Origin of the sequence: Blattabacterium cuenoti, from assembly GCF_014252335.1 — a bacterium.
GTDB classification, from domain to species: domain Bacteria; phylum Bacteroidota; class Bacteroidia; order Flavobacteriales; family Blattabacteriaceae; genus Blattabacterium; species Blattabacterium cuenoti_AL.
Window position 1 is genome coordinate 325,800 of record NZ_CP059218.1, and the last position, 57,671, is coordinate 383,470.

General features: G+C 24.0%; 67 protein-coding genes, 2 tRNA genes and 1 rRNA gene (2 of these 70 cut by a window edge). 14 read left to right on the top strand and 56 right to left on the bottom strand.

Translation table 11 applies throughout. The features are described from left to right. Positions 1-880, bottom strand: a 16S ribosomal RNA gene (locus H0H37_RS01500); it reaches 593 nt to the left of the window's first position. 188 nt (positions 881-1,068) lie between these two features. On the opposite strand from H0H37_RS01500, the gene queA reads away from it, so the two are divergent. The 4 genes from queA (at position 1,069) to rsmI (ending at position 6,375) form a co-directional block, all read left to right on the top strand. Continuing rightward, positions 1,069-2,115 carry a tRNA preQ1(34) S-adenosylmethionine ribosyltransferase-isomerase QueA gene (gene queA, locus H0H37_RS01505; protein ID WP_185882214.1) on the top strand — a complete coding sequence of 349 codons (1,047 nt, stop codon included), beginning with the start codon at positions 1,069-1,071 and terminating at the stop codon, positions 2,113-2,115. A 10-nt stretch (positions 2,116-2,125) separates the two neighbouring features. Beyond that, positions 2,126-3,103 carry a polyprenyl synthetase family protein gene (locus H0H37_RS01510; RefSeq protein ID WP_185882215.1) on the top strand — a complete coding sequence of 326 codons (978 nt, stop codon included), beginning with the start codon at positions 2,126-2,128 and terminating at the stop codon, positions 3,101-3,103. Between the two features lie 3 nt (positions 3,104-3,106). After that, the gene (topA, locus tag H0H37_RS01515; RefSeq protein ID WP_185882216.1) at positions 3,107-5,227 is read left to right on the top strand and encodes a type I DNA topoisomerase; all 2,121 of its coding nucleotides are present in this window, start codon (positions 3,107-3,109) and stop codon (positions 5,225-5,227) included. A gap of 458 nt (positions 5,228-5,685) precedes the next feature. Next, positions 5,686-6,375, top strand: a complete 690-nt coding sequence (rsmI, locus tag H0H37_RS01520; protein ID WP_185882217.1) for a 16S rRNA (cytidine(1402)-2'-O)-methyltransferase — start codon at positions 5,686-5,688, stop codon at positions 6,373-6,375. Here the strand turns inward: rsmI and H0H37_RS01525 are convergent. Then, complete coding sequence (locus H0H37_RS01525; protein ID WP_185882218.1) at positions 6,372-7,361, bottom strand: aspartate-semialdehyde dehydrogenase; 990 nt, start codon at positions 7,359-7,361, stop codon at positions 6,372-6,374. The two genes, rsmI and H0H37_RS01525, sit on opposite strands and share 4 nt — an antisense overlap. 91 nt (positions 7,362-7,452) lie before the next feature. Between H0H37_RS01525 and gmk the strand changes: the two genes are divergently transcribed. Beyond that, positions 7,453-8,025, top strand: coding sequence for a guanylate kinase (gene gmk, locus H0H37_RS01530; RefSeq protein WP_317168495.1), 573 nt, complete (start codon positions 7,453-7,455; stop codon positions 8,023-8,025). An 89-nt stretch (positions 8,026-8,114) separates the two neighbouring features. Here the strand turns inward: gmk and H0H37_RS01535 are convergent. After that, positions 8,115-8,189: transfer RNA gene (locus H0H37_RS01535), tRNA-Asn, on the bottom strand. A 17-nt stretch (positions 8,190-8,206) separates the two neighbouring features. Continuing rightward, on the bottom strand, positions 8,207-8,674 hold the full coding sequence (locus H0H37_RS01540; RefSeq protein WP_185882219.1) for an RpiB/LacA/LacB family sugar-phosphate isomerase: 468 nt from the start codon (positions 8,672-8,674) through the stop codon (positions 8,207-8,209). 75 nt (positions 8,675-8,749) lie between these two features. On the opposite strand from H0H37_RS01540, the gene H0H37_RS01545 reads away from it, so the two are divergent. The 4 genes from H0H37_RS01545 (at position 8,750) to H0H37_RS01560 (ending at position 11,705) form a co-directional block, all read left to right on the top strand. After that, positions 8,750-9,958, top strand: coding sequence for a phosphoglycerate kinase (locus H0H37_RS01545; RefSeq protein ID WP_185882220.1), 1,209 nt, complete (start codon positions 8,750-8,752; stop codon positions 9,956-9,958). A gap of 58 nt (positions 9,959-10,016) precedes the next feature. Further along, positions 10,017-10,646, top strand: coding sequence for a superoxide dismutase (locus H0H37_RS01550; RefSeq protein WP_185882221.1), 630 nt, complete (start codon positions 10,017-10,019; stop codon positions 10,644-10,646). 190 nt (positions 10,647-10,836) lie between these two features. Further along, positions 10,837-10,907 (top strand) — tRNA-Cys (locus H0H37_RS01555). Between the two features lie 57 nt (positions 10,908-10,964). Next, entirely contained in the window at positions 10,965-11,705 is a 741-nt protein-coding gene (locus H0H37_RS01560; protein WP_185882222.1) for a uroporphyrinogen-III synthase, read from the top strand. A gap of 3 nt (positions 11,706-11,708) precedes the next feature. On the opposite strand, the gene glmS is transcribed toward H0H37_RS01560, so the two are convergent. Beyond that, positions 11,709-13,559 (bottom strand): glutamine--fructose-6-phosphate transaminase (isomerizing), encoded by a 1,851-nt coding sequence (gene glmS, locus H0H37_RS01565; RefSeq protein WP_185882223.1) that lies wholly within the window; start codon positions 13,557-13,559, stop codon positions 11,709-11,711. A gap of 48 nt (positions 13,560-13,607) precedes the next feature. Further along, a complete protein-coding gene (locus tag H0H37_RS01570; RefSeq protein ID WP_185882224.1) occupies positions 13,608-14,417 on the bottom strand; it encodes a glycogen/starch synthase in 810 nt (269 codons plus the stop codon). Between the two features lie 167 nt (positions 14,418-14,584). Between H0H37_RS01570 and rnr the strand changes: the two genes are divergently transcribed. After that, positions 14,585-16,522, top strand: a complete 1,938-nt coding sequence (gene rnr / locus H0H37_RS01575) for a ribonuclease R (protein WP_185882225.1) — start codon at positions 14,585-14,587, stop codon at positions 16,520-16,522. 30 nt (positions 16,523-16,552) lie between these two features. On the opposite strand, the gene coaD is transcribed toward rnr, so the two are convergent. Continuing rightward, complete coding sequence (coaD, locus tag H0H37_RS01580; RefSeq protein ID WP_185882226.1) at positions 16,553-17,029, bottom strand: pantetheine-phosphate adenylyltransferase; 477 nt, start codon at positions 17,027-17,029, stop codon at positions 16,553-16,555. Between the two features lie 252 nt (positions 17,030-17,281). Between coaD and H0H37_RS01585 the strand changes: the two genes are divergently transcribed. Further along, entirely contained in the window at positions 17,282-19,672 is a 2,391-nt protein-coding gene (locus H0H37_RS01585; RefSeq protein WP_185882227.1) for a transglycosylase domain-containing protein, read from the top strand. Here the strand turns inward: H0H37_RS01585 and H0H37_RS01590 are convergent. The 3 genes from H0H37_RS01590 to H0H37_RS01600 are packed head-to-tail and all read right to left on the bottom strand — an operon-like array spanning position 19,669 to position 22,522. Continuing rightward, positions 19,669-20,745, bottom strand: coding sequence for a flavodoxin domain-containing protein (locus H0H37_RS01590; protein ID WP_185882228.1), 1,077 nt, complete (start codon positions 20,743-20,745; stop codon positions 19,669-19,671). The two genes, H0H37_RS01585 and H0H37_RS01590, sit on opposite strands and share 4 nt — an antisense overlap. Positions 20,746-20,748: 3 nt before the next feature. Continuing rightward, the gene (cysK, locus tag H0H37_RS01595) at positions 20,749-21,657 is read right to left on the bottom strand and encodes a cysteine synthase A (protein ID WP_185882229.1); all 909 of its coding nucleotides are present in this window, start codon (positions 21,655-21,657) and stop codon (positions 20,749-20,751) included. Between the two features lie 25 nt (positions 21,658-21,682). Continuing rightward, positions 21,683-22,522, bottom strand: coding sequence for a serine O-acetyltransferase (locus H0H37_RS01600; protein ID WP_185882230.1), 840 nt, complete (start codon positions 22,520-22,522; stop codon positions 21,683-21,685). An 84-nt stretch (positions 22,523-22,606) separates the two neighbouring features. Between H0H37_RS01600 and H0H37_RS01605 the strand changes: the two genes are divergently transcribed. Then, positions 22,607-23,860: an NADP-dependent isocitrate dehydrogenase gene (locus H0H37_RS01605; RefSeq protein ID WP_185882231.1), complete on the top strand. Its 1,254-nt coding sequence runs from the start codon at positions 22,607-22,609 to the stop codon at positions 23,858-23,860. Here the strand turns inward: H0H37_RS01605 and H0H37_RS01610 are convergent. The 5 genes from H0H37_RS01610 to menB are packed head-to-tail and all read right to left on the bottom strand — an operon-like array spanning position 23,846 to position 28,397. Next, positions 23,846-24,934 carry an AMP-binding protein gene (locus H0H37_RS01610; protein ID WP_185882232.1) on the bottom strand — a complete coding sequence of 363 codons (1,089 nt, stop codon included), beginning with the start codon at positions 24,932-24,934 and terminating at the stop codon, positions 23,846-23,848. The two genes, H0H37_RS01605 and H0H37_RS01610, sit on opposite strands and share 15 nt — an antisense overlap. Then, positions 24,910-25,977: an enolase C-terminal domain-like protein gene (locus H0H37_RS01615; RefSeq protein WP_185882233.1), complete on the bottom strand. Its 1,068-nt coding sequence runs from the start codon at positions 25,975-25,977 to the stop codon at positions 24,910-24,912. The genes H0H37_RS01610 and H0H37_RS01615 overlap by 25 nt, the downstream gene beginning before the upstream one ends. A 4-nt stretch (positions 25,978-25,981) precedes the next feature. Next, complete coding sequence (locus tag H0H37_RS01620) at positions 25,982-26,677, bottom strand: metal-dependent hydrolase (RefSeq protein ID WP_185882234.1); 696 nt, start codon at positions 26,675-26,677, stop codon at positions 25,982-25,984. Positions 26,678-26,700: 23 nt separating this feature from the next. Continuing rightward, entirely contained in the window at positions 26,701-27,573 is an 873-nt protein-coding gene (gene menA, locus H0H37_RS01625; protein ID WP_185882235.1) for a 1,4-dihydroxy-2-naphthoate octaprenyltransferase, read from the bottom strand. After that, positions 27,570-28,397 (bottom strand): 1,4-dihydroxy-2-naphthoyl-CoA synthase, encoded by an 828-nt coding sequence (menB, locus tag H0H37_RS01630; RefSeq protein ID WP_185882236.1) that lies wholly within the window; start codon positions 28,395-28,397, stop codon positions 27,570-27,572. The genes menA and menB overlap by 4 nt, the downstream gene beginning before the upstream one ends. A gap of 50 nt (positions 28,398-28,447) precedes the next feature. On the opposite strand from menB, the gene H0H37_RS01635 reads away from it, so the two are divergent. Beyond that, complete coding sequence (locus H0H37_RS01635) at positions 28,448-28,846, top strand: hypothetical protein (protein WP_185882237.1); 399 nt, start codon at positions 28,448-28,450, stop codon at positions 28,844-28,846. On the opposite strand, the gene nhaD is transcribed toward H0H37_RS01635, so the two are convergent. From nhaD to rplM, 39 genes are all read right to left on the bottom strand, one after another. Beyond that, complete coding sequence (gene nhaD, locus H0H37_RS01640; RefSeq protein WP_238785474.1) at positions 28,843-30,090, bottom strand: sodium:proton antiporter NhaD; 1,248 nt, start codon at positions 30,088-30,090, stop codon at positions 28,843-28,845. The genes H0H37_RS01635 and nhaD overlap by 4 nt on opposite strands. A gap of 38 nt (positions 30,091-30,128) precedes the next feature. Further along, positions 30,129-31,421, bottom strand: a complete 1,293-nt coding sequence (gene eno, locus H0H37_RS01645) for a phosphopyruvate hydratase (RefSeq protein ID WP_185882239.1) — start codon at positions 31,419-31,421, stop codon at positions 30,129-30,131. Beyond that, entirely contained in the window at positions 31,418-31,891 is a 474-nt protein-coding gene (rplQ, locus tag H0H37_RS01650; protein WP_185882240.1) for a 50S ribosomal protein L17, read from the bottom strand. The genes eno and rplQ overlap by 4 nt, the downstream gene beginning before the upstream one ends. A 3-nt stretch (positions 31,892-31,894) precedes the next feature. Next, complete coding sequence (locus H0H37_RS01655) at positions 31,895-32,899, bottom strand: DNA-directed RNA polymerase subunit alpha (RefSeq protein ID WP_185882241.1); 1,005 nt, start codon at positions 32,897-32,899, stop codon at positions 31,895-31,897. A gap of 12 nt (positions 32,900-32,911) precedes the next feature. Further along, positions 32,912-33,523 carry a 30S ribosomal protein S4 gene (rpsD, locus tag H0H37_RS01660; RefSeq protein WP_185882672.1) on the bottom strand — a complete coding sequence of 204 codons (612 nt, stop codon included), beginning with the start codon at positions 33,521-33,523 and terminating at the stop codon, positions 32,912-32,914. A 13-nt stretch (positions 33,524-33,536) separates the two neighbouring features. Then, entirely contained in the window at positions 33,537-33,932 is a 396-nt protein-coding gene (rpsK, locus tag H0H37_RS01665) for a 30S ribosomal protein S11 (protein WP_185882242.1), read from the bottom strand. 9 nt (positions 33,933-33,941) lie between these two features. Further along, on the bottom strand, positions 33,942-34,319 hold the full coding sequence (gene rpsM, locus H0H37_RS01670) for a 30S ribosomal protein S13 (RefSeq protein WP_185882243.1): 378 nt from the start codon (positions 34,317-34,319) through the stop codon (positions 33,942-33,944). Between the two features lie 37 nt (positions 34,320-34,356). Continuing rightward, on the bottom strand, positions 34,357-34,473 hold the full coding sequence (rpmJ, locus tag H0H37_RS01675; RefSeq protein WP_185882244.1) for a 50S ribosomal protein L36: 117 nt from the start codon (positions 34,471-34,473) through the stop codon (positions 34,357-34,359). Positions 34,474-34,486: 13 nt separating this feature from the next. Then, positions 34,487-34,702: a translation initiation factor IF-1 gene (gene infA / locus H0H37_RS01680; RefSeq protein WP_185882245.1), complete on the bottom strand. Its 216-nt coding sequence runs from the start codon at positions 34,700-34,702 to the stop codon at positions 34,487-34,489. 57 nt (positions 34,703-34,759) lie between these two features. After that, on the bottom strand, positions 34,760-36,166 hold the full coding sequence (secY, locus tag H0H37_RS01685) for a preprotein translocase subunit SecY (protein ID WP_185882246.1): 1,407 nt from the start codon (positions 36,164-36,166) through the stop codon (positions 34,760-34,762). A gap of 6 nt (positions 36,167-36,172) precedes the next feature. After that, the gene (gene rplO / locus H0H37_RS01690; RefSeq protein ID WP_185882247.1) at positions 36,173-36,631 is read right to left on the bottom strand and encodes a 50S ribosomal protein L15; all 459 of its coding nucleotides are present in this window, start codon (positions 36,629-36,631) and stop codon (positions 36,173-36,175) included. A 5-nt stretch (positions 36,632-36,636) separates the two neighbouring features. Then, positions 36,637-37,158, bottom strand: a complete 522-nt coding sequence (gene rpsE / locus H0H37_RS01695) for a 30S ribosomal protein S5 (protein ID WP_185882248.1) — start codon at positions 37,156-37,158, stop codon at positions 36,637-36,639. A gap of 4 nt (positions 37,159-37,162) precedes the next feature. Further along, on the bottom strand, positions 37,163-37,477 hold the full coding sequence (gene rplR, locus H0H37_RS01700) for a 50S ribosomal protein L18 (RefSeq protein ID WP_185882249.1): 315 nt from the start codon (positions 37,475-37,477) through the stop codon (positions 37,163-37,165). A 30-nt stretch (positions 37,478-37,507) separates the two neighbouring features. Further along, a complete protein-coding gene (gene rplF, locus H0H37_RS01705; protein ID WP_185882250.1) occupies positions 37,508-38,056 on the bottom strand; it encodes a 50S ribosomal protein L6 in 549 nt (182 codons plus the stop codon). Positions 38,057-38,065: 9 nt separating this feature from the next. After that, positions 38,066-38,461: a 30S ribosomal protein S8 gene (gene rpsH / locus H0H37_RS01710; protein WP_202985175.1), complete on the bottom strand. Its 396-nt coding sequence runs from the start codon at positions 38,459-38,461 to the stop codon at positions 38,066-38,068. Positions 38,462-38,465: 4 nt separating this feature from the next. After that, complete coding sequence (rpsN, locus tag H0H37_RS01715) at positions 38,466-38,735, bottom strand: 30S ribosomal protein S14 (protein ID WP_185882251.1); 270 nt, start codon at positions 38,733-38,735, stop codon at positions 38,466-38,468. A 1-nt stretch (position 38,736) separates the two neighbouring features. After that, positions 38,737-39,291 (bottom strand): 50S ribosomal protein L5, encoded by a 555-nt coding sequence (rplE, locus tag H0H37_RS01720; RefSeq protein WP_185882252.1) that lies wholly within the window; start codon positions 39,289-39,291, stop codon positions 38,737-38,739. Beyond that, entirely contained in the window at positions 39,257-39,529 is a 273-nt protein-coding gene (gene rplX / locus H0H37_RS01725; RefSeq protein WP_185882253.1) for a 50S ribosomal protein L24, read from the bottom strand. Before rplX ends, rplE begins: the two co-directional genes overlap by 35 nt. Continuing rightward, complete coding sequence (gene rplN, locus H0H37_RS01730; RefSeq protein WP_185882254.1) at positions 39,526-39,897, bottom strand: 50S ribosomal protein L14; 372 nt, start codon at positions 39,895-39,897, stop codon at positions 39,526-39,528. The genes rplX and rplN overlap by 4 nt, the downstream gene beginning before the upstream one ends. A 23-nt stretch (positions 39,898-39,920) precedes the next feature. Beyond that, positions 39,921-40,223 carry a 30S ribosomal protein S17 gene (rpsQ, locus tag H0H37_RS01735; protein ID WP_185882255.1) on the bottom strand — a complete coding sequence of 101 codons (303 nt, stop codon included), beginning with the start codon at positions 40,221-40,223 and terminating at the stop codon, positions 39,921-39,923. A 6-nt stretch (positions 40,224-40,229) separates the two neighbouring features. Beyond that, complete coding sequence (rpmC, locus tag H0H37_RS01740; RefSeq protein ID WP_185882256.1) at positions 40,230-40,418, bottom strand: 50S ribosomal protein L29; 189 nt, start codon at positions 40,416-40,418, stop codon at positions 40,230-40,232. 2 nt (positions 40,419-40,420) lie between these two features. Beyond that, the gene (gene rplP / locus H0H37_RS01745; protein WP_185882257.1) at positions 40,421-40,843 is read right to left on the bottom strand and encodes a 50S ribosomal protein L16; all 423 of its coding nucleotides are present in this window, start codon (positions 40,841-40,843) and stop codon (positions 40,421-40,423) included. An 11-nt stretch (positions 40,844-40,854) separates the two neighbouring features. Further along, positions 40,855-41,574, bottom strand: coding sequence for a 30S ribosomal protein S3 (gene rpsC / locus H0H37_RS01750; RefSeq protein WP_185882258.1), 720 nt, complete (start codon positions 41,572-41,574; stop codon positions 40,855-40,857). Between the two features lie 2 nt (positions 41,575-41,576). Next, on the bottom strand, positions 41,577-41,981 hold the full coding sequence (rplV, locus tag H0H37_RS01755) for a 50S ribosomal protein L22 (protein ID WP_185882259.1): 405 nt from the start codon (positions 41,979-41,981) through the stop codon (positions 41,577-41,579). Continuing rightward, positions 41,981-42,268, bottom strand: a complete 288-nt coding sequence (gene rpsS / locus H0H37_RS01760; RefSeq protein WP_185882260.1) for a 30S ribosomal protein S19 — start codon at positions 42,266-42,268, stop codon at positions 41,981-41,983. The genes rplV and rpsS overlap by 1 nt, the downstream gene beginning before the upstream one ends. A gap of 13 nt (positions 42,269-42,281) precedes the next feature. Further along, positions 42,282-43,106: a 50S ribosomal protein L2 gene (rplB, locus tag H0H37_RS01765; RefSeq protein ID WP_185882261.1), complete on the bottom strand. Its 825-nt coding sequence runs from the start codon at positions 43,104-43,106 to the stop codon at positions 42,282-42,284. Positions 43,107-43,118: 12 nt separating this feature from the next. Further along, positions 43,119-43,433, bottom strand: a complete 315-nt coding sequence (locus H0H37_RS01770) for a 50S ribosomal protein L23 (protein WP_185882262.1) — start codon at positions 43,431-43,433, stop codon at positions 43,119-43,121. An 8-nt stretch (positions 43,434-43,441) separates the two neighbouring features. Next, the gene (gene rplD, locus H0H37_RS01775) at positions 43,442-44,080 is read right to left on the bottom strand and encodes a 50S ribosomal protein L4 (protein ID WP_185882263.1); all 639 of its coding nucleotides are present in this window, start codon (positions 44,078-44,080) and stop codon (positions 43,442-43,444) included. Next, positions 44,077-44,745, bottom strand: coding sequence for a 50S ribosomal protein L3 (gene rplC / locus H0H37_RS01780; RefSeq protein WP_185882264.1), 669 nt, complete (start codon positions 44,743-44,745; stop codon positions 44,077-44,079). Before rplC ends, rplD begins: the two co-directional genes overlap by 4 nt. Before the next feature lie 18 nt (positions 44,746-44,763). Then, on the bottom strand, positions 44,764-45,069 hold the full coding sequence (rpsJ, locus tag H0H37_RS01785; protein ID WP_185882265.1) for a 30S ribosomal protein S10: 306 nt from the start codon (positions 45,067-45,069) through the stop codon (positions 44,764-44,766). 23 nt (positions 45,070-45,092) lie between these two features. Further along, entirely contained in the window at positions 45,093-47,174 is a 2,082-nt protein-coding gene (gene fusA, locus H0H37_RS01790) for an elongation factor G (RefSeq protein ID WP_185882266.1), read from the bottom strand. 2 nt (positions 47,175-47,176) lie between these two features. Continuing rightward, positions 47,177-47,662, bottom strand: coding sequence for a 30S ribosomal protein S7 (rpsG, locus tag H0H37_RS01795; protein WP_185882267.1), 486 nt, complete (start codon positions 47,660-47,662; stop codon positions 47,177-47,179). Positions 47,663-47,667: 5 nt separating this feature from the next. Then, a complete protein-coding gene (gene rpsL / locus H0H37_RS01800; protein ID WP_185882268.1) occupies positions 47,668-48,051 on the bottom strand; it encodes a 30S ribosomal protein S12 in 384 nt (127 codons plus the stop codon). Between the two features lie 6 nt (positions 48,052-48,057). After that, positions 48,058-48,894: a type I methionyl aminopeptidase gene (gene map, locus H0H37_RS01805; protein WP_185882269.1), complete on the bottom strand. Its 837-nt coding sequence runs from the start codon at positions 48,892-48,894 to the stop codon at positions 48,058-48,060. Beyond that, positions 48,891-50,447, bottom strand: coding sequence for a 2,3-bisphosphoglycerate-independent phosphoglycerate mutase (gpmI, locus tag H0H37_RS01810; RefSeq protein WP_202985176.1), 1,557 nt, complete (start codon positions 50,445-50,447; stop codon positions 48,891-48,893). The genes map and gpmI overlap by 4 nt, the downstream gene beginning before the upstream one ends. Continuing rightward, positions 50,444-51,256, bottom strand: a complete 813-nt coding sequence (gene tsf / locus H0H37_RS01815) for a translation elongation factor Ts (RefSeq protein ID WP_185882270.1) — start codon at positions 51,254-51,256, stop codon at positions 50,444-50,446. Before tsf ends, gpmI begins: the two co-directional genes overlap by 4 nt. Before the next feature lie 13 nt (positions 51,257-51,269). Beyond that, positions 51,270-51,932 carry a 30S ribosomal protein S2 gene (gene rpsB / locus H0H37_RS01820; RefSeq protein WP_185882675.1) on the bottom strand — a complete coding sequence of 221 codons (663 nt, stop codon included), beginning with the start codon at positions 51,930-51,932 and terminating at the stop codon, positions 51,270-51,272. Positions 51,933-52,392: 460 nt separating this feature from the next. Continuing rightward, positions 52,393-52,773 (bottom strand): 30S ribosomal protein S9, encoded by a 381-nt coding sequence (gene rpsI, locus H0H37_RS01825; RefSeq protein ID WP_185882271.1) that lies wholly within the window; start codon positions 52,771-52,773, stop codon positions 52,393-52,395. Positions 52,774-52,777: 4 nt separating this feature from the next. Continuing rightward, positions 52,778-53,212, bottom strand: a complete 435-nt coding sequence (gene rplM, locus H0H37_RS01830) for a 50S ribosomal protein L13 (RefSeq protein WP_185882272.1) — start codon at positions 53,210-53,212, stop codon at positions 52,778-52,780. 167 nt (positions 53,213-53,379) lie between these two features. Here rplM and dnaK point away from each other — a divergent pair, with 167 nt between their 5' ends. Then, positions 53,380-55,332: a molecular chaperone DnaK gene (dnaK, locus tag H0H37_RS01835; RefSeq protein ID WP_185882273.1), complete on the top strand. Its 1,953-nt coding sequence runs from the start codon at positions 53,380-53,382 to the stop codon at positions 55,330-55,332. Between the two features lie 73 nt (positions 55,333-55,405). On the opposite strand, the gene H0H37_RS01840 is transcribed toward dnaK, so the two are convergent. Together H0H37_RS01840 and ftsH are read right to left on the bottom strand one after the other, a co-directional pair. Then, a complete protein-coding gene (locus H0H37_RS01840) occupies positions 55,406-56,215 on the bottom strand; it encodes a phosphatidate cytidylyltransferase (protein WP_185882274.1) in 810 nt (269 codons plus the stop codon). A 16-nt stretch (positions 56,216-56,231) separates the two neighbouring features. Next, positions 56,232-57,671: the 3' portion of an ATP-dependent zinc metalloprotease FtsH gene (gene ftsH, locus H0H37_RS01845; RefSeq protein WP_185882275.1), read on the bottom strand. 513 nt of this gene lie beyond the right edge of the window; 1,440 of the gene's 1,953 nt are visible here — the last part of the coding sequence; its start codon lies beyond the right edge, outside the window; its stop codon occupies positions 56,232-56,234.

A 57,671-nucleotide genomic window follows, 5' to 3' on the forward strand; every position in this document is an offset into this window, starting at 1 on the left:
GATCACTTATCACTTTCGCTTAGCCACTGAATATAATATCCAACAACTAGTGATCATCGTTTACGGCGTGGACTACCAGGGTATCTAATCCTGTTTGCTCCCCACGCTTTCGTGCCTCAGCGTCAGTATAGACTTAGTAACCTGCTTTCGCGATCGGTGTTCTGTGTGATCTCTATGCATTTCACCGCTACACCACACATTCCAGCTACTCCAATCTCACTCTAGTTTATTAGTATCAATAGCACTTTTAACAGTTAAGCTGTAATATTTCACTACTGACTTAATAAACCGCCTACGCACCCTTTAAACCCAATAAATCCGGATAACGCTTGTGTCCTCCGTATTACCGCGGCTGCTGGCACGGAGTTTGCCGACACTTATTCTTTTAGTACCTTCAAAATTTTTATCACGTAAAAATCTTTATTCCTAAACAAAAGCAGTTTACAACCCATAAGGCATTCTTCCTGCACGCGACGTGGCTGGTTCAGAGTTTCCTCCATTGACCAATATTCCTCACTGCTGCCTCCCGTAGGAGTCTGGTCCGTATCTCAGTACCAGTGTGGGGGATCGCCCTCTCAGGCCCCCTACCGATCATTGTCTTGGTAGGCTTTTATTCTACCAACTAACTAATCGGACGCACGCCCATCTCTTGCCACATTTCTGCTTTAATAAAATCTTCATGCGAAAATTTTATACTATAGAATATTAATCCAAGTTTCCTTGGGCTATCCTCTAGCAAGAGGCAGGTTACGTACGTGTTACTCACCCGTACGCCGGTCGCCATCAAAATATATAAATATATTTTATGTTGCCCCTCGACTTGCATGTGTTAAGCCCGCCGCTAGCGTTCATCCTGAGCCAGGATCAAACTCTCCGTTGTAAAATAATTAAATACGTAAAAATTCTATTAAAAAATATTACAATGAATTAGGTCTAGAAAATTTTTTCAAAAATTAAAAGAACAAAATAATACCAAATATATATGTTTTTTCTTAAAAAATATTTTTTTGTTAAAAAAAAAATAATATAATTTTATTTTTTTTAGGTTGTTATTTTGTTATTTTTATTATGAGAACTTCTGATTTTGATTTTAAATTTCCCATTGATCTATTAGCTACTTATCCTACTAAAGAAAGAGATGAATCTAAATTAATGGTAATACATAAAAAACATCAAATAATTGAACATAAATTATTTAAAGATATATATCAATATTTTAATGAAGGAGATACATTAATTTTAAATAATACAAAAGTTTTTCCAGCTAGATTATTTGGTAATAAAGATAAAACAGAAGCTAAAATAGAAGTTTTTTTATTAAGAGAATTAGATGCTATAGATAGAACATGGGATGTTTTAGTAGATCCAGCAAGAAAAGTAAGAGTTGGAAATAAACTGAACTTTGGTTATGGATTAACCGGAGAAGTAATAGATAATACTACTTCTAGAGGAAGAATTTTACAATTACATTACATGGGGAATCATACAAATCTTATAAAAAAAATAAAAGAAATAGGAAAAACTCCACTACCAAAATATATTAATAGATATCCAGAAAAAATAGATAAAATACGTTATCAAACTATTTATGCAAAAATAGAAGGATCTGTTGCTGCTCCTACTGCTGGATTACATTTTTCAAAACATCTTTTAAAAAAATTAGAAATAAAAGGAATTAATATAGTAGAAATTACACTCCATATTGGATTGGGTAGTTTTTTACCTGTAGAAGTAGAAGATATATCTAAACATAAAATGGATTCAGAAAAATGTTTTATTAAATCAAATATTTGTGAAATCGTAAATCAATCTATTAAACAAAAAAAAATGATATGTGCAGTAGGAACTTCATCTATGAGAGCTATTGAAAGCTCTGTTTCTTCAAATAAAAATTTAAATCCTTTTTCTGGATGGACTAACAAATTTATATTTCCTCCTTATAATTTTAATATAGCTAATTGTATGATTACTAATTTTCATATGCCTAAATCAACATTACTTATGATGACATCTGCTTTTACAGGATATAATTTACTCATGAAAGCTTATCAAATAGCTATACAAAATAAATATAGATTATATTCTTATGGTGATTCTATGTTAATATTACCATAAAAAATAATATATGAATATTCTTGATAAGATTCAAGTCTCTATACAAGAAGAAATGAAATATTTTGAAAAACAATTTTTTCAAATTACAAAAAATAAAATTTCTTTAATAAAAAATATTAATAATTATATAATTCCTAAAAAAGGCAAACGAATTCGTCCTATGTTTGTTTTCTTAATTGCAAAAATGTTAGGAAACATACAAAAAAAAACATATCATACTGCGTCTTTAATAGAGTTAATTCATACTGCTACATTAGTACATGATGATGTTATTGATAATAGCAATTTTAGAAGAGGATTTTCTTCAATTAATGCTATCTGGCAAAATAAAATAGCTGTTTTAATAGGAGATTATTTTTTATCTAAAGGACTTTTATTAGCAACTAATCATCATTATCATGATTTATTAAAAATTATTTGTACAACTGTAAAAAATATGAGTGAAGGAGAATTATTACAAATAGAAAAATCTCAAACTTTAGATATTACAGAAAAAATATATAATCAAATTATTTGTAAAAAAACTGCTGGATTAATTTCTGCCTCTTGTGAAGGAGGAGCAATTTCTGTTAATGTCAGTAAACGAACATCTTTAAATATGAAATACTTTGGAAAATTATCTGGTATAGCTTTTCAAATTAGAGATGATTTATTTGATTATGATAATATAAATGACAAATTAATTGGAAAACCAGTAGGAATTGATTTAAAAGATAAAAAAATAACATTACCCCTTATTTATGCTATTAAAAAAGCATCTAAAAATGATAAAATATGGATATTAGATTCTATAAAAAATTTTAATAATCACACCACCAATCATAAAATTATAGATTATGTTAAACAATCAGGTGGTATTACATATGCTATTAAACAAATGATAAAATATAAAAATAAAGCTTTAAAAATATTAGATAATTATCCAAAAGGATCAACTAAAGACTCTTTAAAATCATTAGTCAATTTTCTAGTAGAAAGAAATATATAATATATGACAAAAAATTTAGTGATTGTGGAATCTCCAACGAAAGCTAATACTATACAAAAGTTACTTAAAGATGACTTTCATGTAGTATCTAGTAATGGACATATTGTAGATCTTCCAGAAAAAACAATTGGAATTGATTTTAACAATAATTTTCAACCTAATTACGTAATTCTTCCAAAAAAACTAAAAATAGTTCAACATCTTAAAGCAATAATGAATAATTATAATATAATTTGGATTGCCTCTGATGAGGATAGAGAAGGTGAAGCTATAGCATATCATATTTATAAAATATTAAATATACCAGATCAAAAAGTAAGAAGAATTGTATTTCATGAAATTACCAAAAATGCTATATTAAAAGCTATACAAAACCCAAGACAAATTAATTATAATTTAGTATATGCTCAACAAGCAAGGAGAATTATGGATCGATTAGTTGGATTTCAATTATCTCCAATTTTGTGGAAAAAAATTAATTCTAGATTATCTGCTGGAAGAGTTCAATCTGCAGTAGTACGACTTATTGTAGATAGAGAACAAAATATCCAAAAATTTACTCCAGTTACAGGATATAAAATATATGGGACCTTTACAATACAACAAAATAATAACAACAATATTATACTTAATGCAAAATTTTTAAAAAAAATACAAGAAAAAAACGAAGTACAATCCATTTTATCGTCATGCATAAAAACATCTTTTTTCATTAAAAATATCAAAATAACACAAAAAAAAACATCTCCACCACCACCATTTACAACAACATCTTTACAACAAGAAGCAAATCAAAAATTACATTTTTCTATATATAAAACTATGTCGATAGCTCAAAAATTATATGAACAAGGATATATAACATATATACGAACAGATAGCACTCATTTATCTAAAGATATTTGTAAACAAATCACCGATTTTATTCTTATGACCTATGGTAAAAAATATTTATCACCAAAAGAATTTTCATATCAATCAAAATTTGCTCAAGAAGCTCATGAAAGTATTCATCCAACTGATATTAACAATAGTTCTGTTTTAAATTCTTTAGATACTTTTCAACAATTGCTTTATCAATTAATTTGGAAACGCACTATTATAGGACAAATGTCAGATGCTATTATTGCATACAAAAATTTTTATATACAATCTTCTAATTTAGAACATCCTTTTATTTTTTCAACAAAATATATGATTTTCGATGGATTTATGAAAATACACAAAACATCACAACATACTGAATATAATGATATTAAAATAGGAACTCCTTTACAACAACAAGAAATTATAGCAAAACAATTTTTAACACAACATGTACCTAGATATAATGAAGGATCTTTAGTGAAAACTTTAGAAAATCTTGGAATAGGTAGACCTTCTACTTATGTGCCTATCATTTATTCTATACAAAAAAGACATTATGTAATCATTCAAAAATATATACAAACTAAAAATACGGTTGAATCTTTAATTCTTAAAAATAATGTCATTATTCAAAAAACAGATAACATTATTAATACCGAAAAAAATAAATTTTTACCTACAGAAATGGGAATTATTGTAACAAAATTTTTAAAAACAAATTTTCATAATATTATAGACTATAATTTTACTGCTAATTTAGAAAAAGATTTTGATGATATAGCAAAAGGAGATAAAATTTGGTACAATATTATTCATAATTTTTATAATCATTTTAATAAAAAATTAAAGTATGTCACTGAACATGTTGAGAAAATTAAAAAACAACGTTTTTTGGGATTAGATCCTTTATATAAGAAAAAAATTTTTGCTAAAATTGCTCGTTTTGGTCCAGTTATACAGATGGGAGAATTTGAATTAAATCAAAAAGAAAAACCAAAATTTTCTCCATTATTAGTTAATCAAACCATTGAAAGTATTTCTTTACAAGAAGCATTAAAACTTATTGAATTACCTAAATTGCTAGGAAAATTTGAAAATAAAGAAATTTTATTAAAAATGAATAAATATAATATTTTCATTCAACATAATAATCAATATATTACAATTAATCAAGAATTGTTTTTTAATTCATCAATAAATATAAAACAAGCTATTGATATTATATTAAAAAATAGACATCTCGATAAGAAAAAATAAATTCTGTTTATTGTTTATTAATTAATTATCAAAATATCTTTGATTAAGTAGTTGAATATGAAGCTTTATCATTACCTGTACGTTTCATTTAACATAATCTAAATATTTTGTAAATAATAATACTTATTGTATGATATTACATAAACAGAAATTTATTGTATTGCAAAAGCTTCTGTCATAGTTTTCATTTATATTATCAAAAATTCATTATAAGGTAAATATTTTCCTATCAAAATATAATAATGAGATAAAGATAAATTATCAGTAAAACTAATTGTTTTTAACACACAGCCTCATTTCCAATCATATTAAAATATTTTTGTCCTTTCCTTTCCTTTCCTTTCCTTTCCTTTCCTTATTAATCACATAATTTGTTAATCGATATAATATCTTCATATCTTTATATTATAATAAGAATTATATATATTTATTATTAAAGATTATCAACAATCAATATAATGTTATATATTATTCCTACTCCTATAGGAAATAGAGAAGATCTAACATTTCGAAGTCTTAGAATATTAAATGAAGTAGATATTATTTTAGTAGAAAATTATAAATTTTCAAAAAAATTACTAAATTATTATAAAATAAAGACATCTATTAAAACTTATACTTGTTATAATGAACATTATATAATTCCTCATATTTTAAAAATTATTAAACAAGGTAAAAAATTAGCATTAATTACTAATGCAGGAACACCAAGTATATCAGACCCTGGGTTTCTCCTTATTCAATCTTGTATTAAACATTCTATAAATATAGAATGTTTACCTGGAGCAACCGCTTTTGTACCTGCATTAGTAATTTCTGGACTTCCTATTCATGAATTTACATTTATTGGGTTTTTATCTAAAAAGAAAATAAAAAGAATCAATAAATTGAAAAATCTTTTACAAGTTAAAAGAACTATTGTAATGTATGAATCACCTCATCGCTTGTTAAATACTTTAAATGATATACAAGATCTTTGTGGTTCAGATCAATATATTGTTCTTTGTAAAGAAATATCAAAAATGTTTCAAGAAACATTTAGAGGAAAAATTAATAATTTAATTTTACAATTACAAAATAAAAACAAAAAAATATTAGGAGAATATGTATTGATTATTCATGGACATTCAATAATACATAATAATTAAACATATTTTTTTTCTATTAATAATTCTGCAATTTGAATAGCATTGGTTGCTGCTCCTTTTCTCAGATTATCTGATGTAATCCACATATTTAACGAATTTATACAAGAATCATCTATACGTATTCTTCCAACAAAAACATCATCTTTATTATGAGAAAATAACGGCATTGGATAAATATTTTTATCTGGATTATCTTGAAGAATAATTCCTTTTGAATTTGAAAAAATTTTTTTTATTTTCTCAATATTTGGTTTGTTTTTCAATGTAATATTAACACTTTCTGAATGCCCACCAATTACAGGTACACGAACAGCAGTAGCTGTAATTGCTATATTTTGATCGTTTAAAATTTTTTTTGTTTCTTTAATTAATTTCATTTCTTCTTTGGTATATCCATTTTGTTCAAACATATCACAATGTGGTAATACATTGTGATATATAGGATATGGATATACTTTTAAACTAGAACATCCTTGTTCCTCTTCTTTTAATTGCATTAAAGCTTTTCTTCCTGTTCCAGTAACAGATTGATATGTTGAAATTACAACTCTATTAATTCCATATTCTATATGTAAAGGATTTAAAATCATGACTAATTGTATAGTAGAACAATTAGGATTAGAAATAATTTTATCTTTTTTAGATAAAAAACATGAATTAATTTCAGGAACAATTAATTTTTTTTCTGGATCCATTCTCCATGCAGAAGAATTATCTATTACAAAGCATCCAATTCTAGAAAATTTTGGTGCCCAATTTATTGAAATATCTGATCCTGCAGAAAATAAAACTATATTAGGACGAATTGATAATAAATCTTTTATACTAATTACTTCATGTCTTTTTTCTCGAAAAAAAAATTCTTTCCCTATCGATCTTTTGGAAGCAGATAAAAACAAATTTTGAACTGGAAATTTTCTTTCTTCTAAAAGTTTTATCATAGTTCTACCTACCATTCCAGTTGCTCCTACTATTCCTAATTTCATAATTAAAAATGTTTAGATTGTCTATCTTATTTCTATATTTTTTTAACAAAATTAGTAAATAATATTTATTTATAACATTACTTAAACTGATATGATGAAACAAGGAAAAATGATTATTTTATCAGGATCATCTGGATCTGGTAAAACAACCATTTCTAATTTTTTACTTTCTAAAATTCCATTATTAAAATTTTCTATATCATGCACAACACGTACTATTCGACCTTTTGAAATAGATAAAAAAGATTATTTTTTTTTATCTAAAAATGAATTTATTAATAAAATAAATAATCATCATTTTATAGAATGGGAAGAAGTTTATCCTCAATTATTTTATGGAACTTTAAAAGAAGAAATATTTAGAATTTGGAATTCAAATTATCACGTTTTATTTGATGTAGATGTAAAAGGGGGAATAAATTTAAAAACAAAATATCCAAATAATTCTTTATCTATATTTTTAATGGTGAATTCCATCAAAACTTTAGAAAATAGACTAATTAAAAGAAATTCTGAAAATTATTATAAAATATATATTCGTTTAAAAAAAGCTGCCACAGAATGGAAATTCTCTAAATTATTTGATATAGTATTAATTAATTTAGATTTATCTATAACAAAAGAAAAAATATTAAAAATAGTCTCAAATTTTATATTTAATTAACAATTTTTATATCATATCAACCACACCACTATACTTATACTAGATATACACACTGACTCTCATCACATACATCATAAATAAATAACTAACTCCCCAGGCTGGATTTGAACCAGCGACCCTCTGATTAACAGTCAGATGCTCTAACCAAACTGAGCTACTGAGGATTTGTTATCTGAATTTTTCAGTTCATTAATTTATTTATAATCGGAATTTTTTTAATTCTTTGTTTATGTCGTCCTCCTTCAAATTCTGTATTAAAGAATATGTTAATCAAATTCAATACTTCTTTTTGACTAATAAAACGAGATGGTAAACTAATGATATTTGCATTATTATGTTTTCTTGCTAATAAAGCAATTTCTTTTTTCCATACTAAAGCTGCACGAATTTGTGGATATTTATTAGCTGTCATAGCGGCACCATTTCCACTACCACAAATAATAATTCCAAAATCGGCTTTACCATCCACTACCATTTTAGCGGTAGGATGAACAAAATCTGGATAATCTACTTTGATTAATCCGTTAGTAGATATATTAGCACAATATCCACAATCTTTGACTTGATAGTTTTTAATATTTTGTAAATAAGTCTTAATTATATTTTTATAATTTATTCCTGTATGATCAGCTCCTATAGCAATTATCATTTTATAAAAATACATCAAAATTTTAAATATATTTGAATTATATTTTACAAACAAACGAATGAATGATTATATTAAATGATTAATTTAAACTTAATAAAAACTGTTAATGATTTCAATTTTTACAATAAAATTGCTTTAATTAGAGTAGATTTTAATATACCAATAAATCCTAAAAACTTTCATATATTAGATGATACAAGAATTAAATCTTCAATTCCTACAATAAAAAAAGTATTATATGATAATGGAAAAGTAATATTACTATCACATTTTGGTAGACCAAAAGGAAAATATAATAAAAATTATTCCATAAAATTTCTGATTCCTTATTTATATAAAAAATTAAAAGTTACTATCAAATTTTCAGAATATTGCATAGGACCTATGGTAGAACAATTAGTTTTAAATTTAAAAAATAAGGAAGTTATGCTATTAGAAAATCTAAGATTTTATCAAGAAGAAGAAGATAATAATAAACTTTTTGCATTTCAATTATCTAAACTTGGAGATATTTATGTTAATGATGCATTTGGATCATCTCATCGTTTCCATGCCTCTATAACAACATTACCAAAATTATTTGTAAATAGAAAATGTATTGGATTTTTAATGGAAAAAGAAATTAAATCTTTAAATAAATTTTTAGGAACTGGTAAACAACCTATTTCTGTTTTATTAGGTGGATCCAAAATTAATTCTAAAATTAAAATTATTAAAAATTTAGTTCATTTTGCAGATCATATTTTAATAGGAGGAGGAATGGCATATCCATTTATTAAAATTTTAGGTGGACAAATAGGAGATTCTTTGACAGAAAAATATGATAAAAAAATAGAAACAGAATTAAAATCTGTTTTAGAAAATAATCATAAAAAAATATTTTTTCCAAAGGATGTTATTATTGTTAATAATAATGAGCATCAAACAAAAATAGTTTCTATAAATTCTATTCCACATGGATGGAAAGGTTTAGATATAGGACCTGAATCTATCAATTTTTTTTGTACCATTTTAAAACAATCTAAAACAATTCTTTGGAATGGTCCATTTGGGGTATTTGAACAACATCCTTTTTATATAGGAACTCAATCAATAGCAAAATTTATAGTAGAATTAACTATAAAAAATAATTGTTTTTCTTTGGTCGGTGGTGGAGATTCTATTGCTGCATTAAAAATGATTCAACTTGAAAACAAAGTAAGTTATATATCCACCGGAGGTGGAGCACTTTTAGAAAGCCTTCAAAATACAACACTTCCTGGTATACAAGCTTTTTTTTCATAAACAAAAACAAAATAATGTATATTTGTTTTTTATTTTTCGAATATACAATATAATTAATATGTCATTTACCCTACCAAAATTAAATTATGCATATGATGAACTTGAACCATATATCGATAGAAAAACAATGGAAATTCATCATCAAAAACATCATGCTATATATACAAATAACTTAAATAATGCTATACGTCAAACAGATATGGATAATATTTCCATAGAAAAAATTTTAAGAAGATCACATATTGAGGATCAAAAAATTAAAAATAATAGTGGAGGATATTATAATCATAATTTTTTTTGGAAAATTTTAATTCCAAATAAACAAATGACCGCCCCTAGTGAATATTTAATGAATATTATTAATAACAGGTTTCAATCTTTTAATTTTTTCAAAAACGAATTTTCTTCCATTGCTATCAATCATTTTGGTTCTGGATGGGCTTGGTTATGTCTTAATCCAACAAATAATAAACTCACTATTATTTCTACAAATAATCAAGATAATCCATTAATGTTAGGAATAAAACATGATCATGCTGGATATCCAATCCTAGGATTAGATCTTTGGGAACATGCATATTATTTACAATATCAAAATAGACGTATTGATTATATTTCATCGTTTTGGAACATTATTAATTGGAAACAAGTAGAAAAAAATTATACACAATCTATTAATATGAAGTAATTAAGTGGTAAAATTACCAACTAAATTTTATAATAATTTAGCAATAACATTCAACTAACAACCAATATATATTACATTATATGATATACCAATCAAATATTACATTATCAAATGATGTAGTCAAAATATCTATGTAGATAAATGTTGCATAATTTTATATGATGAATTATGGTATGGTATATGATGCTATGGCACTGTGGCCGATTGGAAAGGCAGAGGTCTGCAAAACCTTTTATAGCGGTTCGATTCCGCTCGGTGCCTTTTTTATATTTTTATGAATAATTGCATTAAGTTGTAAATTTATTTGTTTTATATTTTATGAAAATCAATAATATCCTAATTTCTCAAACTATAAAAAATTTAAATTCACCATATCTAAAACTTAGAAAAAATAAAAATGTAAAAATAGATTTTAGATCTTTTATAGATATTCAAGGAGTTTCAAATATTGAAATTTTAAAACAAAAAATAAATTTTGCTGATTTTACAGAAGTTATTTTTCTTAGTAAAAATTCTATAGATTATTATTTTAGACTTTCTAAATCCATGAAATTTCAAATACCTGTAAATATGCAATATATCTGTTTAACAGAATCAATTGCAAATTATTTACAAAAATATATAGTTTATAGAAAAAGAAAAGTACATATTGGTAATATGTATTTCCAAGACATCATTCCATATATCAACCAACATTCTAATGAAAGATTTCTTCTTCCTTCTTCAAATACATTAAACCCAGAAATTTCCAAAATGTTAAATCAATTAAATGTTTCTTGGAAAAGAGCAATTTTATATAAAACTACTTATAGTAATTTATCTGATTTAAAACACATATATTATTATGATCTACTAGTTTTCTTTAGTCCTATATGTATTAAATCTTTATTTGAAAATTTTCCCAAATTTCATCAAAGACATACACAAATAGCTACTTTTGGACAAAGTACTTTAGATGCTGCATACAAAGCAGGATTAAAAATTTCTATCACTGCTCCTACTCCAGAAAATCCATCTATGATGAAAGCATTAGAAAAATATATTAAAGATAAAACATAATTTTTATTCTACTGTTACAGATTTAGCCAAATTTCTTGGTTGATCTACATTTTTTCCTCTTATATAAGCAATTTTATAAGCTAATAGTTGAAGAGGTAAAACTGTTAATATTGGACTTAATTCTTCAGAAATTTTTGGAATTTCAATGATATGATCTGCTAACATACTTGCTTGAAAATCACCTTTATTAACAATAGCAATAATTTTACCTTTTCTAGCTTTAATTTCTTGAATATTTCCTATAATTTTTTCATAAACACTATTTTGTGTAGCAATAATAACTACAGGCATTTTTTCATCAATTAAAGCAATAGGTCCATGTTTCATTTCAGCTGCAGGATATCCTTCTGCATGAATGTAGGAAATTTCTTTTAATTTTAAAGCTCCTTCTAAAGCAACTGGAAAATTTATTCCCCTACCTAAATAAAGAAAATTTTCAACATTATGATAATTTATAGATATTTTATCAATAATATTATCAATTTTTAAAGTAGTTTTCACTTTTTCTGTAATTGATCCAAGTTCTTTACACAATAATTTATAACGATAATTTGTGATTTTAGATCGTTGCTTACCAATTTTTAAAGCTAATAAAAATAAGACCGTAATCTGAGCAGTAAAAGATTTTGTAGATGCTACTCCTATTTCAGGCCCAGCATGAGTATACATACCAGCATCAACATTTCTTGCAATAAATGATCCAACAACATTACAAATTCCAAATACAAATGCTCCCTTTTCTTTTGCTAATTTTAATGCGGCTATAGTATCAGCAGTTTCACCTGACTGAGAAATAACAATGACTATGTCTTTTTTTTCTATAATTGGATTTCTATATCTAAATTCTGAGGCATACTCTACTTCTACTGGTACTTTAGCAAAATCTTCTAATAAATATTCTCCAATTAAACTAGCATGCCAAGAAGTTCCACAAGCTACTATTGTAATAGATTTTGCATTAATAAATCTATCTATATTAGATTCAATTCCTTCTATACATATTAATTCATTAGATAATCTACCACGTAAAGTATCAAAAATTGTTTTTGGTTGTTCATATATTTCTTTCAACATAAAATATTGATATCCACCTTTTTCAATTTTTTTTAAATTAATATGAAGTTCTCTAATACTAGGACTTAATTTATGATTATTTGTAATTTGACGTAGATCTAATTCATTATTTCTTTTTAAAATTGCCATTTCTCCATCTTTCAAATCAAGGACATTTCTAGTATAATTTAAAAATGGAATAGGATCAGATGCAATAAAAAATTCTTTATCATTAATTCCTAATGCTAGCGGACTACCTAATTTAGCTATAACAATTCTTTCTGGATGTGATTTTTCTACTATAGCTATAGAATATGCTCCTATTATTTCATTTAAAGAAATTCTAACTGCTTCTTCTAAAGATAATTTATTTTCATTTTTAATATATTCAATCAAATTAACTAATACTTCTGTATCTGTTTTACTCTTAAAAGTAAATCCTTTGTTTGATAAAATAATTTTAATAGCATGATAATTTTCTATTATGCCATTATGAATTAAAATAAGTTCATTAGAATTTGAAACATGAGGATGTGCATTAATATCATTAGGAATTCCATGTGTTGCCCATCTAGTATGTCCTATTCCTGTTGTTCCTTTTTTTCCTTTTATGTTGATATTATATGATATTTTTTTTTCTAGTTCACATACACGACCTTTTGTTTTATATAAACAATATCCTCCATCATACAAAATTGCAATTCCAGAACTATCATAACCACGGTATTCCAATTTTTTTAATCCATTAATAATAATTGGATACGCATCTCTATATCCTAAATAACCAATTATGCCACACATTAGAAATAATGAATTTGAGTTGTAGTTGATTTATTCATTAATTTTCTATCAAATAGTTTCTTGATAAAATTTTCTATAAACAGTTTCTATTTCTTCAAATGGATAATATTTGAAAAAATATAATTTATTTTCTTTTATATAATTTTCTATTTCTTTCGGATAAGTCTCATCTCCTTTAATAATAGCATCTGAAAAAAACATACTCAATTTTAATAAATTGAAATAATTAGGATTAGGATGTTGTAATAATTTTAATTTATCAGTAATTATACCATCTAACTTGATTTTTCTAATAATTTCCTGATTTAAATTTCCTATAAAAGGTTTGTTATATATAGAAACAATAATTTTTGAATTACTATACACTGAATCATGTTTATACATAGATTTTATATACAATGGAATCAAATAACTCATCCATCCATATAAATGAATTAAATCAGGTTTCCAATTTAATCTTTTTACAGTTTCTAATACACCTTTTGTAAAAAATAAAGATCTTTCATCATTATCAGAAAAAAACATTCCATTTTTATCTTCATAAATAGCTTTTCGTTGAAAATATTCTTCATTATCTATAAAATAAACTTGTAGCCTAACATCAGGAATGGATGCAACTTTAATTAATAAAGGTTGATCAATTTTATTAATAGTCAAATTCATGCCTGACAATCTAATTACTTCATGTAATTGATGTCGTCTTTCATTTATTAATCCAAAACGCGGCATGAATATACGTACATCATTTCCTATTGATTGCATAAACTTAGTGGCCTTTAAAACTGATAAAGAAATAATATTCTTTGGAGTGAAAGGAAATAACTCTGAAGTTACATATAATATACGTTTGCCTGTCATTTCAATTAAAAAAATTTTTATTTTGAATTTGTGAAAACTAAACAAGGGTCAATACAAAGATAATAAATAATATACAATCCTAAATTGAATAAAAAAAATGTTTAGTTTTTATATAGAAAAAATTCTTCATATTTTTTAACTGTAAATTGATATTCTTTTTTTGTATTATGAAAACAAAAAATCAACAAAAAAAAAATCATTTTGTTAATGCAGTTATCAATATAACTAATTATGGATATGCCTTTGTTGAGGTTAAAGGATTAAAAAAAGATATTTTTATTCCAAAACATAAAACTAATCATGCCATAGAAGGAGATTTGGTTTATGTAAAATATTTTATTCATAAATCAAATAACAAAATAGAAGGTGAAGTTATAAAAATAATAAAACGAAAAAGAAAATATTTTGTAGGAATCTTAAAAATTAAACCTAAATATGGAGTAGTTATTATACACAATAATACTATACATATAGATATTGTAATTACTAAAAATCAACTAAAAGGATATTGTAATGACGAAAAAGTTTTAGTAAAACTTATTTCATGGCCACAACATTCAAAACATCCTTTAGGTAAAATTATTAAAACCTTTGGAGTTGTTGGAAAATATAACACAGAATTTTATTCTTTATTAGAAGAATATAACATTTCTTATGAATTTTCTAAAAAAGTAGAAAAAGAAGCTAAAAAAATTGCAAAAGAAAATCAAAAAAATTTGCAAAATAGAAGGGATATGCGAAATATTAATACTTTTACTATAGATCCTCTTGATGCAAAAGATTTTGATGATGCACTTTCCATTAGAAAATTACATTCCGATATATGGGAAATAGGAATTCATATTGCAGATGTTACTCATTATGTAAAAGAAGGAAGCGTATTAGATAAAGAAGCTTATACTCGTGCAACCTCCATTTATTTAGTTGGTAAAGTTATTCCTATGCTTCCAAAAATTTTATCTGATAATCTTTGTTCTTTACGTCCAAAACAAGATAAACTAAGTTTTTCATCTATTTTTAACATAGATAAACAAGGAACTATACTAAAAAGTTGGTTTGGTAAAACAATTATAAGATCAAAAAGACGATTTACTTATGAAGAAGTACAAAAAATTATTGATGAAAAAAAAGGTGACTTCTATGAAGAAATACATACTTTATTTTGTTTTTCTAAAAAACTTATACAAAAAAGATTAAGTAATGGATCCGTAATATTAGATAAGTTAGAATTAAAATTTAATTTAGATACACAGAATAATCCTATTAATATATATTTTGAAAAAAATAAAAAAGCACATTCTCTAATAGAAGAATTTATGTTATTAGCAAATAACAAAATTTCTGAATTTGTTAGTTTAACTTCTCAAGGACTACCATCAAACAATATATATATTTACAGAGTTCATGACCAACCAGATATGAAAAAATTACTTATTTTAAAAAAAATCATCAAACCACTGGGATATTCTTTGAATATTAATAAAAATAATATTAAAAAATCTATTAATCAATTGTTAAAAAGTATACATGGAACATCTGAAAAAAATATGATTGAAAATTTAATTCTTCGTTCAATGAGTAAAGCAAAATATACTACTCAAAATATAGGTCATTATGGATTATCTTTTCTTTATTATACTCATTTTACTTCTCCAATTAGAAGATATTCTGATATCATGGCTCATCGTTTGCTGAATCACTATTTAAATGATAGAGACAAACAACAATTACAATTAACAGAATATTACGAAAAAAAATTGATTTATTGTAGTAATAAAGAACGTATTGCTGTAGATTTAGAAAGAGAATTTACAAAATTTTTACAAGTAAAATACCTTAAGCAATTTATTGGAAATACATTTGAAGGTATTATTACTGGTTTTACTGATTGGAATATGTATATTGAGTTACTACTTTTTCAAACAGAGGGAATAATACGATTAAAAGAGATTCAAGACGATATATACATATTAAATTCAGATAAATATAGTATAACAGGAGAAAAAACAAAAAAAATTTTTTATTTAGGAGATAAAATTGTAGTAAAAATTAAAAAAGTGAATTTAGAGAAAAAACAAATTACTCTAGATTGGATTATTTCTTAAATCTTAAATAGTAAATAATAAATAGTTTGATCAAACTCGTACAGAACTAGGAACAAATGTTGTATAATCACCTCCATTTTGTATAATGTCTCTTACAATACAAGAATTAATATAAGATTTACCATATGAAGATAACATAAAAATAGTTTCTATAAAATACTTATTATCTAATTGTTTATTTAATTGTTTATTAGAATAATACAGATTTTTTTCGAATTCAAGATCTAATTGATTTCTTATTCCTCTTAATATAAAATTAGCTTTTTTTTTTATACAAAAAGAAATTGCTAATCCTGTAAATAACTCAATTTCTATATTAACAAAGTTTAAAAATGTTTTTTGTACCCATTCTTTTCTCCTGTTCAAAGAAAACATATTTTTTTTTTCTGTATTATTACCAATAGCTATAATAATTTTATCAAATAAATTTAAAGATCTAATAACAATATCATAATGTCCTAAAGTAATTGGATCAAAAGATCCAGGAAATATAGCAATTTTATTCATAACATAAAACAATACAATACATTTATTATCATAAAATCTACAACAAATTACAACATAAATGATTGGTTATTATTATAAATACCACCCCCCACCCTAATAATGGCAGCACAATGCACAGTGTTTGTTAATTATAATAATGCAACATAATGCTAATCAAGTATATAATAATTATTGCTTATTTAATTAATATAAAATTATGAATATTAAAATATGTATAAATCTATAAACAATTAACATAATAACTCCGATTAAGTGTATACAAAACAAAATCAAAAAATAAGTTTCTTCTTCCGATATTTTATTTTTTATTCTTGGATCTTCTTTTTTATAGGTATTTTTTCTTTATGTTTCATTTTTTATGCTGCATATAAAGGATACTTGGGGGTCTTGCCTAGCACAAAAGATATTGAAAATCCAATTATGGCAGTTGGATCAGAAGTCTATGATTATAACGGTATTTTACTTGGAAAATTTTGTTCAGAAAATAGAATTATAATTAGTTATAAACAATTACCAAAACATCTTGTTAATGCACTAATAGCAAAAGAAGATATTAGATTTAAATTTCATTCCGGAATAGATGCAAAATCTTTGTTTCGAGCTATCCTTACATTTGGAAAAAAAGGAGGAGGAAGTACGATAACTCAACAATTAGCAAAATTACTTTTTACTGGACCATCTGCTAAAAATAAATTACATAGAATTCATCAAAAATTATTGGAATGGGTAATGGCAATAGAATTAGAAAAACGTTATACAAAAGAAGAAATTATAACAATGTATTATAATAAATTTGATTTTTTATATAACGCAAAAGGTATAGAACAAGCTTCAAATACATACTTTAATAAAAAAGCATATGAATTAAATTTAGGAGAATGTGCCACTTTAGTTGGAATGTTAGAAAATCCTTCTTTATTTAACCCCAAATTAAATCCTAATAGGTCAAAAAAACAAAGAAATAGAGTTTTATATAAAATGAAAAAATATCATTTTTTAAATCAAGAAAAATATAACAAAGAATTAACAAAACCTATAAAAATGCACTTTAGAATCCAAAAACATAATTTTGAATTATTAACTTATTACGGTGATTTTTTGAAAAAAGAAATTAAAAAAGCATTAACTGATTATGAAATGAAAACGGGTCTACAACTAGATGTATATTCTAGTGGATTAAAAATATATACATCTATTGATGCGAAAATGCAAAATTATGCGGAACAATCAGTAAAACAACATCTTAAAAAATTACAAATAATATTCGATCATTCTCAAAAAACGAATACAAATGCCCCGTTTTTAAATATTAATCAAAAAAAAACTAATAGAATTATTTTATCTGCTATTAAAAGAACAAACTTTTATCAAATTCTTAAAAAACAAGGACTTAACGAAAAAAACATAATAAAACAATTGAAACTACCACATAAGATAAAATTATTTACTTGGAATGGACCAAAACAAGTTTTCATGTCTCCATGGAATTTTATTCGTTATCAAAAAAAAATTATTCAAGCTGGGTTATTATCTATCGAACCACAAACTGGATATATTAAAGCATGGGTAGGTGGTATCGATTTTAATTATTTTCAATATGATCATGTAGCAAAAACACAACGTCAAGTAGGTTCTATTTTTAAACCAATTTTATATGCTTCTGCAATTAAAGAATTGCATTATAATCCTTGTACTCAAATTTCTAATGATAAATTCCATTTTGGAAAATGGACCCCTAAAAATTCAAATGGAAAATATGGTGGATCTATAACTTTAAAAGATGGATTAGCTTATTCCATCAATACTATTTCAGCTAGAATTATGGAAAAACTTTCTCCAAAACCAGTTATAAATTTAGCAAAACAAATGGGAATTAAATCTACAATTCTAGAAAATCCTTCTATTGCACTTGGATCATCAGATTTAACTTTGTATGAAATGACTGGTGCTTTTAATACATTTACAAATTATGGAATTTATGTTAAACCAAGTATTTTAATAAAAATTGAAGATAGATATGGCAAAATCATTACAACAGAACATATAAATTTCATTAGTAGAAACCAAGTGCTTAGCGAAGAAGAATCATATATAATGTTAAAATTAATGCAAGGTGTTATACAATATGGAACTGCTAAACGATTATATAAATATTATAATTTGTCAGGAATAGATATTGCAGGAAAAACAGGAACTACTAATAATAATTCTGATGGATGGTTTATTGGCATGGTACCCAATTTAACTACTGGAGTATGGGTAGGATGGGAAGATAGAGATTCTCATTTTAATAATATTATATTAGGACAAGGTGCACATATGGCATTACCAATATGGGCTTATTATATGAATCGTTTATATCAAGATAGTAATATGATTTATAATGAAAACATTTCTTTTCATAAACCAGAAAATTATTATGATTATTGGTATCAATGTTATGAAAATACATTGGAACACCATCAATCAAATAATCCAAATGAAAACGATAAATCAAATAATCCAAATGAAAACGATAAATCAAATAATCCAAATGAAAACAATCTACCAAATCATCTAAATGAACACGATAAATCAAATCCAAATAACAAGGGAAGGGAAACAATGAATAAAATTTTACAAAACATTATAAAATCAATTTAATATACAGATTTTAAATATCTTTTTTCTAATTTCATTCTTCTTATAAATTGATATGATTGATCTGAAGAAATCATTCCTACTGTTTTGATAATCATTGAGATTATATTTTCAACTTCTATACTCATAGGATCCTTTTTCCCACAAACAAATATATATGCTCCCTGATTAATCCAATGAAAAAACTCTATTCTATTGTCCCATATTTTATGATGTATATACACCTTTTTTTTTTGATCTCTAGAAAAAGCTAAACTTAAACGATTTAAAATACCTTTTTTTTTCCAACGATATATTTCTTCTTGATATAAAAAATCTTTTTGAATTGATTGATTACCAAAAAATAACCAATTTTTACCAGGCGCATTGATGAATTCTCTTTCATATAAAAATGAACGAAAAGGAGCTATTCCAGTTCCTGTTCCAATGAATATGATATCTTTATTAGATTTTGGTAATTTAAAAATTAAATTTTTACATATATAAAAATATACTGATTCTCCATATTTTAACTTAGAAATAAAATTTGAACATAATCCATATTGTATTTTGCCATTTGGTTTTGTTATAAAATTATTACGTGATACGGTAATATGTATTTTTAAATTATGAATCTTAGGATAAGAGGAAATAGAATATAATCTTGGTTTTATTGGGTCCATAATTTTAAATAAATTATCTATAATATATTGATTAATAACAATAGGATATTCATTAATAAGTTCTATAAAATTCCAAATTCTATTATTATCAATTGATTTTTTAACCAACATAGAATATCGTTCTAACATCTTCTTAGAAAGACAAAATATATTTACATTTTTTTTTAAAATGTTAACAATTTTCTGTTTGTTATATTGATTTACAAATAAAGTATTATTAAATTTATGCATCAAATTAATAATTTTATATACTTCATATAAAGGATTTTCTGCTAGTATTGCTATTGAATCTCCTGGAATATAATTTATGTATTTATTATCCTTAGATGAAATTAATATTTCTACATGATGAATGTCTTTATTAAAATTACTTATTAATTTATTTTTTACAACAATTCCATGATATTGTTTCATGTTTTAAAATAAATCTTGTACTGATAAATATCTTTCACCTGTATCATAATTTAATGTCAAAATTATTGATCCCATTGGAATTGTATTAAGTTTGTTGTGTATAGCAGATAAGACAGCACCTGTAGAAATTCCTACTAATATTCCTTCTTTTTTTGCAATTTCTCTAACAAAATAAAATGCATTTTTTTTAGATACCAATAACGTTCCATTTAATATTTTAGTATTCAAAATACTAGGAATAAATCCGGCTCCTAATCCTTGTAAATCATGAGTATTTGAACATCCTCCAAATATAACTGGAGATTCTTCAGGTTCCACAGAAAATATTTGTATTTTAGGAAATTGTTGTTTTAATTTTTCTCCTATTCCAGTTATGTGTCCACCAGTTCCAACTCCAGTAATCAAATAATCTATTCCATTTGGAAAATCTTCTATAATTTCTTTAGCAGTATTATTCTTATGTGTTTTTGTATTATCAATATTATCAAACTGTTGTGGCATCCAAGAATTAGGATATATTTTCACTAATTCATTAGCTTTTTGAATAGCACCATTCATCCCTTGTTCTTTAGGAGTAAGAACAAATTTAGCTCCTAATACAGATAATAACTTTCGTCTTTCAAGACTCATAGATTCAGGCATAACAAGTATAATTTTATACTTTTTAACAGCAGCAACTATAGATAATCCTATTCCAGTATTTCCAGAGGTTGGTTCTATAATTAAATATCCTTTTTGTAATATTCCTTGTTCTTCAGCATGTTCTATCATTGATAAAGCAATTCTATCTTTAATGCTACCACCTGGATTATTTTTTTCTAATTTCATCCAAACTTCATGATATGGAAACAGTCGAGAAAGTCTGACATGTGGTGTATTTCCAATAGTTTGCAAAATACTATCTACTTTCATATTATTTAATTTTATATTTATTATATCATATCACATAATTAATAGGATCTGGAAAAGGACTATTATCTCTCATTTTAATTTTATTTGTTTGATATACAATAGAACAAGGAGGAATACTATTTGTTACCCAAACATTTCCACCAATAATACTATCATGTCCAATCACTGTGTTCCCCCCTAAAATTGTTGCTCCAGAATATATAATCACTTGATTTTCTATTGTGGGATGTCTTTTTTTATTAGCTAATTTTTTAGCTACTTGAATAGCACCTAAAGTCACTCCTTGATAAATTTTAACTTTATCTCCAATTTTTGTGCTAGATCCTATAACAATTCCTGTTCCATGATCTATAACAAATGCTTTTCCTATTTTGGCAGATGCATGAATATCTATTCCAGTTTTACTATGCGCATATTCTGTTATCAATCTAGGAAGTATTGGAATTTTTAACATCCATAATTGATGAGCAATTCTATATAATGCTGTTGCAAAAAAACCAGGATAAGATAATAATATTTCTTCTATCGATTCAGCCGCAGGATCAAAATTTAATATTTCATGAGCATCTATCATCAATGTTTGATATAATTTAGGAATAATTTTAAAAAAACATTTCGATTTGTTATGAGCCTCTATTTTAGATAGATTCATATTATTCAAAATATAAAATAGTCTTTCTTGTAATTTTTTATAATGTTTTATCAAGAAATTAATATTTTGTAAGAAACTTGTACTTGTATCGGTAATAAAAAGAAAATGAAATAAATCTTCTACAAATTTTTCTGATTGTGTTTTATTTGGAAAATAACATTTAATTTGTTGTTTTTTATTAAGTTTTTTTAAAAAATCTAAATCATACGTCATAAATAATCAAGTTATCAATTATAACCTATAAAGATTTATAAAAATATATAAAATTTTTTATCTTTCTTATCAAAACCAATTTATATGAAAAAAATATCCGTAAATCATCCAATAGTAGAACTTGATGGGGATGAAATGGCAAGAGTAATCTGGAAATATATTAAAGACTATTTTATATATCCTTATTTGGATATTAAAATAATCTATTTTGATCTTTCTATAAAAAATAGAGATTTTACAAATGATACAATTACTATAGATGCTGCTAATGCAATTAAAAAATATCATGTTGGAATCAAATGTGCTACAATTACTCCAGATCAAGAAAGAATGAAGGAATTTAATCTAAAACAAATGTGGAAATCACCTAATGGTACAATAAGAAATATAATTGATGGAACCATATTTAGAGAACCAATTATAACAAAAAATATTCATAGTGTAATTCCAAATTGGAAACATCCTATTTGTATTGCTCGTCATGCGTATGCAGATCAATATCAATCAATTGAGTTTCGTGTAAAAGAAAAAGGAAAATTATACCTATCTTTTGTTCCAGATGATAATAATAAAATTTCACAACAATTTGAAATTTTTCACTTTGACAATCCAGGAGTGAGTTTGGGAATGTATAATACTGATAAATCTATACATCAATTTGCACGTTCTTGTTTTTTATACTCTATTAAAAAAAAATATCCACTTTTTCTGTCAACAAAAAATACTATACTAAAATCATATGATGGTAGATATAAAGATATTTTTAACACTGTATATCAACAAGAATTTTTGTATAGTTTTAAAAAACTACATCTTACTTATGAACATCGTTTGATTGATGATATGATAGCATATGTTATTAGATCTAAGGGTGGATTTGTTTGGGCATGTAAAAATTACGATGGCGATGTTCAATCAGATGCAATTGCTCAAGGATTTGGATCATTAGGGATGATGACCTCAGTATTATTAAATGGAAATATTTTAGAAGCTGAAGCTGCACATGGAACAATTACAAGACATTATAAACTATATAAAAAAGGTCAAAAAACATCAACTAATCCAATAGCATCTATTTTTTCTTGGACAAATGGATTAAAACATATAGCTATGTTAGACAACAATAAAAAGTTAAAAATTTTTTCTGAAAAAATAGAAGAATCATGTATAGAAGTTATAGAATCTGGCAAAATGACTAAAGATTTATTTAAATTAGCTTATAATGATAATAAACTAAATAATAATCACCAACCAAAAATAAATAATCATTATTTAGATACAGAAACTTTTTTAAATGTAATTAAATCTCATTTGGAACAAAAATTAGATCTTTTTTAAGATTTTCATAATATGTTGTCTAATATTTTTTCTTTTCAACTTTATCCACAATTTATCGTCAAAATTTTTTATAAAAAAAATATGTTTAGGTTGCCAATATTTTTTATATCCTGTAAACAAATAATGTGGTATTTTAAAATCAAAATAATTACCTTCTATCAATAATAAAATTTTTTCTCCTAACATTTTATCTGAAATTGAGGAAATGAGAAATTTTTTATTATAAGGTAACAAATATGATATTTGTTTTTCTACTAATTCAGGACTAATTTTAATTCCACCACTATTAATTATATTATCATATCTTCCTATCCAAATAAATTCCTTTTTAGAAATGAAATGTACAATGTCATTGGTTTGTATTGAATTATTATAATACATTGTATGATAGTGAATTTTGAGACAATGTCTGTGATCCAATTCTAAATTTATATTGTTTAATAATAATGTATAATAATTACTTTTGTTCAATCCATTAGCTTTTCTTATTGCTATAGAACCTGCAGTTTCTGTTAATCCATAAGTATGATAACAATTTGTTGAAACTGTTTGTAATTGTGTTTCTAAATTACCAGTGATTTCTGATCCTCCTATCAAAAGAATTTGTATTTTATGTAATTTGTTAATGCTATACCAAACTTGCATAGGTACCATAGAAGAAATATCAAAATAAGCTTCAATATTTCGTAATGGAGTCGACGACGGTGGAATACAATATATTTTCCATTTAAAAATCATAGAACGAATTAAAAATATTTTACTAGCAATATATTCAGGAGATAAACATAAAAGTCCTAATATATTGGTTCTATTTAATTTTAAAAACATTACCAAACTCTTAGCAGATTCATATATATATCTTTTGTTTAGAATAATATTTTTTTTTATACCAGTAGTTCCAGAAGTACAAGTCATGAATATTGGAAATGGATTATTCCAAATATTTATAAATGATAAAATAGATTCTTTCCAAGAGTATAAATCATGATGTGTATCAATTATGTTAGTAAATATTTTATTATATTTAAAATCAATAAATATTCCATTATCTAAATTAAATTGATTATGTTCCATGTTTTTTGATCATATTTACAAAATAAATATCCATTTTTCATGGTTAATGGCAATCTAATATCATTCACAAAATGTTGTGTAATCAATCCATGATGAATAGGTAGTAGGTTATCATTCATTTTTTTATTAAACACATAATATAACCATTGAGATATAACATTCATTCCTATTGTAGTTTCTAAAGAAGAACTCACTTTCCAATTAATGTGTCTTTTTTCTGCTTCTAATATCCATTCTTTGACTCCATTAAACCCCCAATTTATATTGGGTCTTAATACTATATATTTAGGATTGATTATATCTAATAAGTTTTTTTTTTTAGTTATTTCATTCACTGAAAATAATTCTTCATCTAATGTAATAGGAATTTTAGAATTTTTACAAATTTTTGACATTTCATTCCAATTTTTAGATTTAATAGGTTGTTCAATAGAATGAATAATCTTAATTTTTTCTAATTTTTTAATATAACATAAAGCAATGTCATAATTTTTAAAACATTCATTTGCATCAAGAATGACTTTTATTGCAGGATATGTATCACTTATTTGTTTTAATGCGTTATATTGATCATCAAAATATTTTAAATTAATTTTAATTTTAAATGATGAAAATCCCAAATTATATTTTAATTTAATTTTATGTATTAAATCATTTACGTCTTTATTTAACCATATTACATAATTTATAGGTATTCCCTCTTGTCCTATTGTAAATTTAGATTTATAAAAAATTGGAAATTGTTTTTTTAATCCTAATAAAACTTGTTCTAAACCAAATAAAATGGATGAATAATTAATATAATTATAATAATAACATATTTCTTGTTTTTGAATCAAATTTATTCTTTGTGAAAGACATAATAATTCTTGTTCATATTTTGCTAAATTATTTTCTTCTATTATAGGGTTACATTCTCCTATACTAATTTTATTTTTTACTTTTATAACTAAAAACCAAATCACGCATTTATGAAATATTCTTTTTGAATTTATAATATTTTTTTTAAAAAAAAATATCTTTTTTTTTAAAAAAGATTTCATAATATTAAATCAATATTTTTTCACCAGTTTTTAATAAAATAAGTTGTTTTCCTTTTTTAGCAAATTGATTGGTCACAATGTTATTATCAATTTGAATATCAGAAAAAGTATTATAATGGACTCCTAATATTTTATTAGATTTTAATAGTTTAGAAGCTATTATCGCTTCTTCGTAATCCATAGTATATTTACCACCAATAGGTAAAATAGAAATATCTAATGTTACAAATTGAGGAATTAACATCATATCATAATGCAAAGCAGTATCTCCAGCAAAATATATATTTTTTTTGTCTAGTGTAGATAATAAAAAACCACCTGGATTGCCTCCATAAGTTCCATCATTGAACATACTAGAATGAGTTGCCCAAATATATTTAAGTTTTCCAAATGGAAAATTAATAAATGATCCATAATTGATTCCATAAGTTATCAATCCTTTTTTTTCAAAAAATATTGATATTTCATAATTTGATATAATGGTTGAGTGATATTTTTTTGCAAAAAATTCTACATCACACACGTGATCAAAATGTGCATGACTTACTAAAATATAATGGATTACATCAATATGATTAAAATATTTATGATAATCATGATGTTTTAAAATAGGATTAGATGATAAAAAAGGATCTATTAATAAATAAAATTTATCTATTTTTAATAAACAAGTACTGTGTGATAAAAATTGAATTATCATAATGATATTATAATTTTATAAATTTATAAATAACATCCAATTCCAATGCTGATAGTATAAAAAACTATTATTGCAATTAATTTTTTTAATTCTAAATTAAAATCTTGAATTTGGTTGATTTTTAATATACAATTAATATGATAAATAAATAATAATATTACCAAGATAAATAATATCCATTGATAACAATTATTTTGATTCATTATGATAAACATCATTCCTAATATGATAGATATTACAATGGATATAATATGATATATTTTAGCATATTTTTTCCCTAATAAATTAGCTATAGTTAATTTATAATATTTTAAATCTTTTTCTATATCTCTAATATTATTGATATTTAATACAGATACATTCATCAATCCTATTGATAATGATAATAAAAATACATCTAACGATAGTCTATTTGTATATAAAAAATAACTTCCATTAATAGAAACTATTCCAAAAAATATCATTACAAATAAATCTCCTAATCTTCTATATCCATATGGATTATGTCCGATAGAATAATTCATTGAATTAGAAATACATATTAAAATACCTATAAAATATACAAAACAAATAGAAAAATTATTAATAAAACCAATAGAATAAATAATTAATATTAATCCAGATGAAAAAGATAATAAAGAAAATAATATTATAGCATTTATCATTTGTTTCAATGATATCTTGAAATTTTGATGTTTGTCTTGTATATAATCTCCATAATCATTAGATAAATTAGATAATATCTGTAGACATAATGCAGTTAATAAAGATAATAAATAAGTTATAACATCTCCATATCCCCTTGACTTAGCAATTAAAAAACTTACAGTCATTCCAGAAAATGATAAACATAAAGTATGTAACCGAATAGCATACATCCATTTATTTATTTTCATAAAAATTTTTTAAATTTTCTAAAATTTGGATGTCTTTTTTCTAAAAAAGCATTTTTTCCCTCTTGAGATTCTTCTGTAAGATAAAACATTAAAGTAGCATCCCCAGCTAACTGCATTAATCCATGTTGTCCATCTAATTCTGCATTTAAACATCTTTTAATCATTCTTAAAGACATAGGACTTCTGTTTTGAATTATTTTACACCAATTTAACGTTACTTGTTCCAAATCTTGTAAAGGTACTACTTTATTGACTAATCCCATTTGAAATGCTTCTTGTGCAGAATATTGACGAGATAAAAACCACATTTCTCTTGCTTTTTTTTGTCCTATAATCCTTGCTAAATATGAGGATCCAAATCCTCCATCAAAAGAACCAACTTTAGGTCCTACCTGACTAAAAATGGAATTATCAGATGCTATTGTTAAATCACAAACTACATGTAATACATGTCCACCACCTATTGAATATCCATTTACCATAGCAATTACTGGTTTTGGTAATTCACGTATTTTTTTATAAAAATCTAATATATTTAATCTTGGAATACCATCTTTACCAAGATAGCCACCTAATCCTCTCGTTTTTTGATCACCTCCAGAACAAAAAGATTTTTTACCATATCCAGTAATTATTACTATATCAATATCTGTTCTATTTTTACATATATTTATAGCATCAATCATTTCTTCTACTGTTTCTACACGAAAAGCATTATGGCATTTTGGTCTATTAATCTCTATTTTAGATATTCCTTTCCATAAAAAAAATCTAATATCTTTATATGTTTTTATTGGAATCCAATTTATATTTGATGAGTCCATATAATAAATCACATTGATGTTTACTATAAAATAAATAATTTTTTTTAACTATGTATAGAAATATATTTGCAGTTTTATTAGGCATTTTGTTTAGTACTGTTGGTCTTGTTTTTTCTATCAAATGGTTAAAAAAATGTTGTGTAGAAATCAAACAGATTCATTTAATAATGTATATACAACAACTATGTTTTTATTACAAATTTGATATTATATTATTATTAATTTTGTTGTATACTTTAAACATTATTTTAGGATGTTCTATTACAGCTTATATGGTATTAAATGCAAAAACTGCTTATTCTATATTAACAGGATCAATTATTATTATTATTCACTTGTTTTTATTATGTACAGTTTCTTATTGGTTGAAAATCATGATTATACCTATTATTTTTCAATTATCATATTTTAGTGGAGAATTTATCAAATTTTTACAAAAAACAAATTAAATTAACATATATAAAAATCCAGAGATATATCCTATTAAAGCTAAATAACTAATAGATTTTAAATACCAAAAAAAATTAATTTTTTCCATTCCCATTGCAGCAACACCTGAAGCTGATCCTATTAATAATAAACTTCCACCTGTTCCAGAAGTATACGCTATAAAATTCCAAAATTCATGATTTAATGGATAAGAAAACATAGATATCGTAGAAGCAACTAATGGAACATTATCTATAATAGATGATATTAATCCAAATAATAACGTAGTTTGTTTCCATGCAACTATAGAATGATTAATCCAATTTGATAATTGATATAATACACCAATTGATTCTAAAGAAGAAATAGATAGTAAAATACCTAAAAAAAATAATATACTAGCAAAATCAATTTTATTAAAAATTGTTTTTATAGAAATTCTTTGTTTAGGAATATTGAGTAGTGTATAGAACAAACTAAAAGTAAACATTATTCCCATATAAGGTGGAATACCTATTAACGTTTTTAATATTGGCACAATTAACATCATCAATAATCCAATTTGAAAAACAATAATTCCACTTTTTAATTCTTTTTTAGAAAAATTATTATTTTTTATTTTCAGTTCTCCATCAAAAATAGAATACCTGGATATTATCAAAGTTGATATACTCATACATAATATAGATGGAACAAATATTGTTTGTATTATATTATAAGTTGTTACTTTATTAGATATCCATAACATAGTTGTAGTAATATCCCCTATTGGGGACCATACCCCCCCAGCATTAGCTGATATTATAATAGAACCTAAATAATATAATCTTTCTTTATCATCTAAAATAATTTTTCTTAATAAAGTAATAATGACAATAGTAGCTGTAAGGTTATCTATAATTGCAGATAAGAAAAATGATAAAAAATTTATAATCCATAAAAAATTTCTCTTTGTTGTATTAGAAAACAATAAATTTTTTAAAGCATCAAATCCAGAATATATATCTATAATACAAATTATAGACATGGCACCTATTAGAAAAAAAACAATCTCAGAAATTTTTCCTATATGAAATAAAAGTAAATTATTAGGAGTGTTCCATGTTATTAAATTATTTTCTAATTGAAATACGGGAATTTGAAAATAAAAAATTATTCCCCATAAACAAGTTGCCATTAATATTGATAAAATTGATTTATTTAAAAATGTTAAATAATCTGCTGTTATTAATAACAAATATCCAATGATAAAAACTAAAATCATACAAGATTCCATAGTTTTTTCATATTAATATTACTTAGTTAAATTTTTCCAGAAAAAAATGAATTTTTACCAAGATCATTTTCAATTCTCAATAATTGATTATATTTTGCATTTCTTTCAGATCTACAAATACTTCCAGTTTTTATTTGTCCAATATTAAAAGCAACAGAGAAATCAGCTATAAAAGAATCTTCTGTATCTCCAGAACGATGAGAAATAATATTATTATATTTATGTTTATTTGCTAAATGAATCGTTTTTATTGTTTCCGTAAGTGTTCCTACTTGATTAAGTTTAATAAGTACCGCATTTGCAATTTCTTTATCAATTCCTATATTTTGTAATCTATCTATTTGTGTTACAAATAAATCATCTCCCACTAATTGAATATTTTTACCTAATTCTTTTGTTAAATATTTCCATCCTATTAAATCATTTTGATCCATTCCATCTTCTATAGATACAATTGGATAACGTCTTGTTAAAAAAGATAAATAACGAATATGCTCTTCTCGAGTTTTTATTATGTTATCTTTATTATGCATCATTCCAAATTTTGAATAATTATATTTTTCGTCTTTTTCTTGATAAAATTCAGATGCTGCACAATCTATTGCAATTCCTATATCTTTATATGGTTCATAATTTGATAAATGTATCGCTTCTAATATTATATCTAATATATTTTCTATATTATTAAAATTAGAAGAAAATCCACCTTCATCACCAACATTAGTTGATAATCCTTTTTTTGATAATAACTCTTTGAGTTGATAAAATATTTTATGTCCTATTTGAATAGATTCAAAAAAAGTTTTTGCTACTGTAGGTATAATCATAAATTCTTGAAATGGAATTGAAGAGTTTGCATGTTTTCCTCCATTTACAATATTAATTAACGGAACTGGTAAAACATGTGAATATACTCCTCCTATATATTTATAAATAGGAATATTTAATGAATTAGATGCAGCTTTAACAATAGCTAATGACACACCTAAAATAGCATTAGCCCCTAATCGATTTTTATTTTTTGTGCCATCTAAATCTAACATCATATAATCAATTTTAATTTGATCTAATACTGATTTTCCTATTAATTCAGGTGCTATAATTTTATTGATATTATAAATCACTTTTTTCACACCTTTTCCTGAAAAATCACGTTCGCAATCTCTTAATTCAAATGCTTCATATTGTCCCTTCGACGCTCCTGATGGGACTGATGCTCTTCCTAAACAATTATCTTGTGTAATAACATCTACTTCTATGGTAGGATCCCCTCTAGAATCTAGTATTTGTCTTGATAATATTTGTTTAATTTTACTCATACTTTATTTTCTTCCTTATTATTGTCTTTTTCTTGATTATTATTTATATTAATTTGTTTATACTGTGGTTTTTTACTTCTTCTAATTTTTTTTCTGTGACGTTGATAAATATTGTGAAAATCTACTAATTCCATTAAAACTATTTTTGATAGATCTCCAAGTCGATATCCAATTTTAATAATTCTTGTATATCCTCCATAACGTTGTTTTACTTTGTCAAAAGATTTTTGAAATAGTTCTGTAACTGCATATTTATCTCTTAATAAAGAAAATATGACTCTTTTAGAATGAGTCGTATTAATCTTTGATTTTGTTATCACAGGTTCTATATATCTTCGTAATGCTTTAGCCTTAGATAAAGTTGTAAAAATATATTTATTTTTAATTAATGAAGAAGACATATTAGATAATATAGATTTTTTATGCCCAATTTTTATACCAAATAGGATTTTTTTTTTTTTATGATTCATAAATTAATTAGAATGTATTTTATATTCAGTAATATCCATACCAAAATATAATCCATTTTGTTTCATTTTTTTTTCTAATTCTTCTAATGATTTTTTACCAAAATTTCTCATTTGTAACATATTAGATTTATTTTGAATAACTAAATCAGCTATACTTTCAATGGATGCGGTTTTTAAACAATTTTTAGTTCTTACTGATAAATCCATATTATTTAACTTAGATTTTAATAATGTACGCATTCTTAAAAATTCTTCATTATATTTTTTTTCTTTATTTATTGTTGTTTTAATATTTTCAATATTGCCAATTTTTTCATAAGAAAAGATTGAAAAATATTGAATTAACATTTTTGATGCTTCCATTAATGCTAATTTAGGAGTAATAGATCCATCAGTTTGAATTTCAATAGATAAATTTTCAAAATCTGTTTGTTGACCCACTCTACAATTATCTATTGTATATTTGACATTTTTAATTGGTGTAAAAATCGAATCAATAGCAATATTTCCAATTATATCATTATTATTTTTTTTATTTTCTTCTGACGGGACATATCCTCTTCCTTCTTCTATAATAAAACTAAATTCTAAAGATATAGATTTATCTTTATGACAAATTACTATATCAGTATTGATAATTTCAAAATTTGTAATAAACTGATTTAATATTTTTCCAGTAATTATTTCATCATTTTCTATTTTTACATTTACTATTTCTTTATTTTGTACTGCATTTTTTCTTTTAAATCTAATTTTTTTAAAATTTAAAATAATTTCAGTAACATCTTCAATAACTCCTTTAATAGAAGAAAATTCATATTTTACTCCTTTAATTTTAATAGAAGTTACTGCAATACCTTTTATAGAACTTAAAAGTACTCTTCTCAAAGCATTACCTAATGTTAATCCATAGCCTGGTTCTAAAGGTTTTAATTGAAATAATCCTTTTACTTCTGACAATTCAGATGTAATAATTTTATTTGGTTTCACAAAATCAAACAGTGACATACAACTTAATTATTATTTTGAATATAATTCAACAATTAATTGTTCTTTTATTTTTTCAGGAATTTGTATTCTTTTTGGCATTATTCTAAATATTCCATACATATTTTTATTATCTAAGACTAACCAATCTACCATTGGATTATTGATATTTTTATGTATTGAATTTAATATGACAGGATGATGAATAGATGTTTTTCTAACTATAATTTTATCTCCTGGTTTTAATCGAAAAGATGGAATATTGACAATATGATTATTAACCATAATATGTTTATGAGAAATAATTTGACGTGCAGAAGATCTAGATGGAGCAAATTTTAATCTAAAAACAATATTATCAAGACGTGATTCACAAGCTTGTAACAGTAGTTCACCGGTAATCCCCTTTTTTTTAGACGCTTCAAAAAATAATTTTTTAAACGTTTTTTCTAATATTCCATATATATATTTAGCTTTTTGTTTTTCTAATAATTGAATAAAATACTCAGAACGTTTACCTCTTCTACGATTATTTCCATGTTGACCTGACGGATATTTTCTTCTTTCAAAATATTTATCTTCTCCATATAAACAATCTCCAAATTTTCTAGAAATTTTTGTTTTTGGTCCTATATATCTAGCCATAATAATTATATTATTAAACTCTTCTTCTTTTTGGAGGACGACACCCATTATGAGGTAATGGTGTAATATCCTGTATTAATGTAACAATAATACCAGAATTACTTAATGCTCTGATTGCTGCATCTCTTCCTGCTCCAGGACCATTTACTTTAATTTCTACTTTTTTTATACCAGCATTTAATCCTTTTTTTGCAACATTTGCTGCTGTCATTTGAGCTGCATAAGGCGTATTTTTTTTAGATCCTTTAAAATTCATTTTACCTGCTGAAGACCAAGCTATTACATCACCAGTTTGATTAGTTAATGTAATAATAATATTATTAAAAGTAGATTTAATATGTGCAATACCTAATGCATCTACTATTACAGATTTATTTTTTCTTTTTTTTATAGAAAATTTATTTACCATAACATTTATTTACTTAATAGACCTTTTTTTATTAGCTATAGTTTTTTTCTTTCCTTTTCTTGTTCTACAATTATTTTTTGTTTTTTGTCCTCTTAATGGTAATTTTTTTCTATGTCTAATACCTCTATAACATCCTATATCCATTAATCTTTTAATACTTAATTTTATTTCCGATTTTAATTCACCTTCTATCTTTAAATTATCAGATATATATTTTCTAATATTGATAATGTCTTTATCTGACCAATTTTTAACTTTGATATTTTTATCAATTCCTATATAACTTAAAATTTGTTCAGATAAACTTTTATTAATTCCATATATATAAGTTAACCCTATTACTCCTCGTTTAGTTATTGGAATATCTATACCTGATATTAGAACCATAATACAATTAATTTATCAGATAAATTATTTAAATAATTCAACCTTGTTTTTGTTTAAATCTTGGATTTTTTTTATTAATAATTCTTAAACGACCTTTTCTCATAATAATTTTACAATCATTAGTTCTTTTTTTTAAAGATGTTTTAACTTTCATTTCATAATAATATTTAATATCTATATGTAATTCGTCCCCTTTTTAAATCATAAGATGATATTTCTAATCTCACTTTATCACCTGGTAATATTCTAATATAATGCATTCTCATTTTTCCTGATATATGCGCTTTTACAATACAACCATTTTCTAATTCAACACGAAACATTGCATTTGGTGATGATTCTATGATGGTTCCATCCACTTCTATATGTTTCTGTTTTGCCATAAACAAATATAAAAAATAAGTTTTATGTTTTCAAATTACAATAAAATTATTATTTTATTATTTATAACTATAACTATAATTATATCTATTACTTTTTAACATCATTAAATCATCATAATAATAATTTAATAAATATATATTAACTTGTTGAATTAAATCTAAAATAACTCCTACTACTATTAGTAATGATGTTCCACCATAAAATAAAGAAAAATTTTTAGTGATTCCTAATTTACAGACTATAGATGGTAAAATAGCAATAATAGCTAATAATACAGCACCAGGAAATGTTATTCTAGATAAAATAATATCTAAATAATCAGCAGTTTGTTTTCCAGGCATCACTTTAGGAATATGTCCACCATTTCTTTTTAAATCATATGATATTTGATTTACTGGAATTGTAATAGCAGTATAAAAAAATGTAAAAATTATTATAAATAAAGTAAAAAATAAATTATACCAAAATCCATAAATATTTTCAAATACATGAAATATATTTTTTATGTTTTCATTATGAATATAATGATAAAAAAATAATGGAAATAACATAATAGATTGAGAAAATATAATAGGCATAACTCCTGCTGCTGTCATTTTTAATGGTAAATATTGATATTTTTTATGAATAATATTTAAATTTGTGTTATAATAACTAGTTGTTCTATAATTAGATACATATTGAATAGGTATTTTTCTAACTGCTTGAATTAAAATAATAGTAAATAAAATAACTAATATCAAAAATACAATTTCAACAATAAAAATACATATCCCAAAAATTATATCATTATCTTTTAATTTAATCATTAATTCTTTTATTATTGCACCTGGAAAACGTACTATAATTCCAGACATAATAATTAAAGAAATTCCGTTACCTATACCATTTTCTGTGATTCTATCTCCAATCCACATTGTAAATATTGTACCACAAGTTAAAATAATTATTCCAAGAATCCAAAATAAAATTTGATCATGTAATAAATTCATATTTAATAAATATGAAGAATAAAAAGAAGATATAGGAATAAATTGTTTAGTTAAAGAAATTAAATAAAATGGTGCTTGTATAAAACATACTGCTAATGTTAACCATCTAGTTAAAATATTTATTTGTTTTCTTCCACTTTCTCCATCTTTTTGTAATCTATTTAAACTAGGTATAATAATACACATTAATTGTACTATAATTGAAGCAGATATATATGGCATAACTCCTAATGCAAATATTGAAGCTCTATTAAACGCACCACCTGTAAATGAAGATAAAATTTGCATTAAACCTTTAGATCCCGAATGTAAATTATTAAGAAAATTACTAATTTCTAAAGGATTAATTCCAGGTAATGGTATATATGCACCAAAACGATAAATTAATAATAAATTAATTGTAATTAATATTTTTTTTCTTAAATTTTTAGCATTCCAAATATTGCATATAGCAAGAATTAAATGATTCATAATATTTTATTTACATAAACATTTTCCACCAGCATTTTTGATATATAACATAGATTTTTTACTAAATTTGGATGCTTCAATTGTTATTGATGATTTAAAATATCCTTTACCTGCTAAAATTTTAATTAAATTACAATTCTTTTTTATTAAACGATATTTTACAAATATCTTTTTATTTATCACATTATCTATGATAATTTTATTATCGATTAAATTTTGTATTACATCTAAATTAATACAACAATATTTTTTTTTATTTTTATTTGTAAATCCAAATTTTGGGATTCTTCGTTGTATTGGATTTTGTCCACCTTCAAATCCTAATTTATTAGAATAGCCAGAACGGGATTTAGCTCCTTTATGTCCTTTTCCACATGTACCTCCTTTTCCACTTCCTTGACCTCTTCCTAATCTAATTTTTTTTTTATTAGATTTTTTATTTGGTTTTAAACAATTTAAATACATTTTTTTTATTTTATACCATGAAATACTTCTTCAATAGAAATGCCTCTTTGTTTAGAAATAATTTGAACATTTCTAATTAAATCTAATGCTTTAATGGTAGCTTTGATAACATTATGTGTATTAGATGATCCTTTTGATTTAGATAATACATTTCTTAATCCTACTGCTTCTAAAACGGCTCTTAATGATCCACCTGCTATAATTCCTGTTCCTTCAGATGCTGGTTTGATTAAAATTCTAGCTCCTCCATATTTAGCTTCTTGTGCATGAGGAATAGTTCCATTTGAAATACAAATTTGATGCAAATTTCTTTTAGCTTGTTCTCCAGCTTTATGAATAGCATCAGTAGCTTCTTTTGATTTTCCAAAACCATATCCTACTAATCCATTTTCATTCCCCTTAATTACAATAGCACTAAAACTAAAATATCTTCTACCTTTTGTAACTTTACAAACTCTAGTAACTCCTACTAATTTTTCTTTTAATTCAAAATTAGAATATTTTTTTTTTTCTATTAATGAACTCATTTGTTTAAAAATTTAATCCCATTTTTCTAATTCCATTTGCTAATGATTTAACTCTTCCATGATACATATATTTCCCTTTATCAAAAACTACTTGTTTTAAATTTAATTTTTTAGCTTTTATTCCTAATAATTTTCCAACTTCATAAGATAATTCTATTTTAGTTTGATTTTTAATTTTACCATCTCTTTTAATAATCTCAATTGAAGAAGAAGAAATTAAAGTTTTTCCAAAATTATCATCAATAATTTGTACATATATATGTTTATTACTTCTAAATACAGAAATTCTTAATTTATTACCTATATTATATTTTTTCATTATTATAATTATTATTAAGCTTTATTATAATTAAGCTGATTTTCCAGCTTTTTTTCTAATATATTCATTTACATATCTAATTCCTTTGCCTTTATATGGTTCAGGTTTTCTAAATGAACGTATTTTTGATGCAACTTGTCCTAAAAGTTGTTTATTAATAGATTTTAAAATTAAAATAGGATTTTTTCCTTTTTCTATTTTAATTTCTATATTAATTTCTTTAGGAACTTCAAGTATAATATTGTGAGAATAACCTACATTAAATTCTAATAAATTATTAAAAATTTTAGATACTCGATATCCTATACCTACTAATTCTAATTTTTTAATAAATTTATATTGAACCCCAATTATCATATTATTTATTAATACACGATATAAACCATGTAAAGACTTAGATTCTTTATCTTCTTTGATTCTTGTTAAGAATAAGAAATTATTTTTTATTTTTACCCTAATATATTTAGAAATTATTTGACTTAAATTTCCAAATTTTCCAAAAATATTAATTTGATTATTATTAATAGTTATATTAACATTATTTGGAATTAAAATAGGTAAATTACCAATTTTTGACATTATTTTTATTTAAAAAATATAACATAAAATTTCTCCACCTAATTTTTGTTTTCTAGCTTGTTTATCTGTTAAAATACCATATGATGTAGAAATAATCGCTATTCCTAAACCATTTAATACTCTAGGTAAATTTTTATATTTTGTATATTTTCTTAATCCTGGTTTACTAATTCTAATAAGATTTTGAATAACTGATGTATTTTTATAATATTTTAAAGCAATTTTAATAATTTTGATATTTTGATTATTATTTGTTATTTTAAAATCTAAAATATAACCATTTTGTAATAATACTTTAGACAGTTCTTGTTTCAATTTAGAATAATAAATATCTAAAAATTTATGTTTTACTGTACATGCATTTCTAATTCTAGTTAAAAAATCAGAAATAGGATCTGTTTTCATAATATTACCAACTCACTTTTTTTACTCCTGGTATTAAACCTTGAGCTACTAAATTTCTAAACATAATTCTAGATATTCCAAATTTTCTCATATATCCTCTACAACGACCTGTAATAGAACATCTATTTCTTAATCTTACTGGAGATGCATTTCTAGGTAATTGTTGTAATAATTTATAATTATTTGATAATTTTAATTTTTTTCTTATTTTTGCATACTTCAATACAATTTTTTCTCTTTTTTTTTGTCTTGCTTTAATAGATTCTTTAGCCATATTATTTTGTATGTTTAAACGGAATTCCAAAATGAGATAACAATTCTTTAGCTTCTATATCATTTTTAGCAGAAGTTACAAATGTAACATTCATTCCAATATTTTTCTTAATTTCATATAAATTTACTTCTGGATAAATCATTTGTTCCTCTATACCAAGATTATAATTTCCCATTCCATCAAAACTACTAGTTTTAATTCCATTAAAATCTCTTACTCTAGGTAATGCAATTTTAATTAATCTTTCTAAAAATTCATACATTTTTGATCTTCTTAAAGTTACTTTAATACCTATTGGCATTCCTTTTCTTAATTTAAATCCAGATTCATCATGTTTTGCTAAACATAAAATTGCTTTTTGTCCAGAAATATCAGTTAATTCTATAACTGATTGATTAATTATATTTTTATCATATATTATAGAACCAATACCTTTATGAATAATAATTTTTTTCAATTTAGGTACGGCCATACAAGAAGGATATTTAAATAATTTCATTAAACTTGAAATAATCTTCTCATTATATAATTTTTTTAATTGAATTTGATATTTCATTTTTTGAATTAAATACTTTTTTTACGTTAGATATATGTATAGCTGCTTCTATTTCTATAATTCCTCCTTTAGTATTTTTAGAATTAGGTTTAATATGTTTTTTAACTAAATTAATTCCTTGAATTATTATTTTATTTTTTTTTTTAATTATTTTAGAAACAATACCATGAGATTTTTTATAATTTCCTGATAAAATAATAACTTTATCACCTGTTTTAATAGATTTATTTTTATTCATAAAACTTCTTGAGCTAATGATATAATTTTCATATATTTTTTTTCTCTTAATTCCCTTGCTACTGGTCCAAAAACTCTTGTTCCTAATAATTCACCAGAATCATTAATTAAAACACAAGCATTATCATCAAAACTAATATAAGATCCATCTTTTCTTTTAGTTTTTTTTTTGGTTCTTATTATAACAGCTTTAGATATTTTACCTTTTTTAATTAAATTTCCACTTGGATTAGATTCTTTAATTGTAACTACAATCATATCTCCTAAATATGCATATTTTTTATTAGATCCACCTAATACACGAATAATTAAAGCTTTCTTAGCACCTGTATTATCTGAAACTTTACATATAGATTCTTGTTGTAACATAATACACACAATATTATATATAATTATAAAGATTTTTGTAAAATTGAAACTAATCTCCAAGATTTATGTTTACTAAGTGGACGTGTTTCCATTATACTAACTTTATCTCCATTTTTTGAAGAATTATTTTCATCATGAACCATATATTTTTTTCGTACTAAAATACTTTTTCCATAATATTTATGTATAGTTTTTTTCATTTCATTAACAATAACTGTTTTATTCATTTTATCGCTAATTACTATACCAATTCTTTGTTTTCTAATATTAATTCGATTATATTTTTTTTTATTATATTTATTTTTATCATTTAAAGTATTTAACATAATATATTAATATTTTTTTTGATGTAATTTAGTGTTTAATCGAGCAATAATTTTTCTTATAGATAATATTTGCAAAGGATTTTTACTTAAACCAAATGTGTGATTAAATATTACTTTTTTATATAATTTACGATATTCTTCTAATTTGTTTTCAACTTCTTTATTAGATAAAAGAATAATTTCAGAATATTTCATAATTAATTATTTATATATTTTTTTGAATATATAAATTTCATTTTTATTGGAAATTTTTGAGCAGCTAATCTTAATGCTTCTTTAGCTATTACCATACTAACACCATCAATTTCTAATAATATTTTTCCCATTTTTACAACTGCTACCCAAAATTCTACAGGCCCTTTCCCTTTTCCCATTCTAACTTCTTGTGGTTTCTTAGTAGCTGGTTTATCAGGAAAAATATTAATCCATAATTGTCCTTCTCTTTTCATATATCTAGTAGCCGCTACACGTGCAGCTTCTATTTGTCTAGATGTTATCCAAGAAGATTCTAATGCCTTGATTCCATATAAACCTCTAGTAAGTAAACATCCATTATATGACTTACCACGTATACGTCCTTTTTGTGTTTTTTTATACTTTGTTTTTTTTGGTTGTAACATAAATCATATTGTCATTTTGAAAAATTACGATTTTTTTTTCTATTAAAAATTGAATGTTGTTTATTTAATTTGTGTTTTTTATTTAAACGAAATAATGGATAAAGATCTCTTTTACCATATATTTCTCCTTTCATAATCCACACTTTAATTCCTATGCTTCCATATACGGTATGAGCTACTGCCATATGATAATCTACATCTGCACGAAAAGTCCCTAATGAAATTCTACCTTCTTTATAAGATTCACATCTTGCCATTTCAGCACCATTTAATCTTCCAGACATTTGAATTTTAATTCCTTTTGCATTCATTCTCATCGCAGAAAAAATAGATATTTTCATGGCTTTTTTATAAGAAATTCTATTTTCTAATTGTTTTACTAAATTTTTTGCTACCAAAGAAGCATCTAATTCTGGACGTTTAACTTCAGAGATATTAATTTGAATTTCTTTTTTAGTAATTTTTTTTAATTCTTTTCTAACTGTATCTACTTCTTCACCACCTTTACCAATTACAATTGCAGGACGAGAAGTTCTAATAGTGACAGTAATAAATTTCATAGTTCTTTCTATAAAAATTCTAGATATAATTCCTTTAGGAAAACGAGCTTCTATATATCTTCTTACTTGAAAATCTTCTTTAATTCTTTCTTTATAATTTTTACACCAAGAAGATTGCCATCCTGTAATAATTCCTAAACGATTCATAATTGGATTTGTTTTTTGTCCCATAATTATCTTCTATTTTGATTGCCTATACATATAATAATATTACTTGATTTTTTTCTTATTTTATGTCCTCTACCTTGTGGAACTGGACGAATTCTTTTTAACGTTTTTCCTTGATTTACCATAATTTTTATAATAAATAAATTATTATCATCTATATGATGATGATGTTTTCTATTCCAATTAGATATTGTAGAAAGAATTAATTTACTTAAACAAATAGAAATATATTTTTTTTTAGTATATTTTAATATAGATAATGCATTTTCTACTTGTTGATATCTAATAATGTTCGCTATTAATCTAATTTTTCTTGGAGCTATTCTTATACCATTTAAAATAGAACATATACATTTAGTTTTAGTTGATTCATTTATCAAATTTTTATTAATTACTAATTTTTTATTCATTAGGTAGAAATTTTAGATTTATTTTTATGACTACCAGAATGTCCTTTAAATGTACGAGTTGGTGCAAATTCACCTAATTTATGTCCAATCATATTTTCAGTAATATATATAGTTATAAACTTTCTACCATTATGAATAGCAAATCTTTGTCCAACAAAATCAGGAATAATAGTAGTAGGTCTAGACCATGTTTTAATAATTTTATTTTTACCTAATTTAATATTTTGTAATACTTTTTTATATAATTTATGATATACATATGGTCCTTTTTTTAAAGATCTAGGCATACAACTAAACAATTTATTTTTTTCTTCTTTTTAAAATATATTTATTAGAATATTTATTTTTAGAACGAGTTCTAAAACCTTTAGATGGAACTCCTTTTCTACTTCTAGGTATTCCACCAGATGCTTTTCCTTCTCCACCTCCCATAGGATGATCCACAGGATTCATAGCAACACCTCGTGTTCTAGGTCGTTTTCCTAAATAACGACTTATTCCTGCTTTACCAAGCATTACTAATTTATGATCTGAATTAGATACTATACCAATAGTTGCCATACAATCTAACATAATCATTCTCATTTCTCCAGATGGAAATTTTAATGTAGCATATTTTTGATCTTTTGCAAATAATTGTGCATAATTACCAGCACTTCTAGCAATTTTAGCACCTTGACCAGGTAATAGTTCTATACAACATAAATTTGTTCCTAATGGGATTTCTCTTAAAAATGAAGAATTTCCTATATTAAAAGGAATATTTGTTCCAGAAATCACTTTGTGTCCTATTTTAAAACCTTCAATAGCTATAATATAACTTTTTGTACCATCTTGATAATGTAAAAGAGAAATTAAAGATGATCTATTAGGATCATATTCAATTGATTTTATTGTTGCATAAATACCAAATTTTCTTCTTTTAAAATCAATTACTCTATATTTTTGTTTATGTCCTCCACCAAAATATCTAATAGTTCTTCTACCCATATTATTTCGACCACCAGTTTTATATTTACCTAATATCAAAGATTTTTCAGGAAAATCTCTGGTAATTTGTTCACACTTATTAATAACTCTAAAACGTTGTCCAGGAGTAATAGCTTTTAATTTTTTTATTGACATAACATAACAGAATTAATTATTTAAATTTTTAGAATTATCTTGTTTATATAAAAAATCAATATATTGATTATCTTGTAATTGAATGATAGCTTTTTTAACTTTATTAGTTTTTCCTCGTAATAATCCTTTTTTAGTATATTTTGATTTATCTTTTTTATAATAAATCATCGTTCTAATACATTTAATTGTTACTCCAAACATTTCATTTAATTCTTTTCTTAATTCAATTTTATTACTATTTAATCTTATTAAAAAAGTATAACATCTATGTTTTTCTTGAAAAAAAGATGTTTTTTTAGATATAAAAGGCTTAATAATTAAATTCATATGATCATCTATTTTTTTTTGAAAAAATTAAATACATTTATTAATGCACTTTCAGTAAAAATGATATAATAATATTTTAATAATAAATAACTATTTAAATTATTTATTAATAATAATTTAAAATTTTGTAAATTTCTAGAAGATAAATATAAATTATTGTTTATATTATTAATAATCATTAATGATTTTTTATTATTATTTAGTTTCATGGAAACTAAAATTTTGACTAATGTTTTAGTACTAGGATTAGTTAATTTAATATCTTCTACTATAAAAACTGTATTTGTTGTCAATTTATATTTTAAAATAGATTGTCTCACTAAATGTTTAGTTATTTTATTGGTTTTTTTTATATTATATTTTTTTGGAATAGGACCAAAAATTCTACCACCTCCTCTAAATAAAGGATTTTTGATACTTCCTTTTCTAGATCCACCAAGACCTTTTTGTTTATGTAATTTTCTATTACTACCAATAATTTTACTTCTATTTTTAGCAGAATGAGTTCCTTGACGTTGTGCAGAAAGATATCGTTTAATTTCTAAATAAATACAATGATTATAAGATTTTGTAGATAATATGATATCTTTAAAATCTATTTCTTTATCAGTAAAATTTCCATGTTGATTTAAAATATTTAATTTCATTTTTGTTTTTTAATTATTAAATATGAATATTTATTTCCTGGAACTGATCCTTTAATAATAAGTATTTGTTTGTCTATATTAATTTGTAATATTTTTAAATTTTTAATCGTAATTTTTCTATTTCCCATTCTGCCTGCCATTTTTTTACCTTTAAATACTCTAGATGGATCAGAACCAGCCCCTATTGACCCTGGTGCTCTTAAACGATTATGCTGTCCATGACTTTTTTCACCTACTCCAGAAAATCCATGTTTTTTAACTACTCCTTGAAATCCTTTTCCTTTAGAAAAAGACTGTATATTTACTAATTCTCCAACTGAGAATAATTGATTTATATTAATACATAATCCAACTTTAATATCTATAGTAGAATTATTGATAGTAGTCTTATTTAAGACAGTAAAATTTCTAATTTCTATAAGTTTTTTTTTTGGTGAAATACCTGATTTATGAAAATGACCCAATAAAGGTTTATTAGTATGTTTAATTTTTTTATTTAACACACCTAATTGAATAGCTTCATATCCATCTTTTTCTATTGTTTTAATTTGTGTAATATAACATGATTCAAATTTTATTAATGTACACGGAATATTATATCCTTTTTCAGAAAAAATACTAGTCATTCCTAAATTCAATCCTATTAATCCTTTTAATTGTAACATATTATATTATTTATTTTATTATACTTTTATCTCTGCTTCTACTCCACTCGGTAATTCTAATTTCATTAAAGCATCAACTGTTTTAGAAGATGCATTATGTATCTGTAATAATCTTTTATGAGTAGGTAATACAAATTGTTCCCTAGATTTTTTATTAACATGCGGTGATCGTAAAACAGTATATATTTTTTTTTCCGTAGGTAATGGAACAGGTCCATTTAATATAACCCCAGTTGGTAATACTGAATTTACAATTTTTTCTGCCGATTTATCTAAAAGATGATAATCATACGATTTTAACTTAATTTTTATATTATGCCCCATATTTAATATTTAATGTTAATTATTTATTTATTTATAATATTATTTATAATATTATTTGGCACAGAATCATAATGAGAAAATTCCATACTGGATGTTCCACGTCCAGACGATAATGTTCTTAATACAGTAACGTATCCAAACATTTCTGATAATGGAATCATAGCTTTAATTATTTTTGTATTTTTTTTATCAATCATACTTTGAATCATTCCTCTTCTTTTATTTAAATCTCCTATAATATCACCCATATTATCTTCTGGAATTATTACTTCCAATTTCATAATTGGTTCTAATAAAATGGGTTTAGTTTTTTTAGCAGCAGTTTTAAATCCTAATTTTCCTGCTATTTCAAAAGAAATTTGATCAGAATCAACAGCATGATATGAACCATCTAAAATAGTAATTTTAGCATTATCAATTTCATAACCAAATAATGGACCATTTTTCATCATATCTCTACATCCTTTTTCTATAGCTGGTAAATACTCTTTTGGAATATTTCCTCCTTTTATCTTACTAATAAATTCTAATCCATGTGTTCCAGAATCTCCTGGTTCTAATTTAAATAATATATCAGCAAATTTTCCTCTACCTCCTGTCTGTTTTTTATAAATTTCTCTATGTTTAATACCAATAGTTAATGCTTCTTTATATTCTACTTGTGGAGTCCCCTGATTTACTTCTACTTTAAATTCTCTTTTCATTCTATCCACAATAATTTCTAAATGCAATTCTCCCATACCGGATATAATAGTTTGTCCTGTATAACTATCTGTTCTAACTTGAAAAGTTGGATCTTCTTCCATCAATTTAGAAAGCGCTAAACTCATTTTATCAATATCAGATTTTAATTTTGGTTCAATAGCTAAACCAATTACTGGTTCAGGAAATGATATATTCTCTAATAATATTGGATAATTTTCATCACATAAAGTATCTCCAGTTTTAATAGTTTTTAATCCAACAATAGCAGCTATATCACCAGCTCCTATACTTTTAATAGGAATTTGTTTATTTGCATGCATTTGATAAATTCTAGAAATTCTTTCTTTATTATGAGATCTAACATTAAAACTATAAGATCCAGCATTAATTTGTCCAGAATACACTCTAAAAAATGCTAATCTACCTACAAATGGATCACTAGATATTTTAAATGCTAATGCAGAAAATGGATCATTATTATTAGGTGTTCTAACCTCTTTTTTTTTACTTATTGGATTAATACCTACAACATTTTTTACCTCTAATGGTGATGGTAAATACATACATACAGCATCTAATATTGTTTGAACACCTTTATTTTTAAATGAAGATCCACAAAAAATAGGAATAATATTCATATTAATAGTATTTTTTCTTAATGAAAAAATAATTTCTTCTTCAGAAATAGAATTTTGATCATATAAAAATTTTTCCATAATATTATCATCATATTCAGACAATGATTCAATAATATTATTATAATAAATTTTTACCAATTTTTTCATATTATATGGAATTGGAATTTCTTTAAATGTTAATCCATAATTTTCCTCATTCCATATAATTCCTTTTTGTTTTATTAAATCTACTATTCCAACAAAATTATCTCCTGATCCAATTGGAATTTGTAATGGTACAGAATTACCACCTAATATTTTTTTAATTTGTACACTAACATTAAAAAAATCTGAACCTTGTCGATCCATTTTATTAACAAAAGCTATTCTTGGAATAGAATATTTATCAGCTTGTCTCCAAACAGTTTCTGATTGTGGTTCCACACCATCTACAGCACTAAATAATACTATCATTCCATCTAAAACTCTTAAAGATCTTTCTACTTCTACTGTAAAATCAACATGACCTGGTGTATCAATTATATTAATATTATATTCATGATTTTGATATTTCCATCTACAACATGTAGCAGCAGAAGTAATTGTAATTCCACGTTCTTGTTCTTGTAACATCCAATCCATTGTTGCAGCTCCATCATGAACTTCTCCAATTTTATGATTAATACCTGTATAAAATAAAATTCTTTCTGTAGTCGTTGTTTTTCCAGCATCAATATGAGCCGCAATTCCTATATTTCTAGTATAGTTTAAATTTTTACTCATAATTAAAATCTAAAATGAGAAAATGCTTTATTAGCTTCTGCCATTTTATGAATATTTTCTTTTTTCTTAAATGCTTCACCTTGTGAATTAAATGCATCTATAATTTCACTTGCTAATTTATCAGACATTGTTTTTTCATTTTTTCTTTTATAAGCAGATGTAATTAATAATTTAATAGATTTTGTCACTTTATTCTTAGGTGCAATCGGTACGGGTATTTGAATATTAGCTCCTCCCATACGACGATGTCTAACTTCTACATGAGGCATAACATTATTTAATCCTTCTTTCCAAATTTCTAATGCAGTTTTATTATTCTCTTTATGAGAATTTATAGAATCAATTTTATCCATAGCATGATAAAAAATTTTATAAGCTAAATTTTTTTTACCATTTTTCATCAAATGATTTACAAATCTAGTAACCAATGGATCATTAAACTTTGGATCTGGAAAATATATTTTTTGTTTGCGCTTAATTTTTCTCATATTAATTACTTATTTATATTTTTAGTAATTTTAGCACCATATTTACTTCGACTTTTTTTTCTACCATTTACTCCAGCAGTATCACGAGCTCCTCTAACAATTTTATATTTTACACCTGGTAAATCTTTCACTCGACCACCTTTAACAAGAACAATAGAATGTTCTTGCAGATTATGACCTTCTCCCGTAATATAAGTAATAACTTCTTTACCATTGGTAAATCTCACTCTTGCCACTTTTCTCATAGCAGAATTGGGTTTTTTTGGAGTAGTTGTATACACACGAATACAAACTCCACGTTTTTGAGGACATAAACCTAATGCAAGAGATTTTCTTTTTTTTGACATTGAATTTCTTCCTTTCCTTATTAATTGTTGTATTGTTGGCATATAATATTAGATATGATTAACATAAATTTTCTTATTTTGAAACGGATTTTCTTCTTGTAAAATTGTAGAATTTATATTTAATTTTTCATAAATATAACGAAAAGTAGAAAGTAAGCATGGATATCCATCTAAAATTGCAATATTATGCTCAAAATGTGCGGAAATACTATTATCCTTAGTTGTTACTGTCCATCCATCTTTATGAAAAATTACTTCTGAGGTTCCTTTATTAACCATTGGTTCTATTGAAAGAACAAATCCATTTTGTAATTTTAATCCTTTTCCTTTTATTCCAAAATTTGGAACTTCTGGATCTTCATGCATTTTTTTTCCTAATCCATGACCTACTAAATCTTTTACAATATAATATCCACTATTTTTTATAAAAGATTCTATAGAATAACCAATATCACCAATATAATTTTCAGTTGTACAATTAGCAATACCTATATATAAAGATTTTTTAGAACAATTTAGAAATTGTTTTACATGATTTTTTACTTCTCCAACTTCAAAAGTATATGCATGTTCTCCATAAAATCCATTCATATATACACCACAATCTACGGATAATACATCTCCTTCACATAATGGTTCATTATTTGGAATTCCATGTACCACTTGATTATTAGGAGATACACATAATGTATTTGGAAAATTATATAATCCTAAAAATGCAGGAAGTCCACCATGATCACGAATAAAAATTTCAGCTATTTTATCTAAATAAAGTGATGTTACTCCTGGTTTAATTTCTCCAGCTAATAGTCCTAATGTTTTAGAAGCTAAAAATGCACTTTTTTTAATTAATAAAATATCTTCTAGTGTTTTTAATTGTATCATATTTTATTAATTATAGAATGACCACTCATAATATTAGGAACGTTTAAATTCATTAATTGTAAAATTGTAGGAGCAACATCACATAAACTACATTGTTCTTTTATTAAAAAATGTTTTGTTTCTTTTGTTTCTATAAAATAATATTCTGGATCTATAAGAATAAAAGGAACTAAAGACGTAGTATGAGATGTATTTGGAGTTCCATCTTTATTTATCATATAATCTGCATTTCCATGATCACCAACAATAATTATAGAATACATATTTTTCATTGCAATTTGATAACATATTTTTACACAATTATCTATATATTCACAAGCTTCTATAGTTTTTAACATATTTCCTGTATGACCCACCATATCTGGATTAGCAAAATTTAAACAGATAAAATCTGCATTTTGACTATTTAATTCTGGAATAATCATATTTACTATTTTTTTAGCACTCATTTTAGGTGCTAAATCATATGTTGAAACTTTAGGTGATAAACAAATTTTTCTTTTTTCTCCTATAAAAGCTGCTTCTTCCCCACCTGAAAAAAAAAATGTAACATGTGGATATTTTTCACTTTCAGCAATTCTAAGTTGTTTTTTTCCTTCATTTGCTAATATTTCTCCTAAAGTATTAGATAACTTTTTTTGATTACAAATAACATGTACATTTTTATATTTTAAATCATATGAATAAGAAGTCATAGTAATATAATATAGATTTAATTTATGTTTATCTTGAATGAATAATTCAGTAATTTGTTTTGAACGATCTGGACGAAAATTAAAACAAAAAACTACATCGTTAGTTTCTATTTGAGAAATCGGATTATACAATTTATCTACTATAATAGATGGATATAAAAATTCATCAGTATGACCATCTTGATAAGATTTTTCAAGATAATCAAAAATATTTCTTGTTTTAATCCCTTTAGCATGTACCATTGCATCAAATGCAATTTGTGTTCTTTCCCATTTATTATTTCTATCCATTGCATAATATCTTCCCATAACAGTAGATAATTGACCAACAGTTTGTTTCATTACATCTAATAAAGTTTTTATATAAAGAATACCTTTTTTAGGATCCGAATCTCTACCATCTGTAAAAACATGTACAAATACTTGTGATAATTTTTTATTATTTGCTAATTTAAGTAAATAAATTAAATGATTTATATGAGAATGGACTCCACCATCAGACAGTAAACCAATAAAATGTAATTTTTTTTTATAAAATGAAACATAATTTAAAATAGGATCAATGTCATATGATAAATGATTATTTTTTATTGCTAAATTAATTTTTTCTAAACTTTGTGTGACTTTTCGTCCAGATCCTAAATGTATATGGCCTACTTCTGAATTACCGGCTTGATTATAAGGTAACCCAACATATTGTCCTGATGCATGTATATTAATAGATGGATATTTACGATAACAAAAATCTATAAATGGAGTTTGAGCTTGTTCTATTGCGGAAACATCAACATTTTCTGGATTAGAAATCCCCCAACCATCTAAAATCATCAACATTATTTTTTTTATATTACTACTCATGAAATACTAATTCTTTTATAATTATTAATTTGTATATGTTTAAAATTTTTTAAATATTCTTGAATAGTAATTTTAGTATTTTTAATATATTTTTGATTTATCAATGTATTATTCATTATAAATTTTTTAATTTTTCCAGAAATCATTGAATTTTTAATAGTTTCTGATTGATTTTCATTTTTGATTTGATCTTTAATAATTTCTAATTCTTTTTTAATTAATGATTTTGGAAAATCATTTTGATTTATAGAAATTGGATTCATTGCAGTAATATGAAGAACTATATTTTTAAGATCATTAGTATATTTATTATATTCTTCTGTTTTTATTGTAGATAAAAATCCAACTAAAGTAGCTATTTTGTAATAATGAGTATAATGTAATACACATGGAGAATGAATTTGTTCAAAAATTTTTAATTCTATTTTTTCACTAGTAATTGCAATTTGATCATAAATTAAATTTTTAATTTTATTCAAAAAAAATTCTTTATTATTATAACATAAAGATATATTAGCAATTTTTTTTAAAAAAAAAATAAATTCTCGACTTGTAGATAAAGCATCTGTTTCACAACTTAATCCAATAATATTACCAATATTTTTATTTTGATTAGTAATCGATATAATGGCTCCATGTTTTATGTCATCTAATGATTTTTTGAAATAAATTTTTTTACCTTTTTTTCTTAAAAATATAATTGCTTCTTCAAAATGTCCATTTGATTTAATAAGAGCATTTTTACAATCTAAAATACCTATTCCAGTTTTTTTTCTTAGTTTATAAATTTGATCAATATTTATTGTCATAATTATTTGTAAATTATTGATTTTTAACAATTATGTTTGTAATAATTTGTAAAATTAAATTAATAGATTTAGAAGAATCATCATTAGATGGAATTGGAAATTGAATATTATTTGGATTAGTATTAGTATCTATCATTGCAAAAATTGGAATTTTTAATTTAATAGCTTCAGATAATGCAATTTTTTCTTTATATGGATCAATTAAAAATATTCCTCCTGGTAATTGATTCATTGAAGAAATACTACCTAAATTTTTATATAATTTTGAATATATTCTGTTTATTAATAACCGTTCTTTTTTGGATAACGTATCAAAAGTTCCATTTTTTTTCATTTTTTCTATATTATTCATTTTTTTTATTGATTTACGAATAGTAGAAAAATTAGTTAATAATCCACCCAACCATCTTTCTGTAACACATGGCATATTTAAAATTTTTGCATAAAACATAACTTTTTCTTTAGCTTGTGCTTTAGTCCCTACTAATAAAATTTTTTTTCCAAAAGATATAATTTTTATTAATTCTTTACATGCTTGATATAACTTAATAATTGTTTTTGATAAATCTATAATATGAATTCCTTTTTTTTTCATAAATATAAATGGGCTCATATTCGGATTCCATTTTCTTGCAACATGTCCAAAATGAACTCCAGCTTTTAATAAATCTATCATATTAAATTTCGTACCTGTTATTCTTGGAATATTTATATTATTATCAATAATAATATTGTTGATTTTTTCTTCTGATGTTATTGATTGATTATTTGTTTTCGGAATAATATTATTGATTTGTTTTTCTAATTGTATTGGTTCTTTTTGTTTTTTATTAATAACATTATTGATATCTTTTGTTTTTTCTGATTTTGTTGATTCATTATTTATTTTCGGAATAATATTATTGATTTGTTTTTCTAATTGTATTGGTTCTTTTTGTTTTTTATTAATAACATTATTGATATCTTTTGTTTTTTCTGATTTTGTTGATTCATTATTTATTTTCGGAATAATATTATTGATTTGTTTTTCTAATTGTATTGGTTCTTTTTGTTTTTTATTAATAACATTATTGATATCTTTTGTTTTTTCTGATTTTGTTGATTGATTATTTCTTTCTATTTCCATAATTATAAAATTAACGTTTTGAAAACTGAAATTGTTTTCTTGCTTTTTTTTGTCCAAATTTTTTTCTTTCTACTTCACGAGAATCTCTAGTTAATAATCCATATTTTTTTAATAATTCTTTATGATTTGTATCTAACATACAAAGAGCTCTAGAAATTGCTAAAGAAATTGCTTCTGCTTGCCCATTATATCCACCTCCAATAACTTTAATATCAATATTAAATTTATTATTATAATCGAAAAGTTGAAATGGATGTAAAATTTTATTTTGAGTATATTTTGAAAAATATTTTTTATAATTTATAGAATTAATAATAATTTTTCCATTTCCATATTGTAAATAAATCCTAGCCAATGATCTTTTTCTTCTACCTATAGCGTGAATTTTCATATTTTTATTTTTTTAAAGATTTAATATTTAACTGATGATGTTTATGTATTTCACCTGAATATATATGAAGATTTTTTATTAATTTTTTTCTTAATCTATTTTTTGGTAACATTCCCCATACCGCTTTATATATCAATAAACAAGGATTTTTTTTAAAAATATTTTTCGCTAAAATAGTTTTTTGTCCTCCAGGATATCCTGTATAATGAATATATTTTTTACACATCCATTTATTACCAGATAATTCTATTTTAGAAGAATTAATAACAATGACATGATCACCACAATTTAAATGTGGAGAAAAATTAGGTTTATGTTTACCTCTTATTTTTAATGCTATTATCGAGGATAATCGTCCTAATTGTTGACCATTCGCATCTATAATGATCCATGTTTTTTGATTGATATGATATGTAGTTTTAAAACTTAAAGAATCCATTTTTTATAATTTTGTAAATTAATATAAAAAATAAAATTAAATGACTTTTTGTCATATAAAAAATAATTTTTTTATTTATTAACATAAGTATTAACATGTAATATATTATGGCATAATGATTGGAGTATTGAAACATTAAGGATAAATTCAAAAAACTTAAAATAAATATGAGTAAAATTATAGGAATTGATTTAGGAACAACAAATTCATGTGTATCTGTAATGGAAATTAATGATCCGGTAGTAATTCCAAATTCAGAAGGAAAAAGAACTACACCTTCTGTAGTAGCATTTGTAGAGGGTGGTGAAAGAAAAATTGGAGATCCTGCTAAAAGACAATCTGTAACAAATTACAAAAAAACTATTTTTTCTATTAAAAGATTTATGGGAAGAATGTATTCAGAAATTACAGAAGAATTAAAATATGTTCCGTATCAAATGGTAAAAGGTGGTAATAATACTCCACGTGTGAAGATAGAAACTAGATTATATGCTCCTCAAGAAATATCAGCTATGATTCTTCAAAAAATGAAAACAACTGCAGAAGATTATTTAGGGCATACAGTAAATCAAGCAGTGATTACTGTTCCAGCATATTTTAATGATGCACAAAGACAAGCTACTAAAGAAGCTGGTGAAATTGCTGGATTAAAAGTTGAAAGAATTATTAATGAACCTACTGCAGCAGCATTAGCATATGGATTAGATAAAGGAAAACAAAACAAAAAAATTGTAGTATATGATTTAGGAGGTGGAACATTTGATGTTTCTATTCTTGAATTAGGAGATGGTGTCTTTGAAGTACTTGCTACTAATGGTGATACTCATTTAGGTGGAGATGATTTTGATCAAGTAATTATTGATTATTTAGCTAATGAATTTTATTCATTAGAAAAAATAGATTTAAGAAAAGATCCAATGGCACTTCAACGTTTAAAAGAAGCATCTGAAAAAGCTAAAATTGAATTATCTTCATCAACACAAACAGAAATTAATTTACCATATATTACTGCAACAAATTCAGGACCAAAACATTTAGTAATTAAATTAACAAGATCTAAATTTGAACAATTATCAGAAAAATTAATACACAGATCTATTCATCCATGTGAAACTGCAATGAAATCTGCAGAACTTACAAGTCAAGATATAGATGAAATAATATTAGTAGGTGGATCTACAAGAATACCAAAAGTACAAGAAGGAGTTGAATCATTTTTTAACAAAAAACCATCTAAAGGAGTTAATCCAGATGAAGTTGTAGCTATAGGTGCAGCTATACAAGGTGGTGTATTAGCAGGAGATGTACAAGATGTGTTATTATTAGATGTGACTCCATTATCTCTTGGAATTGAAACTTTAGGTGGTGTATTTACCAAATTAATAGATTCTAATACTACTATTCCAACTAAAAAATCAGAAGTATTTTCTACTGCTGCAGATAATCAAGCTGCTGTTACTATTAGAGTAGGACAAGGAGATCGATCAATGTTTAAGGATAATAAAGAAATTGGACGATTTGATTTAGTTGATATTCCACCAGCTCCAAGAGGTACACCTCAAATAGAAGTAAGTTTTGATATTGATGCTAATGGAATTCTTAATGTTTCTGCAAAAGATAAAGGAACTGGTAAAAAACAATCTATACGTATAGAAACATCTTCAGGTTTAAATCAAGAAGAAATTGATAAAATGAAACAGGATGCAGAAAAAAATCTAAAACAAGATGAAAAAATTAAAAGTGAAATAGACAAATTAAATACAGCAGATAATCAAATTTTTCAAATAGAAAAACAATTAAAAGAACATGATAAAAAATTATCATCATCTCATAAAACACAAATACAAAATTCTTTAAAAGAATTAAAAAATGCACATGCAAAAAAAAATTTGCATGACATAGATATTTATACAAAAAAATTAAATGATATTTGGATCAAAGCATCACAAGATATTTATAAAAATACATCCAATTCTAATACACATAATACAACATCTAATACATCTTCTAATACATCTTCTAATACATCTTCTAATACATCTAATAAAGATAAAGAAAATCATAATAAACATAAAGACAATAATAATGTACAAGACGTTGATTTTGAAGAAGTTAAATAATTAATCTTTATATAAAAATACTAATTCTTCTAATTTATATTTGTTGAATTAGTATTTGATTATGTATTTATTATCAGATGATTAAATGTTTAATAAAAAAAATGATTGTAATAATTGGTATAACTATAATATAACTATCAAATCGATCTAAAAATCCTCCATGTCCAGGAAATAATATGCCAGAATGTTTAACATTATAAGATCTTTTAATTATTGATTCTATAAAATCACCTATTGTAGCAAATATAGAAATAACAATAGATAAAAAAATCCACTCAATATCTAACCACCATATTTGTATATATAAACTTAATATAAAACAAAATAACATTCCTCCAAAAACTCCCTCTACAGTTTTTTTAGGAGATATTGATATAGAAATTATATTTTTTCCCAATTGTTTGCCAATTATAAATGAACAAGTATCATTAGTCCAAATCATAAGAAAAGTATTCAAAATAATGTCTTTCCCATGATCAAAATTAGAATAAATAATAGTAGATAAATAAAAAGGAATGATAATATAAAATAATCCAAATAGGACATGAATGATTTGATTAATTTTTTCTTTATAAGAACATTTTAAACAAAACAATTGAAACATTATATATATATAATATATAATAAAAAAAATTATGTATAATTTTTTTGAAATTATTAAATCAATTAATATTGGACATATTAAAATATATAACGAAGATTGAATTAACTTAATATATATTTTAAAAATTATTAATAATTCAAAAAAACAAATATAAGAAAATATCATCATTAAAATTCTAAATAATTTGTCTCCTTGTTCAATAGCAAAAAATATTAATAATATATAAATTATTCCTGTTAATAATCTTATAATAAATTCAGAGTTAAATTTATAATACATTATAATACATTGTTGATTAAGATAAATAATTATTATTTACTATTTTTAATACATTGTCTATACCATTTTCATTATCAGAAAATGGTCTATCTCCAAAAATTTTTTTTAAATCTTCTCTAAAAATTACTTCTTTTTCTAACAATTCATTAGCAAGCATAGAAAGTTTATCTTTATTCTTATTTAATAAATATTTTGCTCTATTATATTGTTCTGTAATAATTTTAAATATTTCTTCATCTATAGTTTGTGCAGTTTTCTCACTATAAGGTTTAGAAAATGAATATTCATTTTGTCCAGTAGAATCGTAATAAGAAATATTACCTACTTTTTCATTTAATCCAAAAATTACTACCATAGATTGAACTTGTTTTGTAACCCTTTCTAAATCATTTAATGCACCTGTAGAAACATTATTGAAAATAATTTCTTCTGCACCTCTACCAGCTAATAAAGCACATATTTCATCTTTCATTTGCTCCGGAGTAGTTAATTGTCTTTCTTCAGGTAAATACCATGCAGAGCCTAATGATTTACCTCTAGGAACAATTGTTACTTTGACTAAAGGAGATGCATATTCTAATAACCAACTAATGGCTGCATGTCCAGCTTCATGATATGCTATACGTTTTTTTTCATGAGGTTTAATAATTTTATTTTTTTTTTCTAATCCTCCTATAATTCTATCTATCGCATCTAAAAAATCTTGATGTTGAATTTTAGATCTATTTTTGCGAGCTGCAATTAATGCAGATTCATTACAAATATTAGCTATATCTGCGCCACTAAATCCTGGTGTTTGTCTTGCTAAAAAATCAATATCTACTGTTTTTGATAAAACTAATTTTTTTAAATGAACTTTAAAGATTTCTTTTCTTTCATTTAATTCAGGTGTTTCAACTAAAATAGTTCTATCAAAACGTCCAGGACGTAATAATGCTTTATCTAAAATATCAGATCTATTAGTAGCTGCTAATACTATGACATTAGTTTGAGTGCCAAATCCATCCATTTCAGTAAGTAATTGATTTAAAGTATTTTCTCTTTCATCATTTGATCCAGCAATATTATTTTTTCCTCTAGCTCTACCTATTGCATCTATTTCATCAATAAATATAATACAAGGAGATTTTTCTTTAGCTTTTTCAAATAAATCTCTTACTCTAGATGCACCTACTCCTACAAACATTTCGACAAAATCTGATCCAGATAATGAAAAAAAAGGAACTTGGGCTTCTCCTGCTACTGCTTTTGCTAGTAATGTTTTTCCTGTTCCTGGTGGTCCCATTAAAAGAGCTCCTTTTGGAATAGTACCACCTAATTTAGTATATTTTTTGGGACTTTTTAAAAATTCAACAATTTCTTGTACTTCTTCTTTAGCACCTTCTAATCCAGCAACATTTTTAAATGTAATTTTTACATTATCATTTTCATTAAATAATTTAGCTCTAGATTTTCC

What these genes read in the sequence shown, in the direction of transcription:
- queA (WP_185882214.1), top strand. Translation starts at nt 1,069, where the DNA reads ATGAGAACTTCTGATTTTGATTTTAAATTTCCCATTGATCTATTAGCT.
- H0H37_RS01510 (WP_185882215.1), top strand. Translation starts at nt 2,126, where the DNA reads ATGAATATTCTTGATAAGATTCAAGTCTCTATACAAGAAGAAATGAAA.
- topA (WP_185882216.1), top strand. Translation starts at nt 3,107, where the DNA reads ATGACAAAAAATTTAGTGATTGTGGAATCTCCAACGAAAGCTAATACT.
- rsmI (WP_185882217.1), top strand. Translation starts at nt 5,686, where the DNA reads ATGTTATATATTATTCCTACTCCTATAGGAAATAGAGAAGATCTAACA.
- H0H37_RS01525 (WP_185882218.1), bottom strand. Translation starts at nt 7,361, where the DNA reads ATGAAATTAGGAATAGTAGGAGCAACTGGAATGGTAGGTAGAACTATG.
- gmk (WP_317168495.1), top strand. Translation starts at nt 7,453, where the DNA reads ATGATGAAACAAGGAAAAATGATTATTTTATCAGGATCATCTGGATCT.
- H0H37_RS01540 (WP_185882219.1), bottom strand. Translation starts at nt 8,674, where the DNA reads ATGATAATTGCTATAGGAGCTGATCATACAGGAATAAATTATAAAAAT.
- H0H37_RS01545 (WP_185882220.1), top strand. Translation starts at nt 8,750, where the DNA reads ATGATTAATTTAAACTTAATAAAAACTGTTAATGATTTCAATTTTTAC.
- H0H37_RS01550 (WP_185882221.1), top strand. Translation starts at nt 10,017, where the DNA reads ATGTCATTTACCCTACCAAAATTAAATTATGCATATGATGAACTTGAA.
- H0H37_RS01560 (WP_185882222.1), top strand. Translation starts at nt 10,965, where the DNA reads ATGAAAATCAATAATATCCTAATTTCTCAAACTATAAAAAATTTAAAT.
- glmS (WP_185882223.1), bottom strand. Translation starts at nt 13,559, where the DNA reads ATGTGTGGCATAATTGGTTATTTAGGATATAGAGATGCGTATCCAATT.
- H0H37_RS01570 (WP_185882224.1), bottom strand. Translation starts at nt 14,417, where the DNA reads ATGACAGGCAAACGTATATTATATGTAACTTCAGAGTTATTTCCTTTC.
- rnr (WP_185882225.1), top strand. Translation starts at nt 14,585, where the DNA reads ATGAAAACAAAAAATCAACAAAAAAAAAATCATTTTGTTAATGCAGTT.
- coaD (WP_185882226.1), bottom strand. Translation starts at nt 17,029, where the DNA reads ATGAATAAAATTGCTATATTTCCTGGATCTTTTGATCCAATTACTTTA.
- H0H37_RS01590 (WP_185882228.1), bottom strand. Translation starts at nt 20,745, where the DNA reads ATGAAACAATATCATGGAATTGTTGTAAAAAATAAATTAATAAGTAAT.
- cysK (WP_185882229.1), bottom strand. Translation starts at nt 21,657, where the DNA reads ATGAAAGTAGATAGTATTTTGCAAACTATTGGAAATACACCACATGTC.
- H0H37_RS01600 (WP_185882230.1), bottom strand. Translation starts at nt 22,522, where the DNA reads ATGACGTATGATTTAGATTTTTTAAAAAAACTTAATAAAAAACAACAA.
- H0H37_RS01605 (WP_185882231.1), top strand. Translation starts at nt 22,607, where the DNA reads ATGAAAAAAATATCCGTAAATCATCCAATAGTAGAACTTGATGGGGAT.
- H0H37_RS01610 (WP_185882232.1), bottom strand. Translation starts at nt 24,934, where the DNA reads ATGGAACATAATCAATTTAATTTAGATAATGGAATATTTATTGATTTT.
- H0H37_RS01615 (WP_185882233.1), bottom strand. Translation starts at nt 25,977, where the DNA reads ATGAAATCTTTTTTAAAAAAAAAGATATTTTTTTTTAAAAAAAATATT.
- H0H37_RS01620 (WP_185882234.1), bottom strand. Translation starts at nt 26,677, where the DNA reads ATGATAATTCAATTTTTATCACACAGTACTTGTTTATTAAAAATAGAT.
- menA (WP_185882235.1), bottom strand. Translation starts at nt 27,573, where the DNA reads ATGAAAATAAATAAATGGATGTATGCTATTCGGTTACATACTTTATGT.
- menB (WP_185882236.1), bottom strand. Translation starts at nt 28,397, where the DNA reads ATGGACTCATCAAATATAAATTGGATTCCAATAAAAACATATAAAGAT.
- H0H37_RS01635 (WP_185882237.1), top strand. Translation starts at nt 28,448, where the DNA reads ATGTATAGAAATATATTTGCAGTTTTATTAGGCATTTTGTTTAGTACT.
- nhaD (WP_238785474.1), bottom strand. Translation starts at nt 30,090, where the DNA reads ATGATTTTAGTTTTTATCATTGGATATTTGTTATTAATAACAGCAGAT.
- eno (WP_185882239.1), bottom strand. Translation starts at nt 31,421, where the DNA reads ATGAGTAAAATTAAACAAATATTATCAAGACAAATACTAGATTCTAGA.
- rplQ (WP_185882240.1), bottom strand. Translation starts at nt 31,891, where the DNA reads ATGAATCATAAAAAAAAAAAAATCCTATTTGGTATAAAAATTGGGCAT.
- H0H37_RS01655 (WP_185882241.1), bottom strand. Translation starts at nt 32,899, where the DNA reads ATGTCACTGTTTGATTTTGTGAAACCAAATAAAATTATTACATCTGAA.
- rpsD (WP_185882672.1), bottom strand. Translation starts at nt 33,523, where the DNA reads ATGGCTAGATATATAGGACCAAAAACAAAAATTTCTAGAAAATTTGGA.
- rpsK (WP_185882242.1), bottom strand. Translation starts at nt 33,932, where the DNA reads ATGGTAAATAAATTTTCTATAAAAAAAAGAAAAAATAAATCTGTAATA.
- rpsM (WP_185882243.1), bottom strand. Translation starts at nt 34,319, where the DNA reads ATGGTTCTAATATCAGGTATAGATATTCCAATAACTAAACGAGGAGTA.
- rpmJ (WP_185882244.1), bottom strand. Translation starts at nt 34,473, where the DNA reads ATGAAAGTTAAAACATCTTTAAAAAAAAGAACTAATGATTGTAAAATT.
- infA (WP_185882245.1), bottom strand. Translation starts at nt 34,702, where the DNA reads ATGGCAAAACAGAAACATATAGAAGTGGATGGAACCATCATAGAATCA.
- secY (WP_185882246.1), bottom strand. Translation starts at nt 36,166, where the DNA reads ATGAATCATTTAATTCTTGCTATATGCAATATTTGGAATGCTAAAAAT.
- rplO (WP_185882247.1), bottom strand. Translation starts at nt 36,631, where the DNA reads ATGTATTTAAATTGTTTAAAACCAAATAAAAAATCTAATAAAAAAAAA.
- rpsE (WP_185882248.1), bottom strand. Translation starts at nt 37,158, where the DNA reads ATGAGTTCATTAATAGAAAAAAAAAAATATTCTAATTTTGAATTAAAA.
- rplR (WP_185882249.1), bottom strand. Translation starts at nt 37,477, where the DNA reads ATGAAAAAATATAATATAGGTAATAAATTAAGAATTTCTGTATTTAGA.
- rplF (WP_185882250.1), bottom strand. Translation starts at nt 38,056, where the DNA reads ATGTCAAAAATTGGTAATTTACCTATTTTAATTCCAAATAATGTTAAT.
- rpsH (WP_202985175.1), bottom strand. Translation starts at nt 38,461, where the DNA reads ATGAAAACAGATCCTATTTCTGATTTTTTAACTAGAATTAGAAATGCA.
- rpsN (WP_185882251.1), bottom strand. Translation starts at nt 38,735, where the DNA reads ATGGCTAAAGAATCTATTAAAGCAAGACAAAAAAAAAGAGAAAAAATT.
- rplE (WP_185882252.1), bottom strand. Translation starts at nt 39,291, where the DNA reads ATGAAATATCAAATTCAATTAAAAAAATTATATAATGAGAAGATTATT.
- rplX (WP_185882253.1), bottom strand. Translation starts at nt 39,529, where the DNA reads ATGAATAAAAATAAATCTATTAAAACAGGTGATAAAGTTATTATTTTA.
- rplN (WP_185882254.1), bottom strand. Translation starts at nt 39,897, where the DNA reads ATGTTACAACAAGAATCTATATGTAAAGTTTCAGATAATACAGGTGCT.
- rpsQ (WP_185882255.1), bottom strand. Translation starts at nt 40,223, where the DNA reads ATGTTAAATACTTTAAATGATAAAAATAAATATAATAAAAAAAAATAT.
- rpmC (WP_185882256.1), bottom strand. Translation starts at nt 40,418, where the DNA reads ATGAAATATTCTGAAATTATTCTTTTATCTAATAAAGAAGTTGAAAAC.
- rplP (WP_185882257.1), bottom strand. Translation starts at nt 40,843, where the DNA reads ATGTTACAACCAAAAAAAACAAAGTATAAAAAAACACAAAAAGGACGT.
- rpsC (WP_185882258.1), bottom strand. Translation starts at nt 41,574, where the DNA reads ATGGGACAAAAAACAAATCCAATTATGAATCGTTTAGGAATTATTACA.
- rplV (WP_185882259.1), bottom strand. Translation starts at nt 41,981, where the DNA reads ATGAATAAAAAATTAGTAATTAATAAAAATTTGATAAATGAATCAACT.
- rpsS (WP_185882260.1), bottom strand. Translation starts at nt 42,268, where the DNA reads ATGCCTAGATCTTTAAAAAAAGGACCATATGTATATCATAAATTATAT.
- rplB (WP_185882261.1), bottom strand. Translation starts at nt 43,106, where the DNA reads ATGTCAATAAAAAAATTAAAAGCTATTACTCCTGGACAACGTTTTAGA.
- H0H37_RS01770 (WP_185882262.1), bottom strand. Translation starts at nt 43,433, where the DNA reads ATGAATTTAATTATTAAGCCTTTTATATCTAAAAAAACATCTTTTTTT.
- rplD (WP_185882263.1), bottom strand. Translation starts at nt 44,080, where the DNA reads ATGAAATTAAATATTTTAAATCAACATGGAAATTTTACTGATAAAGAA.
- rplC (WP_185882264.1), bottom strand. Translation starts at nt 44,745, where the DNA reads ATGTTACAATTAAAAGGATTAATAGGATTGAATTTAGGAATGACTAGT.
- rpsJ (WP_185882265.1), bottom strand. Translation starts at nt 45,069, where the DNA reads ATGGGGCATAATATAAAAATTAAGTTAAAATCGTATGATTATCATCTT.
- fusA (WP_185882266.1), bottom strand. Translation starts at nt 47,174, where the DNA reads ATGAGTAAAAATTTAAACTATACTAGAAATATAGGAATTGCGGCTCAT.
- rpsG (WP_185882267.1), bottom strand. Translation starts at nt 47,662, where the DNA reads ATGAGAAAAATTAAGCGCAAACAAAAAATATATTTTCCAGATCCAAAG.
- rpsL (WP_185882268.1), bottom strand. Translation starts at nt 48,051, where the DNA reads ATGCCAACAATACAACAATTAATAAGGAAAGGAAGAAATTCAATGTCA.
- map (WP_185882269.1), bottom strand. Translation starts at nt 48,894, where the DNA reads ATGATACAATTAAAAACACTAGAAGATATTTTATTAATTAAAAAAAGT.
- gpmI (WP_202985176.1), bottom strand. Translation starts at nt 50,447, where the DNA reads ATGAGTAGTAATATAAAAAAAATAATGTTGATGATTTTAGATGGTTGG.
- tsf (WP_185882270.1), bottom strand. Translation starts at nt 51,256, where the DNA reads ATGACAATAAATATTGATCAAATTTATAAACTAAGAAAAAAAACTGGA.
- rpsB (WP_185882675.1), bottom strand. Translation starts at nt 51,932, where the DNA reads ATGATAGATTTATTAAAAGCTGGAGTTCATTTTGGACATGTTGCAAGA.
- rpsI (WP_185882271.1), bottom strand. Translation starts at nt 52,773, where the DNA reads ATGAAAATTCACGCTATAGGTAGAAGAAAAAGATCATTGGCTAGGATT.
- rplM (WP_185882272.1), bottom strand. Translation starts at nt 53,212, where the DNA reads ATGGATTCTTTAAGTTTTAAAACTACATATCATATCAATCAAAAAACA.
- dnaK (WP_185882273.1), top strand. Translation starts at nt 53,380, where the DNA reads ATGAGTAAAATTATAGGAATTGATTTAGGAACAACAAATTCATGTGTA.
- H0H37_RS01840 (WP_185882274.1), bottom strand. Translation starts at nt 56,215, where the DNA reads ATGTATTATAAATTTAACTCTGAATTTATTATAAGATTATTAACAGGA.